Raw genomic sequence first — 56,117 nt, 5'->3', positions numbered from 1 at the left:
CGAGGAACGCGAGATGTGGCGGTCCCTCACCGAGTTCGACCGTTTCGTGGCCGCCTGGGACGGTGAGCGGTGCGTGGGGACCGCGGGCGCGTTCTCGTTCCGGCTGACGGTGCCCGGCGGGGCCTCGGTGCCGGCCGCGGGCGTCACGATGGTGAGCGTGGCGGCCACGCACCGGCGGCGCGGGGTGCTGACGTCGATGATGCGGCGGCAGCTGGACGACGTCCGCTCCTGGGGCGAGCCGCTGGCGGTGCTCTGCGCGTCGGAGCCGGCGATCTACGGCCGGTTCGGCTACGGAGCCGCCACCTTCCAGCTGGACGCGGAGATCGACACCACGCGCGTGGGTCTGACCGTGCCGGACGGTACGGATGACGTACGGGTGCGGTACGCCGGCCCCGCCGAGGTGCTGGACGCCTGCGAGGAGGTCTACGCCCGCCTGGTGCCCGGCCGTCCCGGGATGCTGGCGCGGCGGCCCGGCTGGGAGCGGGTCGGGCTGCTCGACCCGGAGAGCGACCGGGACGGCGCGTCGCCGCTGCAGTGCGTGGTCGCCGAGCGCGACGGGGAGGCCGTCGGGTACGCGCGGTACCGGGTGAAGCCGTCCTGGAGTGCGGCGGGTCCCGACGGCCAGGTGGTGCTCAGTGCCCTGGAGGCGCTGGATCCGGCGGCGGGCGCGGCGCTGTGGCGCTTCCTGTTCGGCCTCGACCTGACGTCGTCGCTGGTGGCGCGGGGGCGGCCGGTGGACGAGGGCTGGCAGTACCTGGTGTCGGACATACGGCGCTGCCGCCCGTCCCGCCGGGACGCGCTGTTCGTGCGGCCGGTGGAGGTCGGGGCGGCGCTGGCGGCGCGTACCTACCGGGCGCCGGTGGACGTGGTGCTGGAGGTGGAGGACGCCTTCTGTCCCTGGAACGCGGGGCGCTGGCGGCTGAGCGGGGACGCCAAGGGGGCGTCCTGCGAGCCGACCCGGGACGCGGCCGACCTCGCGCTGTCGGCGCGGGAGCTGGGTGCCGCGTATCTGGGCGGGGTGAGCCTGACGGCGCTCGCCGCGGCCGGGCGGGTGCGTGAGCTGCGCGGCGGTGCGCTGGCCGAGGCGTCCCTCGCCTTCGGCAGCGAGCCGGCGCCGTGGATGCCGCACGGCTTCTGAGCCCGCTCGCCGCGCGCCGCGCGGCTGCCGGTCCCGGGCGCCCTGGCCACCGCACAGGTTCCACCCCGGGGCGCCGCGGCGCGGGCGCCCGGGGTCAGGGGCAGCGCCCGGCGCGGGGTGCCCGGGGTCAGGGGCGCTGGCAGCCGGGGCACCAGAAGAGGTTGCGGGCGGCGAGGTCGGCGGTGCGGATCTCGCCGCCACAGATGTGGCAGGGCCGGTTCGCCCTGCGGTAGACGTACACCTCGCCGCCGTGGTCGTCGACGCGCGGCGGGCGGCCCATCGCCTCGGGGGTGTGCTCGGGGCGGACGGTGTCGATGCGGTTGTTGCGGACGCCCTCGCGCATCAGCGCGGCCAGGTCGGCCCAGATCGCGTCCCACTGCGCGCGGGTGAGGTCCTTGCCGGCCCGGTAGGGGTCGATGCCGTGCCGGAAGAGGACTTCGGCGCGGTAGACGTTGCCGACGCCCGCGACGACCTTCTGGTCCATGAGGAGCGCGGCGATCGTGGTGCGGCTGCGGCTGATCCTGCGGTAGGCGCGTTCGGGGTCCGCGTCGGCGCGGAGCGGGTCGGGGCCGAGTCGGTCGTGTATCGCCCGCTTCTCGGGTTCCGTGATCAGGGCGCAGGTGGTGGGGCCGCGCAGGTCGACGTACCCGGTGGGGCCGGCGAGGCGCAGCCGCACGGTGTCGGTGGGCGGCGGGGCGGGGGCCGGGCCGAAGGTGACCTTGCCGAAGAGGCCGAGGTGGATGTGGACCCACTCGCCGCGTCCGGGGTCGCCGAAGCCCAGGAAGAGGTGCTTGCCGTGGGCGTCGGTGGTGTGCAGCGGGGTGCGGTCGAGGAGGGCGGCGGCGTCGCTGAACTTGCCCTGGGGGCTGGTGACGCGCAGGGGGGTGCCCGCCGGGAAGGCCTCGGCGTAGTCCTTGGCCAGCCGGTGGATGGTGTGGCCCTCGGGCACGGCTCCCCCCTCGCTCCGCTGCTGTTCGGTCCGGTCGTTACTGCTGGGGGTGGTGGGCCGGGATCGGGGGGAGGTCGCCGGTGGTCTCGTAGGAGGTGAGCATGTCGATCCGGCGGATGTGGCGCTCGTCACCCGAGAACGGGGTGTTGAGGAAGATCTCGACGAACTTCGTCGCCTCGTCCTCGGAGTGCATGCGTGCGCCCACCGCGACCACGTTGGCGTCGTTGTGCTCGCGGCCCAGCGCGGCGGTCTGCTCGCTCCACGCCAGGGCGGCCCGTACGCCCTTGACCTTGTTGGCGGCGATCTGCTCGCCGTTGCCGGAGCCGCCGATCACGATGCCGAGGGAGCCGGGGTCCGCGGCGGTCCGCTCCGCGGCGCGGAGGCAGAACGGCGGGTAGTCGTCCTGGGCGTCGTAGAGGTGCGGGCCGCAGTCGACGGGCTCATGTCCCGCCTCCTTGAGCCACTCGACGAGGTGGTTCTTCAGTTCGTAGCCCGCATGGTCGGAGCCGAGATACACGCGCATGCGTCGAGTGTGACACGGCCCCGGCGGGGAAGCGGCGCGGGGTGGGCCGTGTGAAAAGTGTGAGCCAATCCACAGGACCTCAGGAAAAGCTCGGGTAAAGATTGGAAATCAAAGGTTCCTGTGTAAGTAGGCCTCCGTTTCACTGGTTCAGCTCGTGCACCGCTCGTACGGGTACCGCTCTACCGGCGCAAAGGAAGACCCCCACATGACTTCGCAGCCGACCCTCACCAAGGCCGGGGACGGCCCCGAGGGCCCCGGAGGCCCGCCCACGGGTTCCGGTCTCCAGGCCGGGCTCAAGAACCGGCATTTGTCGATGATCGCCATCGGCGGCGTGATCGGCGCGGGCCTGTTCGTCGGGTCCAGCACCGGCATCGCCACCACCGGCCCCGGCATCCTCCTGTCCTACGCCCTCGTCGGCACGCTCGTGGTGCTGGTGATGCGGATGCTGGGCGAGATGTCCGCGGCGAACCCGGCCTCCGGGTCCTTCTCCGCGCACGCCGACCGGGCCCTCGGGCCGTGGGCCGGGTTCACCATCGGCTGGCTGTACTGGTTCTTCTGGGTCGTCGTGCTCGCCGTGGAGGCGACCGCGGGCGCCGCCATCCTCGAAGGGTGGATACCCGCCGTCCCGCAGTGGGGCTGGGCGCTCATCGTGATGGTGGTGCTGACCGCGACGAACCTGGTGTCGGTCGGCTCCTACGGCGAGTTCGAGTTCTGGTTCGCCGGCATCAAGGTCGTCGCCATCGGCGCGTTCATCGTCGTCGGCGGGCTGGCCGTCTTCGGAGTGCTGCCCGGCGCCGACAGCGACCAGGCGGGCCTGTCCAACCTGACCGCGCACGGCGGCTTCCTGCCGAACGGCGCGGGCGCCGTCCTCACCGGCATCCTGCTCGTGGTGTTCTCCTTCATGGGCAGCGAGATCGCCACCCTGGCGGCCGGCGAGTCGGAGGACCCGCAGCGGGCCGTCACCAAGGCCACCAACAGCATCATCTGGCGGATCGGCGTCTTCTACCTCGGCTCGATCCTCGTCGTGGTGTGTCTGCTGCCCTGGGACAGCGAGGCGATCGCGAAGGACGGTTCGTACGTCGCCGCGCTGGACTCGCTCGGCATCGCGCACGCCGGCCAGATCATGAACTTCATCGTGCTGACGTCGGTGCTCTCCTGCCTCAACTCCGGGCTGTACACGGCCTCCCGGATGGCCTTCTCGCTCGGTCAGCGCGGGGACGCGCCGAAGGCGTTCGCCCGGACCACCCACCGGGGCGTGCCGCGGGCCGCGATCCTCGTGTCGGTCGTGTTCGGCTTCGTCGCCGTCTTCTTCAACTACAAGTTCCCCGACTCCGTCTTCCTCTTCCTCGTCAACTCCTCCGGCGCGGTCGCGCTGTTCGTGTGGCTGGTGATCTGCTTCTCGCAGCTGCGCATGCGGAAGATCATCCAGGCGGAGGCGCCGGAGAAGCTGGTCGTGCGGATGTGGCTGTACCCGTACCTGACCTGGGTGAGCATCGCGTTCATCGTGTTCGTGCTCGGCTACATGCTGACCGACACCGAGCACGACGGCCGGACCACGATGCTGCTGACGATGCTGGTCGCGGCGGTGGTGCTGGCGATCTCCCTGGTCCGGCACCGGCTGGCCGGACGGCGGGCCGCCGCCCCGGACCGCGACGAGGTGCGGGCGGGCTGATCCCGCCTCCCCGACACGACGGAAGGGCTCGGCGGGCGCTGTCACAGCGCGCGCCGAGCCCTTCGGCGTGAGTGCCGGTCGTCAGCGCTTGTCGACGAGCTTCCAGGCGGTGGGCAGCAGGCCCATGGCGAGCGCCGCCTTGAGCGCGTCACCGATGAGGAACGGCGTCAGGCCGGCCGCGATCGCCGCGGAGGCCGACATGCCGGTGGCCAGGGCGAGGTAGGGCACGCCGACGGCGTAGACGACCGCCGAGCCGAGCACCATGGTGCCGGCCGTGCGCCAGGCGGAGCGGTCGGCGCCGCGGCGGGCGAGCGCGCCCACGACCACGGACGCCAGCAGCATGCCGAGGATGTAGCCGAAGGACGGCATGCCCATCCCGGACATGCCCTCCGCGAACCACGGGACACCGGCCATGCCCACCAGCGCGTAGACCGCGAGGGAGACGAAGCCGCGGCGGGCGCCGAGGGTGGTGCCGACGAGGAGCGCCGCGAAGGTCTGTCCGGTCACCGGCACCGGGGAGCCGGGGACGGGCACCGCGATCTGGGCGGCGAGGCCGGTGAACGCGGCACCGCCGAGCACGAGGGCCGCGTCCCGGACGCGGGAGGCGGGGACCAGGTCGGCGAGGACCTGTCCGGGCCGGGCGGAGGTGACGGTGGCGGTGCTCATGGGGACTCCCCGGGGTGAGGGCAAGTGGGAACACGGCGACGCTATACCGGCGCCCCCGTGCCGATCACCAGCAGCGCTCGACAAAGGGTCGAACGGGGAGTTGGTGGGCTCCGGACAAAGAAACGCAGCGACACCCCGGTGGAGGTGACCCCGGTCACTGAGGTGACGTGGTGTCGCCGACACGGCCGGGCGGAGCGGTGGCTGTAGGGATCCACCAACGCCGGTACCGGAGTTCGCACCGGCCGTCTCGCCCGTCGGTCACCGTCTGGGCAGCGGGCGAGCCGGTTTGCTAGCTTCGATCCATGGTCGCCCAGTCCCGGAACTTCACCTCGCGTCGCCACGTCGATCTGCGACGCGTGGGCGCCACCGCCTGTCGCCTCCTCTGACGAGGCCGGCGGAGCGGATCCGACGCGCCTCGACTCCCGTACGACGGCGCAGTGTCGGACCCGTTCCCCGAGGAAGTTCCCCATGCTTCGTACCGTGGCACCCCCCTCCCCTTCCCCCTCTCCCTCGGCGCGTGCCGCCGATCCCGACCGGCGGCGGACCAGTGCCCGCACGGTGCTGCGCTGCGTGCTGGAGCACGGGCCGGTGGCGCGCAGCACGATCGCGCGGCTCACCGGGCTCTCGCCGGCCTCCGTGACCGACCACTGTGCCCGTCTGGTGGGGCTGGGACTGGTCCGGGAGGCCGCGGCGCCCCGCCGCTCGGGTGGTGTCGGGCGGCCGCACCTGCCGCTCGACGTGGACCGCTCGCGGCTGGTGGTGGGCGGCGTGCACGTCGCACTGCCGCACACCACGGTGGCGCTGCTCGACCTGCGCGGGCGGGTGCTCGCCGAACGGCGGCTGCCGCACCCGGACACCGACCCGGCGCGGGTGCTGGAGCGGGCCGCCGAGGGTCTCGCGGACCTCTTCCGGCGGGTGCCGGAGCGGCGGCCGCTGGGCGTCGGCTTCGCCGCCGGCGGCTGGGTGGACCGTGAGGCGGGCACCGTCGTCGACCATCCGCTGCTGGGCTGGCGCGACGTCCCCGCGCGGGAGGTGCTGCGGGCCCGCACCGGGCTGCCGGTCCATGTGGACGGGCACGCGCGGGCGCTGGTGGACGCGGAGCGGATGTTCGGGCGGGCGGCGCGGGACAGCCGCAGCGTGCTGCACCTGTTCGCCGGCAACATCGTCGACGCGGCGTTCGCCACCCATGACGAGGTGCACCACGGGCCGCGTTCGCAGGCCGGGGCGATCGCCCATCTCCCGCTGGCGGGCGGCCTAGAGCCCTGCGCCTGCGGCCGGTTCGGCTGCCTCCAGGCCGAGTTGAGCGAGCGCACGCTGGGCCGGCGGGCCAGGGAGGCCGGGGTCAGCGACGGACGCGACCCTCGGCACGTGGTCGACGCGGCGGCGGCCGGGCATCCGGTGGCCGGGCGGCTCCTGCGGGAGCGGGCCCGCATGACGGGGCGCGCGGTGCGGCTGCTGACGGACGTCCTCAATCCGGAGAGCGTGGTGGTCACCGAGATCGGTGTCATCCACCGGCCGGACTGTCTCGCGGCGCTGCGCGGCGAGCTGGACCCGGCGCGGGCGGCGACGGTGACGCCGACGAGTTTCCCGGATTCCGTACTGTCCACGGCGGCCGGATCGGTCGCTCTCGACGTCCTCTACCGGGACCCGCTGAGCGTGTCACCAGAGCGTATTTAATTCAGAAACTCGGAATATTGACACTCCCCCTCAGGGAACAGGAACATGCTGGTCATGAGCTGTCGCACCCTCTGTTGCTGACGCGTTGACGCGCGGTCGTCCGCGCCGTCCCCCCTTTCCTGCGTGATTCTTTTCCGGGCCTTTTCCGCCCGGTCGTTCCGCCTGCCTTTCTGTCCCGCGCACCCCCCTGTGCGCCTTTCCGCGTCCTCTGGAGTTTCCTCATGCCCGCACCGCCCGCGCCCGGCCTCGACCGGCGGCTCTTCCTGACCTCCCTGCTCGGCGTCACCGCCGCTGCCGCCGGACTGAGCGGCTGCGCCGAGGCCGGGGCCGTGGCCGACGAGGCGTCGCTGAAGGCCCCGCTCGCCAGGAAGGTCCCGCCCGGCACCCGTCTGAAGATCTCATCGTTCGAGAACTTCCAGCAGATCCAGCTGAAGCTGGCCGGCCTCGACGACCTGCCCTTCGAGGTGGCCGACTGGCTGAACATCGGGGCCGGCCCGGACGTCATCAACGCCTTCCGCGCCAAGTCCCTGGACCTCGCCAACAACGCGGGCATCCCGCCGATCCAGGCCTTCTACCAGGGCTTCGACGCGCGGATCGTCGCCATCAACATCACCCGCAAGCCCAACTACCTCTTCGCCACGAAGCCCGGCAGCGACATCCGCACCGTCGCCGACTTCAAGGGCAGGCGGCTCGCCTTCTCCCAGGGCCAGGCGCAGGGCGTGGTGCTGCTTCGCGCCCTCAAGGAGGCCGGCCTGAAGCAGGACGAGGCCGAGCTGGTCCCGCTGACCAGCAACCAGTTCCTCACCGCCCTGCAGTCCGGGCAGGTGGACATCGCCCCGCTCGGCAACAGCCAGGCACCCGCCTATCTGAAGCAGTACGGCGCGAAGGGCGCCCGCACCATCCCCACCGAGGTGGTGGACCTGCTCAACCTGCTGTGGGCGCCGGCCGAGGTGCTCGCCGACCGGGCGAAGGCGGCCGCGGTCGCCGCGTACGTCCCGTACTGGGCCAAGGGCGCGGTGTGGCAGTACGAGCACCCCGACGAATGGAACCGGGAGTACTACGTCAAGACGCAGAACCTCACCCTCGACCAGGCCGAGTCCATCACCGCACTGGCCAACAAGCCCCTGTTCCCCCCGAGTTGGGACGAGGCGATCGCATGGGAGCAGGAGACCGCCGATCTGCTCGCGGAGGGCGGCTACGTGAAGAAGTTCGACGTCAACGGCCTCTTCGACCGGCGCTTCGAGTCCCTCGCGGCGAAGGCCGTGCCCCAGGAGTACCGGAGGTGACCGCCATGACCACGACCACACCCGCACCCGCCCCGCCCACCGCCGTCGAGGAGGAGGAACACCAGGTACGGCGACGACGGCGGCTGTCCCCGGGCCGGCGGCTGCCCGCCACCCGCCTCGCCGGCCCGCTGCTGGTGCTGCTGCTGTGGGCCGCCGCTTCCGCCGCCGGCCGGCTGGACCCCGGGGCGATCCCCGCGCCCTGGACGGTGGTGGAGACCGGGGTCCGGCTGTGGAGCGACGGCACCCTGGCGAACGACGTCCTCACCTCGCTGCGGCGCGCGGGCGCCGGGTTCGCGATCGGTCTGACCGGGGGCATCGTGCTCGCCCTGGCGTCCGGGCTGAGCCGGACCGGCGAGGCACTGATCGACGGGAGCGTGCAGCTCAACCGCGCGGTGCCGACGCTCGGCCTGATCCCGCTGTTCATCCTCTGGCTGGGCATCGGCGAGACCTTCAAGATCGCGATCATCGCCATCGTCGTCTACATCCCGATCTATCTGAACACCCACTCCGCGCTGTCCGGCATCGACCACCGGTTCGTGGAGCTGGCGGAGGTGCAGGGCCTGTCCCGGTTCGCCTTCGTCCGGCAGGTCGTCGTGCCCGGCGCCCTGCCCGGCTTCTTCGTCGGGCTGCGGCTCGGCGTGACCGGGTCCTGGCTGGGCCTGGTCGTCCTCGAACAGATCAACGCCACCAGCGGACTCGGCTACATGATGTTCCAGGCGCAGAACTACGGCCAGACGGACGTCATCCTCGTCGGTCTCGTCGTCTACGGCCTCTTCGGCCTGGTCTCCGACACCGCCGTCCGCGCGATCGAACGGAGGGTGCTGTCATGGCGCCGCACACTGAGCAGCTGACTCGGCCGGCCGTGCGGCTGCGCGGCCTCACCCGGTCCTTCGAGGGCCGCACGGTGCTCGACGGCGTCGACCTCGACCTGCCCGCCGGGCAGTTCACCGCGCTGCTCGGGCACAGCGGCTCCGGCAAGAGCACCTTGCTCCGCGCGATCGCGGGCATCGACCACGGGGTGGCGGGCAGCGGCACACTGACCGCACCCGGGCGGGTGTCGGTGGTCTTCCAGGACTCCCGGCTGCTGCCCTGGCGCCGGGTGCTGCCCAACGTGCTGCTGGGCCTGGACGGCAAGGACGCCGAGGAGCGCGGCCGGGCCGCCCTCGCCGAGGTCGGTCTGGGCGGCCGGGAACGCGCCTGGCCGAGCGAGCTGTCGGGCGGCGAGCAGCAACGGGCCGCCCTGGCCCGGTCCCTGGTGCGCGAGCCGGAACTGCTGCTCGCGGACGAGCCGTTCGGGGCGCTGGACGCGCTGACCCGGATCAAGATGCACGCACTGCTGCGGCAGCTGTGGGAGCGGCACCGGCCGTCGGTGCTGCTGGTCACGCACGACGTGGACGAGGCCATCGCCCTCGCGGACCGCGTGCTGGTGCTGGAGGACGGCCGGATCGGGCTCGACCTGGCGATCGACCGCGAGGGCCCGCATTCCCACGGCGCGTACCGCTCCCGGCTGCTGAAGGCGCTCGGCGTCACCGAGGACGCGCCGTGACCACCCGCCCGCGCCGCTCCTGAAACACCCTCCCCCACCACCCCACCACCCGCACCTAAAGCGCCGAAAGCGCCGAGAAGCCGTAAGCGCCGAGAAAGGGATCCCCCATGCCCAGACAGCTCCACCTCAACGCCTTCCTCATGAACACCGGCCACCACGAGGCGTCGTGGCGGCTGCCCGAAAGCGATCCGTACGCACACGTCGACCTGGACCACCACATACGGCTGGCCCGCATCGCCGAACGGGGCACCTTCGACTCGCTGTTCCTCGCCGACGGTCCCCAGCTGTGGAACACGGTGGCCCAGCGTCCCGCCGGTGCGCTGGAGCCGCTCACCCTGCTCACCGCGCTGGCCACGGCGACCGAGCACATCGGGCTGATCGCGACGGCGTCCACGTCGTACAACTCGCCCTACAACCTGGCCCGTAAGTTCGCCTCGCTGGACGTCGTCAGCAAGGGCCGGGCCGGCTGGAACATCGTCACCACCGCCGGGGCCGAGGCGGCCCGCAACTTCGGCCTGGACGCGGAGCCCGCGCACGCCGAACGGTACGCGCGCGCAGCCGAGTTCCTGGACGTCGCCCGGCTGCTGTGGGACAGCTGGGAGGACGACACGATCGTCGCCGACAAGGCGGCGGGCGTGTGGGGCGACGACGCGAAGATCCACCCGCCGCGCCACCGGGGCAGGTATTTCCGGGTCGAGGGCGCGCTCAACGTGCCACGCACCCCGCAGGGTTACCCGCTGCTGGTGCAGGCCGGGTCGTCGGAGGACGGCAAGCGGTTCGCGGCACGGTACGCGGAGGCCGTGTTCACCGCCCAGCAGACCCTGGCCGACGCGCAGTCCTTCTACGCCGACCTCAAGGCCCGTACGGCGGCGGCCGGACGCGACCCCGGCCACATCAAGGTGCTGCCCGGCATCGTGCCCGTGGTCGGCTCCACCGAGGCGGAGGCGCGGCGGCTGGAGCAGGTGCTGGAGGAGCACATCGTGCACGAGCACGGCATGCGCCGCCTGGAGGAGCTGCTGCGGCTCACCCCGGGGACGCTCGACCTGGACGGCGAACTGCCGGACGGGCTGCCCTCGGAGGACGACATCGAGGGCGCCAAGAGCCGCTACACGCTGATCGTGGAGCTGGCCCGGCGCGAGCGGCTCACCGTGCGGCAGCTGATCGGGCGGCTGGGCGGCGGGCGCGGGCACCTCACCTTCGCGGGCACGCCCGAGCAGGTCGCCGACACCATCGGCCGGTGGTTCGCCGAAGGCGCCGCCGACGGCTTCAACATCATGCCGGCGGTGCTGCCGTCCGGCCTGGAGACGTTCGTCGACCAGGTCGTGCCGATCCTGCGCGAGCGCGGCCTGTTCCGCACCGAGTACGGCCCCCGGCGCACCCTGCGCGAGCGCTACGGGCTGCCGCGCCCCGCCAACCAGCACGTCACCCCGCACGCCCCCGAGCCGGCCCCCGCGGCCGCGCTCGTCTGACCGACCCCTCCCCGTCACAGGAAGGCACACGCCCTCATGTCGGACCTCCAGATCACCAAGGTCACCGCGAACATCGGCGCCCGGGTCTTCGGCGTCGACCTCTCCCGGCCGCTGGACGACGCCACCGTCACCGCGCTGCGCGACGCCCTGAACGAGCACAAGACGCTGCTGTTCGACGACGTGCACCTCGACGACGCCGGCCAGCAGGCCTTCGTACGGCACTTCGGCGACATCACCGGCGCCCACCCGACCGTGCCCGCCGTCGAGGGCGCGCCCAGCGTGCTGCCGGTCGACAGCGGGCGCGGGCGCGCGGCCAACAACTGGCACACGGACGTCACCTTCGTCCTCAACCCGCCGCAGGCGACCTCCCTGCGCAGCATCACGATCCCGCCGTACGGGGGCGAGACGCTGATCGCCAGTTCGGCCGCCGCCTACCGCGACCTGCCCGAGCCGCTCCGCCGGCTGGCCGACACGCTGTGGGCCGAGCACACCAACGACTACGACTACGCCGTCCCGGAGGAGGCCGTGGACGAGGACGAGGCGGCGCGGCGCGCCCAGTTCACCTCCGTGCGGTACCGCACCGTCCACCCGGTGGTGCGGGTGCACCCGCTCACCGGTGAACGCGGGCTGTTCATCGGCGGGTTCGCGCAGCGGATCGTGGGGCTGTCCAAGGGTGAGTCGCGCAAGGTGCTGGACCTGCTCCAGGCGTACGTCACGCGGCCGGAGAACGTGGTGCGGTGGCGCTGGGCGCCGAACCAGCTGGTGCTGTTCGACAACCGCATCACCCAGCACTACGCGATCGACAACTACGACGGCCTGCCGCGCCGCCTGCACCGGGTGACGGTCGCCGGTGACGTGCCGGTCGGCATCGACGGCAAGGAGTCGTACGCGATCGAGGGGGACGCCTCGCACTACACGAGCGTCGCGCAGGTCGCGGCCGCCGCGGCGTGACGGCCGCGAGCGCGGTGACGGTCGGGAGCGGGGTGACGGCCGCGAGCGGGGTGACGGTCGGGAGCGGGGTGACGGCCACCCCGCAGTGACCGGACTGTGACCCTCCGCTTGACTGTCGTCCACATGCTGGGCGGCCGCTCCGTGACCACCGGGCGGCCACCCAGACTGGGCGGCGTTTTTGTCGTCTCCCCCCATTGGACGATCCGCCCCCATGCCCCCCACCTCGGTCGAGACGCCCACGGACACCGACGGCGTCTCCCTCTCGCACGGCCTCAAACAGCGCCACCTGTCGATGATCGCCCTCGGCGGGGTGATCGGCGCGGGACTGTTCGTCGGTTCCGGCGCGGGCATCGCCGCCGCCGGCCCCTCCATCGTGATCGCCTACGCCCTCTCCGGTCTGCTGGTCATGCTGGTGATGCGGATGCTGGGCGAGATGTCGGCCGCGTATCCCTCCTCCGGGTCCTTCTCCTCGCACGCCGAGCGGGCCGTCGGACCCTGGGCCGGGTTCACCGCCGGCTGGGCGTTCTGGGTGCTGCTGTGCACGGCGGTCGGCCTGGAGGGCATCGGCGCCGCGCAGATCGTCCACGGCTGGCTGCCGGGCACGCCCGAGTGGGCGTGGGTCGCGCTGTTCATGGTGGTGTTCTGCGGGACCAATCTCGCGGCGGTGAAGAACTTCGGCGAGTTCGAGTTCTGGTTCGCGGCGCTGAAGGTGGGCGCGATCACCCTGTTCCTGGTGCTGGGCGTACTGGCGCTGGCCGGTGTGCTGCCGGGCACCGACTCGCCGGGCGGCTCCCACCTCACCGAGCTGCTGCCCAACGGCGGCGAGGGTCTGGTCATCGGCCTGCTCGCGTCCGTCTTCGCCTACGGCGGCCTGGAGACGGTGACCATCGCGGCCGCCGAGTCGCAGGACCCGGTCCGCGGCGTGGCGCGCGCGGTGCGCACCGCGATGTGGCGGATCGCCGTCTTCTACGTCGGCTCGATGGCCGTCATCGTCGCGCTCGTCCCCTGGGACTCCCCCGAGGTGGTGGAGAACGGCCCCTACGTCGCCGCCCTCGACCGGCTCGGCATCCCCGGGGCGGGCGAGCTGATGAACGTGGTCGTGCTGGTGGCGCTGCTGTCCGCGATGAACGCCAACATCTACGGCGCCTCCCGCATCGGCTACTCGCTGGTGGAGCGCGGCCAGGGCCCGAAGTGGCTGGGCAGGGTGTCGGGCGGGGTGCCGCGCGTCGCCGTGCTGGCGTCGTCCGTGTTCGGCTTCCTGTGCGTGCTGCTGAGCTACTGGCGTCCCGACGACGTCTTCGCCTGGCTGCTGAACATGATCGGCGCGGTGATCCTGGTCGTCTGGATCTTCATCGCCGTCTCCCAGCTGCGGCTGCGCCGCCGCCTGGAACGCGAGACGCCGGAGCGGCTGGCCGTACGGATGTGGGCGTTCCCGTGGCTGACCTGGGTGGCCCTGGCCGGCATGGCAACGGTCTTCGTCCTGATGGCCCGTGAACCGGACACCCGCGTCCAGCTGTACTCGACGGGTGCGATGACGCTGGCGCTGGCAGCGGTCGGCTACGCCTGGCAGCGGGCACGCGAGCGTCGCTGACCGGACAGCCCCTTCTGTTGCTAGCGTGTAGTTGCAACTAGGTTGCAACAAGCGCCCGCCTCGGGATCGTCTTCTCACCGTTCACCCGGCAGGCGGAAAGAAGGAAGCCCCCGCGAGGACCTGACTCGCGGGGGCTTCCGGTATGCGGCATTCCGGGTCATCGTTGCGCAATGGCGACACAGCGGACGATGACCCACTCATGCTGGACCTGCGGCAGCGACCAGCCCCACCGCCTGCTGAACAAGAAGGAGGAGGACTGGCTCAAGGAGCGGCTCGGACGCAAAGGAGTGAGCGAGTTCAGGCTCTGCGTGAACGTCCTGGACCCCGACACCGGGAAGCAGTGCCGCAACCTGCGCACGGGCTTCACCGAGAAGCCGTTCGCCAAGCCGATCAAGGTGCCCGTACTGGACTGACGTCCGTCACAGGTTGCTGAAGTCCGGGCCCTTCGTGCGGGTGCGCTTGATCTCGTAGAAGCCGGGGACCGAGGCCACCGCGAGGGTGCCGTCCCAGAGGCGGACGGCTTCCTCTCCCTGGGGGGCGGGGGTGACGACCGGGCCGAAGAAGGCGATCTCCTCGCCGTCGGGGCCGGGGACCGCGATCACCGGGGTGCCGACCTCCTGGCCCACCTTGTCGATGCCCTCCTTGTGGGAGGCGCGCAGCTGCGGCTCGTAGGGCGTGGAGTCCCAGTGGTCCATGAGGGAGTCGGGCAGACCGACCTCCTTCAGCGCCGCGGCGACCGTCTCCTTGCGCGGGCCCTCGCCCTGGTTGTGGATGCGGGTGCCGAGCGCGGTGTAGAGGTCGCCGAGCACCTGCGAGCCGTGCTCCTCCTGCGCCGCGATGACCACGCGCACCGGCCCCCAGGCCTTCACCTCGAGCATCTCGCGGTACTCCGCGGGCAGCTGGTCCAGCTTGTCCTCGTTCAGGACGGCCAGGCTCATCAGATGCCAGCGGACGTCGAGGTCCCGCTGCTTCTGCACCTCCAGCACCCACCGGGAGGTCATCCAGGCCCAGGGGCACAGCGGGTCGAACCAGAAGTCGACGGGCGTGGCGGGAGACTTGTCCGACATGTCGCTCCTCGTGAAGGCAGTGTTTCCCCGTGGGAACGCCGTGGCTCGCCCCGGCCATTCCCGGCTGCCCCGAGTCAGGGGCGCATGGCAGGATCGGTGCTGTCCTTCCCCTGTCGACGACGCATGAGGAGTCCGCCCGTGCCCGGTGAGAATCTGACCCGTGACGAGGCCCGGGAGCGGGCAGCCCTGCTGTCCGTCGACGGGTACGAGGTGTCCCTTGACCTGCGGTCCGCGGTCGGCGAGCACAGCGGCGACGGCCCGCGCACCTTCCGGTCGGTCACCACCGTGCGGTTCCGCTGCGCCGAGCCGGGGGCGAGCAGCTTCGCCGACCTGATCGCGCCCGCCGTGACGGCCGTGTCCCTCAACGGACGGGACCTCGACCCGGGCCAGGTCTTCGACGGCAGCCGCATCCTCCTGGAGGACCTGGCCGCCGACAACGAGCTGGTCGTCGACGCGCGGTGCGCCTACTCCCGCACCGGCGAGGGCATGCACCGCTTCGTCGACCCCGAGGACGGCGAGGTGTACCTGTACACCCAGTACGAGCCGGCCGACGCCCGCCGGGTCTACGCCAACTTCGAGCAGCCGGATCTGAAGGCGCCGTACCGCTTCGAGGTGCGGGCGCCCGAGGGCTGGACGGTGTGGAGCAACGGCGCGGGCGAACTCGCCGACGGCGTGTGGCGGTTCGCGGAGACCAAGCCCATCTCGACGTACATCACGTGTGTCGTCGCGGGGCCGTACCACTACGTGACCGACCGCTACGAGCGGGTCTTCGAGGACGGCACCCGGCTGGAGATCCCGCTCGGCGCGATGTGCCGCAAGGGCCTCGCCCCGCACTTCGACGCCGACGACGTCTTCCTGGTCACCAAGCAGGGCCTGGACTTCTTCCACGACCACTTCGACCACCCCTACCCGTTCGGGAAGTACGACCAGGCGTTCGTGCCGGAGTACAACCTGGGCGCGATGGAGAACCCGGGGATGGTGACCTTCCGTGAGGAGTTCATCTTCCGCGGCAAGGTGACGCGGGCCTCCTACGAGGGCCGGGCCAACGTGATCCTGCACGAGATGGCCCACATGTGGTTCGGCGACCTGGTCACCATGGAGTGGTGGGACGACCTGTGGCTGAAGGAGTCCTTCGCGGACTTCATGGGCGCGTTCTCCCTGGTCGGCGCGACCCGCTTCACCGACGGCTGGATCACCTTCGCCAACCGCCGCAAGGCGTGGGCGTACCGCGCGGACCAGCTGCCCTCCACGCACCCGATCACCGCCGACATCCGCGACCTTCAGGACGCCAAGCTCAACTTCGACGGCATCACCTATGCCAAGGGCGCCTCCGTGCTCAAGCAGCTCGTGGCGTACGTCGGCCAGGACGCGTTCCTGGAGGGCGCCCGCCGCTACTTCAAGCGGCACGCCTACGGCAACACCCGGCTCGGTGACCTGCTGTCGGTCCTGGAGGAGACCAGCGGGCGGGACATGGCCGCGTGGTCGCGGGCGTGGCTGGAGACGGCCGGGGTCAACTCCCTGACCCCGCAGGTGCTGCTGGCCGAGGACGGCACCGTGGACGAGCTGGCGGTCGTGCAGGAGGCCGCCGAGTCGCACCCCGAACTGCGCCCGCACCGGGTCGCGGTGGGTCTGTACCGGCGCACGGACTCGGGCACCCTGGAGCGGTACGCGCAGGCCGAGACGGACGTCGAGGGTCCGCGTACGGTCGTGGCGGAGCTGGCGGGCGCGGCCGCGCCGGAGCTGGTGCTGGTCAACGACGACGACCTCACGTACTGCAAGACGCGGTTCGACGACACCTCCCTCGCCACGCTGCGGGAGGCCCTGGGCGACCTCACCGACCCGCTGGCGCGCGCGCTGTGCTGGTCGGCGCTGTGGAACATGACGCGCGACGCGCTGCTGCCGGCCCGGGACTTCATCGAGCTGGTGCTGCGGTTCGCGGGCCGGGAGACCGACATCGGCGTGCTGCAGATGCTGCACGCGTGGGCGGAGTCGGCGGCCGTGCACTACACCGCGCCGGAGCACCGCGAGCAGGCCGGGCTGCGGCTCGCCGAGGGCGCCGCGGAGCAGCTGCGGGCGGCCGGCGAGGGGAGCGAGCAGCAGCTGGCGTGGGCGCGGTTCCACGCCCATGTGGCCGCCGCGCCGGCCGACTTCGAGCTGCTGGGCTCACTGCTGGACGGCACGGTGACGCTGCCCGGTCTCGAGGTCGACCAGGAGCTGCGCTGGGCGTTCCTGGAGCCGCTGGCCGCGCACGGAGTGGCGGACGAGAAGCGGCTGGACGAGGAGCTGGCGCGGGACGACACCGCGTCCGGCCGCCGTCACCACGTCCGCTGTCTGGCCGCCCGTCCGTCGGAGGCGGTCAAGGCGCAGTGCTGGGCGCAGGTCGTGGAGTCGGACGCGCTGTCCAACGCGCTGGTGGAGGCGACGATCACGGGCTTCGCCCAGTCGTCCCAGCGGGAGCTGATCGCGCCGTACGCGGAGAAGTACTTCGCGGTGATCGAGCGGGTGTGGACGGAGCGGTCGATCCAGATCGGCATGGACGTGGTCCGCGGTCTGTTCCCGTCGTACCAGGACTCCCAGGGCACCCTGGACGCGACGGACGCGTGGCTCGCTTCCCACGAGGACGCGGCGCCGGCGCTGCGGCGGCTGGTGCTGGAGGCGCGGGACGATCTGGCACGGGCCATGCGGGGCCAGGCGTGTGACGCCGCGTCCGCCATGTGACCGCACCCTTCTCGGGGCTCCGCCCGGGGCCCCGCTCCTCAAACGCCGGAGGGGCTGAGAACAGCCCTTCCGGCGTTTGAAGACCCCGTGCGACCGCCGTTACCGAACGCGGGCATTCGGGCCGTAACCCGGGGCTCTCACCCGAACGGACCAGGGGGTTTCGGTATCCGAACACGCGTCCTTTAGTGCGGGCTTGTCCGGGTTCGTCGACGAGCGTGTAACACGGGTTCGGAGGCCGTCCGGAGGCGGGAAATTGCCGGTCATGAACCACAACACCCCCCTCTCCCCGCGCCCCCTGCACCACCTCGCCACCGGCACCGGACGTCGTGTCCTGACCCACACGCAACTGCGGGCCCACGGCGTCTCGGCCGCCGAGGCCGGCGAGCAGTGCCGCCCCGGCGGGGCCTGGCAGCAGCTGCTGCCCGGTGTCGTCCTGCTCCACCCCGGACCGCCGACGAGCGAGGAACGCCTGCACGCGGTGCTGCTGTACGCGGCGCGGGAGCGCACCGTGAGCGTGCCGGTGCAGCCGGGGAGGGACGAACCGCCCGCCTCCCCCTACGGCGAGGCGATGATCACCGGCCTGGCCGCGCTGACCCTGCACGGGTTCGCCTCCACGCCTCCGCTGCCGTCCCTGGAGACGTTCGACGTGCTGGTGCCGCGGCTGCGCCGGCTGCGTTCGACGGGCTGCGCCCGGATCGTGCGCACCGCCGACCTGCCCGTCCCGGAGCAGGTCACCGGCCTGCCGGTGGCCCCGGTCCCGCGGGCCCTGGCGGACGCGGTGGCGGGCCTGAAGGACGCCGTCGCGGTGCGCCGGCTGCTGACCGAGGCGGTGCGCGGCGGGCACTGCGAGCCGGCCGCGGTGGTGCGCGAGCTGACCGCCGCCAAGCTGCTGAACCGGCCGCACGTGGTGGACGCGGTCGACTCGCTGCTGGCCGAGGGGCGGTCGCTCGCCGAGGCACGGCTGTACCGGATGGTCCGCGAGTACGGCCTGCCGGACCCCTGCTGGAACGTGGACCTGCGGCTGCCCGGTGGCCCGCACCTGGGCGGCCTGGACGCGTACTGGCCGGAGCAGTCGGTGGCGGTGGAGCTGGACACCCGCGCGCCCCGGCCGGGCGGGCGGCCCGAGGAGGACGCCGAGTGGACGGAGCACGCCCGCAAGCGTGAGCACCTGGAGCGCCTCGGCATCACGGTCGTCCACATCACGCCCCGCAAGCTGCGGGACGCGGCGGAGCAGCAGGCGGCGGTGGTCCGCACCGCCCTGATGGCGGCGGCCGACCGCGATCCGGCCGCGTACGTCGTCGTGCTGCCCCGGTAGTGCGGCACCACGGCGGGGCCGCGGCCCTTTCCGAACGGACGGGGAAACCGCCGGGGGCCGTGCCCCGGCGGTCCTCCTCACCTCAGTCGCCGCAGTACTCCGCCTCGATCACCGCCCCGGGGTCCCCGGACCAGTCGCCGTTGAAGTTGAACGCCAGCGAGTGCCGGCCGTTTTCGGTCGTGACGGCCTCGGACGTGGAGCCGTGGATGCCGCCGCCGTGGCCCCAGACGGTCACCCCGCAGCTCAGCTCGGTCTTCATCAACCCAAGGCCGTAGCCGTTCCTGGCGTCCACCGCGACCGTGTCGGTCATCTCGTCCAGCTGCTCCCGGGGCAGCAGCCGGCCGGTGAGCAGGGCGCGGTAGAAGCGGCCCAGGTCCTTGGAGTCGGAGATCATCTCGCCCGCCGAGGAGGCCATGGACGGGTTGAGGCGGGTGACGTCGTGGACGGGCCCGCTGCCGTCCTGCGTCAGCTTGCCGTACGCGCGGCTGCTGGGTCCCGGGACGCCGGTGCGGGTGCCGGGGACCGAGGTGCCGGTCAGGTGCAGCGGCGCGATGACGCGCCGGCGGACCTCCTCGCCGTAGGGGCGGCCGGTGGCCTTCTCGATCACCATCCCGGCCAGCACGTAGTTGGTGTTGGAGTAGTTCCATCCGGCGCCGGGGGCGAAGTCCGGCTCGTGGGACGTCGCGATCCGCACCAGTTCCTCGGGGGCGAGGGTGTCGTAGCGGTGCTCGAAGAAGCCCTCCTCGAGGAAGTAGGTGCGGCCGAAGTCCTCGTCCGCCGTGTAGTTGAAGACGCCGCTGGTGTGGTTGAGGAGCTGCCGGAGGGTGATCCGGGTGCCGTCGTGGCCGTTGCCGGTCACCAGGCCCGGCAGCCAGACGTCGACGGTGTCGTCCAGGGACAGCTTCCCCTCGGCCTCCAGTTGCAGCAGCACCGTCGCCACGAAGGTCTTGGTGATGCTGCCGACCCGGTAACGGTCCCGCGGGGAGCGCTTCCGCTCCGTGCGCAGGTCGCCCACCCCGGCGGTCGCCGTCCAGGTGCCCCGCCGGTCCTCCGCCCGCACCGTGACGCCGGGCACGCCGTCGGCGACCGCGGCCTGCACGGCCCGGCGGGTCGCCCGGTGGTCGCCGGTGTCCCCGGCCCCGCTCCCTCCGGGCGCCGCCACGGCGGGGGCCGCCACGGCTGGAGCCGCCAGGGCCACCGAGAGCCCCACCGCCACCGCTGCCACCGCCGTCGTCCGCATCCGCTTCCGCATGCTCGTGCCTCCCCTGTCCGTCGGGCGTGGTCGCAGGGAGGGACCGCGCCCGGGCCGCCCCGGTTGCCACGACCCGCGACGGTTGACCGGGTTCCGGCCGTTCTCTCCCGGCCGCGCGGGGCGGCGGCCGGAGCCCGGGTCCGCGCTACATCTGCGCCGGTTCCACCCGTCCGGTCGCCGGCCGCTCCCGCCACAGCCGCAGGGCTATGTCGATCAGGGGCACGCGGACCAGCCCGGGTACGGCGTCGACCGGCTGCCAGGCGGCCAGTTCGGTGGAGCCGCCGATCTCGTTGCGCAGTTCTCCGCCGGTGACCCGGCCCTCGTAGACCAGCCGGAGGCCCTGCTGGTCGACCGGGCGGCCGAAGCGGCCGGACAGGGTGTGCCGGTGGGAGTCCACCCCCAGCAGACCGGTGACCTCGATCAGGTGACCGGTCTCCTCCTCGACCTCGCGCCGGACGGTGTCGTAGGGGTCCTCGCCGTGCTCCATGCCGCCGCCGGGCAGGACCCACTCGGAGGTGCCGCCCGGCGCCGGGGACCGGGCGAGCAGGATCTGTCCGTCACGTATCACCACGGCGTAGGCCGCCACCCTCAACTTCTGTCGCATCGACGGACGTTAACCCCGGCGGCCCGGGCCGCGCAGGGGGTATCGGGGGGCGGGCCGGCGCAGCGGGAGGGCGTACGGGGTCCCGGCCGGATGCGAGCGGAGATCCCGGCCGGATGTGGGCGGGAGTCCTGGCAGGGCGCGCACCCGATCACGGCGGGCCCGTGCCCTCGGGAACCAGTGGCGTACTCTTGAACGGTTAGAAACGGAAGGAGAGCCTCATGCCCGCCGCCACCCCGCACCGGTCCGACCCGCGGCCGCTCACCGGTGAGCCGCTCGCGCTCGACCTGCTCAACACCCGCTGGATGGCGGACGGCGTCGAGCGGGACCTGCTCGACGACACCGACGGGCTCGCGGTGTGGCTCGCCGCCAACGCGCTGGACGACCGCTTCGGCGCCGACGAGGCCGCCCTGCGCCACCTCCGTACGGCACGGGACGCCCTGCTGACGGCGGTCGGGGGTGACCCCGCCGACGGGGCGGAGGCCGTGGACGCCGTGCTCGCGCACGGGCGGATCCGGGCCACGCTCACCGCGGAGGGACCCGGCGAGCGGCCGGAGTTCGACGCCCCCTCCTGGGGACCCGCGTGGCTGGCCGCCCGCGACTACCTCCGGCTGCTGGGCACCGCGCCGGACCGGATCCGCGGCTGCGCCCACGAGGCCTGCACCCTTCACTTCTTCGACACCTCACGCAACGGCACCCGCCGCTGGTGCTCCATGGCGTCCTGCGGCAACCGCGCCAAGGCCTCCCGCCACTACGCCCGCAACAGGGACACCTGACCCACCGTACCCATGGGGTGACTTGTCGCATTCGGGCGCCATCGCGCCATAAGAGCACCGGGGGTTTTCCCCACACATCGTCTGTCCTTCCGGCCAACCCTCGCCAAACATCGGCCCTTTACGCGAAGCTCATCGATCATCCGGTAGTGCCTTCCGGACCCCCGCGACCAGGAACGATCACGCCTGGCCGCTCCCGATCGTTCGCTCCTTGCAAGGGATGCCGATGACCAACTCCCCGCAGCGCGCCCCCATATCGGGCTCCAGACGCGCGGCCCGCATCGCCGTGGCCGCCGGTCTCGTCGCCGCGCTCTCCGCGGCCGGGCCGGTCCCGCTGGCCCTCGCGGCCGACAGCCCGGCCACCGCCCCGGCCGACGCGGACGTCAAGTCCGCCCACGACAAGCTCGGCTCGCACGACGCGGAACTGCTCGCCGAGGCCAAGGCCGACGGCTCCAAGCACGTCACGATGATGATCGCGACCGCCCCCGGTAAGACCGCGCAGGTCACCGAGGAGATCGAGGGGCTCAAGGGCGCCTCGGTCGGCCGCACCGACGACAAGCTGGGCTACGTCCGCGCGACCGTGCCCACCGGCAAGGCGGACGCGGCGATCGCCGCCGCCACCAAGCTCTCCTCCGTGCACGGTGTCGACCTGCGCGACGAGATCCCGCTCGACGACCCGACGCCGGCCGGTGACACCACCAAGGCCGCCAAGGGCAAGGGCAAGAGCGCCAAGGGCTACGCCGCCCCGGACCGGAAGACGCCCGCGAAGAACCCGTACAACCCGTCCTTCGAGACGGGCGCCGTGGACTTCGTGAAGCAGAACCCGAAGGCGGACGGCCGCGGCGTCACCATCGGCATCCTCGACTCCGGCGTGGACCTCGGCCACCCGGCGCTGCAGAAGACCACCACCGGCGAGCGCAAGATCGTCGACTGGGTGACGGCGACCGACCCGATCGTGGACGGCGACCAGACCTGGCGCCCCATGGTCAACGCGGTCTCCGGCCCGACCTTCACCTACGGCGGCGCCACCTGGAAGGCCCCGCAGGGCAGCTACCAGATCAGCCTCTTCCGCGAGTCCTACACCGCGGGCGGTGACGCGGCCGGCGACGCCAACCGCGACGGCGACACCACCGACGTCTGGGGCGTGCTCTACGACGCGGCCAAGGGCACGGTGCGGGTCGACCTGAACAACAACCAGGACTTCTCCGACGACACCCCGATGAAGCCGTACAAGGACGGCTTCCAGATCGGGTACTTCGGCACCGACAACCCGAAGACCGACATCGCCGAGCGTCAGCCGTTCGTCGTGGAGATCCGCAAGGACGTCCCGATGGACCCCTACGGCGGCGACTGGATCGGCGAGAAGGCCGACTTCGTCAACATCGGCGTCATCGAGTCCGAGCACGGCACGCACGTCGCCGGCATCACCGCCGCCAACGGCCTGTTCGGCGGCAAGATGAACGGCGCGGCGCCCGGCGCGAAGCTCGTCTCCTCGCGTGCCTGCACCTGGTCCGGCGGCTGCACCAACGTCGCCCTGACCGAGGGCATGATCGACCTCGTCACCAAGCGCGGTGTCGACATCGTCAACATGTCCATCGGCGGTCTGCCGGCGCTGAACGACGGCAACAACGCCCGCGCCGAGCTGTACACGCGGCTGATCGACACCTACGGCGTCCAGCTGGTGATCTCCGCGGGCAACTCCGGCCCCGGCGCCAACACCATCGGCGACCCCGCCCTGGCCGACAAGGTCATCTCGGTCGGCGCCTCGGTCTCCAAGGAGACCTGGGCCGCCAACTACGGCTCCGAGGTGAAGACCAAGTACGCGATGATGCCGTTCTCCTCGCGCGGCCCGCGTGAGGACGGCGGCTTCACGCCGACCCTCACCGCGCCCGGTGCGGCGATCAACACCATCCAGACCTGGATGCCGGGTGCCCCGGTCGCCGAGGCGGGCTACGGCCTGCCCGCCGGCTACGGCATGCTGCAGGGCACCTCGATGGCCTCGCCGCAGGCCGCCGGCGCCTCCGCGCTGCTGCTGTCCGCCGCGAAGCAGAAGCGCATCGCGCTCACCCCGGCGACGCTGCGCACCGCCCTCACCTCCACCGCCAAGCACATCAAGGACGTGCAGGCCTACGAGGAGGGCGCCGGCCTCATCGACGTCGTGGACGCCTGGAAGGCCATCCGCAAGGGCGCGACCGCGCACGAGTACACGGTGAAGGCGCCGGTCGACACCGCGATCGACCAGTTCCTGAAGACTCCCGGCTTCGGCACGGGCCTGTACGACCGTGAGGGCGGCCTGAAGGCCGGCCAGAAGAAGACGTACGAGATCACCATCACCCGTACGTCCGGTCCGGACCGCGCCGTGAGCCACAAGCTGGACCTGGCGAACAACGCGGACCGCGCCTTCCGCATCGTCGGCTCCGGCAAGGTGTCGCTGCCGCTGAACAAGCCGGTGACCGTCAAGGTCCAGGCCGAGCCGCGCTCGGCCGGCATCAAGAGCGCGATCCTCGAGGTCGACGACCCGCGCACCGAGGGCGTGGACCGTCAGATCCTCACCACGGTGGTCGTCTCCTCCCCGGTGAAGTACACCTTCTCGGCGAAGGGCACGGCCCAGCGCAACAGCACCACCTCCTACTTCGTCACCGTGCCCGAGGGCGCGAAGACGCTGGAGGTCGCGATGAGCGGGCTGAAGGCGACGAGCCAGACCCGGTTCATCTCCATCCACCCGTACGGTGTGCCGTCGGACCCGACGTCGACGGTCAACTGCTACCCGAACTACAGCAACCCGGCGAACACCTGCCGCCCCGACGCGCGTTCGTACGCGAACCCGCAGCCGGGCGTGTGGGAGATCGAGGTCGAGGCGCGCCGCACGTCGCCGCTGCTCGACAACCCGTACAAGCTGGACGTCGCGGTGCTCGGTGCCGCCTTCGACCCGGAGACGGTGACCGTCGACGAGGCGAAGATCGGCACGCCGTCCGCCGTCTCCTGGACGGTGACGAACGAGGCCGCCGCGATCGACGGCAAGCTGGTCGGCGGGCCGCTCGGCTCCTCCAAGACCGCCCGCCCGTCGATCGGCACGGGTGACGTCCACACGACCACGGTCGAGGTGCCCGCGGGCGCCGCGTCGCTGGACGTGGCCATCGGCAACGTCTCCGACACCGCCGCCGACCTGGACCTGTCCGTGTACGACGCGGCCGGCAACCAGGTCGCCCAGTCCGCGGACGGCGACTCGGACGAGTCGGTCTCCATCGCCTCCCCGGCGGCCGGTACCTACACCATCGAGGTGGACGGCTACTCGGTCCCGTCGGGCTCGACGGAGTACGACTACCTGGACGTGTTCTTCTCCCCGACGCTGGGCTCCGTCACCGTCGACGGCTCCGCGCCGGTGAAGCTCGGCACGGGCGCCAAGGCCACCGTCTCCGGTGAGGTCACCGTCGCGGCGGCGGCCCCCGAGGGCCGTGCGTTCTTCGGCCGCGTGCAGCTGGTGAACGCGCGCGGCACGGTCGCGGGCCTCGGCAACGTGGCGATCGAGAAGGTCGTCGAGTAGTCGAGCAACGGACCGGATCGAACAGGAGGGGCGGGCGTCCGTACGGGCGCCCGCCCCTTCGCCGTGCTCAGCCGCAGGTCAGGGTGCGTGACTCCGGGAGCGAGGCGATGATCCAGGCCCGTTCGGGGGCGATGTCCGGCTCGCCGGTGACCACCGTGTCCGGCCGGTCGCCCCCGCGGGGCAGGCCGACCAGCACATGCTCGCCCCGGCGCTGCCCGGTACCGATGGCCGTGTCCCACAGGTACACGACCTCGCCGGAGCCCTTGTAGTACCGGACCCCCTCCAGCGTCACGCGCTCCAGGCCGGCCGCGCCCGGCACCCGTTCCACGTCCGCCACCGTCCCCTCGGCGACCAGACGGGCGCACGCGAGGTAGCGGGGGCCGCCGAAACCGCCGCCGGGCGCCTCCTTGGCGTCCGAGGCGAACCCGGGGACCGCCGAGTCGGCCGAGGAACCGCCCTGGGACACGAGCCAGCCCGTGCCGAGGACCAGTCCGGCCGCCGCGGCGGCGGCGAGTCCGCCGAGCGCGAGCCGCACCGGCCGGTACCGGGAGCGCCGGCGTGCCGACCGGTTCAGCGCGGCGGGCGCGGCCTGCGCGGGATGTGCCCCCGTGCCGCCTCGTGCCGTCCCGGTCTCGGGGTCCGGCCGCTCCCCGGCCGGAGCGGCCGCCTCTCGCCCCGCCAGCGCGTCACCGATCAGCGTGAGCTGCTCGCCCAGCACCGCGAGGTCCGCGAGGGCGGCGTCCCGTTCCGTCCGGAACGCGGCGTCCTCCCGCACGCCCTCGGGAAGCTCCTCCCCGAACAGCGCCACCGCGAGCGCGTCCACCGGATGCCGCTCTCCCCCACCCTGCCCGGGCACGTCCCGCCGAGGGGCCTCGTGCCCGGCGTCCGCACGGGCCGGGTCGCGGTCGCCGTTGTCTTCGTGGGCGGTCATGTCACACCACCTCGTCCTCGTGCAGGCGGGCGCGCAGGGCCCGTACCGCCGTGTGCAGCCTGCTCTTGACCGTGCCCTCCGGGACGCCGAGCTGCTCGGCGATGGACCGCACCGGCAGATCGGCGTAGAAGCGCAGCACGACGACCTGGCGCTGCGCGTCGGGCAGCCCGTCCAGGCCGCGCGCGACGGCCAGCGAGAGCACGCTGGTCTCCTCCCCAGAGGGCGCCTCCGCCGGCCGGAGCGCGGCCAGCCGCTCCCCCAGCCGTTCCTGACGGCGTTTGGCGCGGTGCCAGTCCATGGCGAGGTGGGAGGCGACGACCGCCGCCCACGCCGACACGTCCCGGGGCGCCTCCCGCCCGCTCGCGGCGCGTTCCAGCAGCCGCAGGCGGACCTGCTGCACCCCGTCCGGCAGGTCCGTCTGCGGTACCCCGCCCAGTGCGAGCACCGCCCGCACCCGGCGTTCCTGCGCCGCGTCCAGCGGGTCGTCGTCGGCGACGTACGACCCGCGGCCGCGCCGGGTCCTTCCGCGCAGCACCGGCCACCCCCTCACGCTGTTTCCCCTACGACGCCGTACGGGTCCGGAACGTTCGGACGGATCCGCGGGGGCGGCAGAGGCGTAAGTCACACCTCCGTGTGGGCGGGGCCGGTATGGGCAGGGGTCCTTGCGGCCGACGACCCGAGTCGGCTGATTTTCTGCAGCTCAGGGGGGATGCGGCCGAAGGTCCGCAACCGGTGGCCGTCACCGGTTCGTCCCACTGTGCGAGCAGGCAGGGCAAAGAATTGGACAGCCGGGGCGTGGTCGGCCGCATGATGTAAGGGCCTCGCCGGGCACATCAGGTACGCGAGAGACGCAGTAGGGAGTCGCCGTGAGGGTCGGAATCGTCGGAGCCACCGGTCAGGTGGGCACGGTCATGCGCAGGATCCTCAAGGAGCGGAACTTCCCGGTCACGGAGCTGCGCCTGTTCGCCTCGGCCCGTTCCGCGGGCACGGAGCTGGACGGCGTGACGGTGGAGGACGCCTCCACCGCCGACTACAGCGGTCTGGACATCGTGCTGTTCTCCGCGGGCGGCGCGACCTCGAAGGCGCTGGCCGAGAAGGTCGCCTCGCAGGGCGCCGTGGTGATCGACAACTCCTCCGCCTGGCGCAAGGACCCCGAGGTTCCCCTCGTCGTCTCCGAGGTCAACCCGCACGCGATCGCGAACCGCCCCAAGGGCATCATCGCCAACCCGAACTGCACCACGATGGCCGCGATGCCGGTGCTGCGTCCGCTGCACGCGGAGGCGGGCCTGGAGGCGCTGGTCGTCGCCACGTACCAGGCGGTGTCCGGTTCCGGTCTCGCGGGCGTCGCGGAGCTGCACGGCCAGACGCGGAAGGTGGTCGACGAGGCCGACAAGCTGACGCACGACGGCGCGGCGGTCGACTTCCCCGAGCCGGACGTCTACAAGCGCCCCATCGCGTTCAACGTCCTGCCCTTCGCGGGCAACCTCGTCGACGACGGTCTGGGCGAGACCGACGAGGAGCAGAAGCTGCGCAACGAGTCCCGCAAGATCCTGGACATCCCGGAGCTGAAGGTCTCCGGCACCTGCGTGCGCGTCCCGGTCTTCTCCGGCCACTCCCTGCAGATCAACGCCCGGTTCGCCCGGCCGATCAGCCCGGAGCGCGCCACCGAGCTGCTGGCCGAGGCGCCCGGCGTGGTCCTCACCGACATCCCGACCCCGCTCCAGGCGGCCGGCCAGGACCCGTCGTACGTGGGCCGTGTCCGGGCCGACGAGACGGTGGAGAACGGCCTGGCGCTGTTCGTCTCCAACGACAACCTCCGCAAGGGCGCGGCGCTGAACGCCGTGCAGATCGCGGAGCTGGTCGCGCAGGAGCTCGACGGCTGATCCCGCGCGGAACGTGAGGAGGCGGGCGTCCCCGGCAGGGGGCGCCCGCCTTTCGCGTGCCTCCGACGGGCCTCCGACGGGCCTCCGGCGTGCCGTCAGCTCCGCCGCACCTCGTAGAGGAAGCAGCCGTACTCCACCGCCCGTACGTGGACGAGCGCCACCTCCGGGTCGGCGAACGCCTCGCCGAGGGCGGGGCCGAAGTCCTCCGGCTCCGTCACCAGCCGCCCGCCCAGGATCCGGCCGTCGGCGGAGTAGCGGCGCAGGACCCGGCGGGCCCGGGTGAACGGGAGCTCTCCGCCCTCCGGCCCCGCGCAGGCGTCCGCGTGCACGAAGACGGGCCCCTGCTCGTCGTAGGCGCCCGGGTCGGCTCCCGTCTCCGCCGCCCAGCGGCGCAGGGGCGCGTAGGACACCAGGGCGACGCGCTCGCCCGGGCGGCTGTGGCGCAGGCAGCAGCGCAGCGGGGCGCCGCCCTCGTCGTCGGTGACGGCGGCGGCCGGGCGGCCGGCGTCGTCGAGGGTCAGCAGGTCCCGTACGACCTGCGGGGGGACGGGCCGTGCGGCGGGTGTCGTGGTGGTCATGTCCCCCAGGCTCACCCGGCCCACCGCCCCCGTACCGGCGGTTTCCGGACGTCGAGGCCCCTGTCTCCCCCGCGCCTGACACAGGGGTATCCCCATGCCTCCGGCTTCGTCATCGCGTGATGCCGATCGCGCGTGGAAGGATGGCGCATCCCACACATATCGAGGAGATGACCGCGTGCCTGGCACAAACCTGACCCGCGAAGAGGCGCAGCAGCGGGCGAAGCTGCTGACCGTTGACTCGTACGAGATCGAGCTCGATCTCTCCGGCGCGCAGGAGGGCGGCACCTACCGGTCCGTGACCACGGTGCGCTTCGACGTCGCCGAGGACGGCGCGGAGTCCTTCATCGACCTGGTGGCCCCCACCGTCCACGAGGTGACCTTGAACGGGGACCCGCTGGACCCCGCCGAGGTCTTCGCGGACTCCCGCATCGCCCTGCCGGGCCTGCTCAAGGGCCGCAACGTGCTGCGGGTGAACGCCGACTGCGCGTACACGAACACGGGTGAGGGCCTGCACCGCTTCGTCGACCCGGTGGACGACCAGGCGTACCTGTACACGCAGTTCGAGGTGCCGGACGCCCGCCGGGTGTTCGCGAGCTTCGAGCAGCCGGACCTCAAGGCGACGTTCCGGTTCACGGTGAAGGCGCCGGAGGGCTGGACCGTCGTCTCCAACTCGGCGACGCCCGAGCCGAAGGACAACGTGTGGGAGTTCGCGCCGACCCCGCGCATCTCGACGTACGTCACGGCGCTGATCGTCGGCCCGTACCACTCCGTGCACAGCGTGTACGAGAAGGACGGCCAGTCGGTGCCGCTCGGCATCTACTGCCGTCCCTCGCTCGCGGAGTACCTCGACGCGGACGCCATCTTCGAGGTCACCCGGCAGGGCTTCGAGTGGTTCCAGGAGAAGTTCGACTACGCCTACCCGTTCGAGAAGTACGACCAGCTGTTCGTGCCGGAGTTCAACGCGGGCGCGATGGAGAACGCGGGCGCGGTGACCATCCGCGACCAGTACGTGTTCCGGTCGAAGGTGACGGACGCCGCGTACGAGGGCCGGGCCGCCACGATCCTGCACGAGCTGGCCCACATGTGGTTCGGCGACCTGGTCACCATGGAGTGGTGGAACGACCTGTGGCTGAACGAGTCGTTCGCCACCTACGCCGAGACCGCCTGCCAGGCCGACGCGCCCGGCTCGCGGTGGCCGCACTCGTGGACGACGTTCGCGAACCAGATGAAGACCTGGGCCTACCGCCAGGACCAGTTGCCGTCGACGCACCCGATCATGGCGGACATCCGCGACCTGGACGACGTGCTCGTCAACTTCGACGGCATCACCTACGCCAAGGGCGCCTCGGTGCTGAAGCAGCTCGTCGCGTACGTCGGTGAGGACGCGTTCTTCCGCGGCGTGCAGGCGTACTTCAAGCGTCACGCGTACGGCAACACGCGCCTGTCGGACCTGCTGGGCGCGCTGGAGGAGACCTCCGGCCGCGACCTGCGCAACTGGTCGAAGCAGTGGCTGGAGACGGCCGGCATCAACGTCCTGCGCCCGGAGATCGAGACGGACGAGGCCGGTGTCATCACCTCCTTCGCCGTCCGCCAGGAGGCCCCGGCGCTCCCCGCCGGTGCGAAGGGCGAGCCGACGCTGCGCCCGCACCGCATCGCCATCGGCCTGTACGACGTCGACGGGGCGAGCGGCAAGCTGGTCCGCGGCGACCGGGTCGAGCTGGACGTGGACGGCGAGCTGACGGCCGTGCCGCAGCTGGCGGGCAAGCGCCGCCCCGCGGTGATCCTGCTCAACGACGACGACCTGTCCTACGCCAAGGTCCGGCTCGACGAGCGGTCCCTCGCCTTCGTCACGGAGCACCTGGGCGATTTCGAGTCGTCGCTGCCGCGGGCGCTGTGCTGGGCCTCCGCCTGGGACATGACCCGGGACGCGGAGCTCGCCGCCCGTGACTACCTCGCGCTGGTGCTGTCGGGTGTCGGCAAGGAGTCCGACATCGGTGTCGTGCAGTCGCTGCACCGTCAGGTGAAGCTGGCGCTCGACCTGTACGCCGACCCGTCCGCCCGGGAGACCCTGCTGGCCCGCTGGACCGACGCCACGCTGGCCCACCTGCGGTCCGCCGAGCCGTCGAGCGACCACCAGCTGGCGTGGGCGCGCGCCTTCGCGGCGACCGCCCGCACCCCGGAGCAGCTGGACCTGCTGGAGGCGCTGCTGGCCGGCACGCAGACCGTCGAGGGCCTGGCCGTCGACACGGAGCTGCGCTGGGCGTTCGTGCAGCGGCTGGCGGCGGTGGGCCGGTTCGACGAGGCGGAGATCGCCGCCGAGTACGAGCGGGACCGGACCGCGGCGGGCGAGCGGCACGCGGCCACCGCGCGGGCGGCCCGTCCCACCGAGGAGGCGAAGGCGGAGGCGTGGGCCTCGGTCGTCGAGTCCGACAAGCTGCCCAACGCGGTGCAGGAGGCGGTCATCGCCGGGTTCGTGCAGACGGACCAGCGGGAGCTGCTGGCGCCGTACACGGAGCGGTACTTCGAGGCGCTGACGGGCGTGTGGGCGTCCCGCTCGCACGAGATGGCCCAGCAGATCGCGGTCGGTCTCTACCCGGGTGTCCAGGTCTCCGGCGAGACCCTCGACAAGACGGACGCCTGGCTGACGTCGGCCGAGCCCGGCGCGGCCCTGCGCCGCCTGGTCTCGGAGTCCCGCGCGGGCGTGGAGCGCGCCCTGCGGGCCCAGGCGGCGGACGCGGCGGCGACGTCGGCGTAACGCGGCCCTGACACGGAGAAGGGGTGCCCGGCTTCCCGGCCGGGCACCCCTTCCTTCATGTCGCGGGCCGGAGCGGCACGCCCGCCTCCGCGGCCTCCCAGGCCGCCTCGACCATCCGGAAGATCTCGTCCACCGCGGTCTCCGGGTCGTCCGCCTCCCGGGCCAGCGCGAAGGCGTCCACGACGAACCGGGCGACGGCCCGGCACGCGGTGGCGCCGCGCGGCGCGCCAGGTTCCGCGCCGAGGGCGGCCGCCAGGGTCTCCGCGTGCCGCAGCCGCATGGAGCCCTCGTACTCCCGCAGGGCGGGCGAGGCGTCGATCATCCGCCACACGGAAGCGGCCTCGTCGGCCAGACAGTGGCGCACCAGGGCGTGCATCTCCTGGCGCAGGGCGGGGACGAGCGGTTCGCCGGGCGCGCGGTCGGTGACCGCGCGGGCGAGGCGCTGCTCGAAGTCCGCGTCCCGCTCGAACACCAGGGCCTCCTTGGAGGCGAAGTGGGAGAAGACGGTGGTGACGGCCACGTCGGCCTCGGTGGCCACGTCCCGGATGCCCACCGCGTCGTACCCGTGCTCCAGGAAGAGCCGGAGGGCGGTGTCGGCGATTTTCTGACGTGTGGCGGCCTTCTTGCGCTCTCGACGTCCGGACGGCGGCTGCTCGGGCATGGCCTGAACGCTAGCAGATACAAAACCCTAACGACTCCAATGAACTAACGGTTAGTGTACGGTCGGCCGCATGAGGAAAGTGAGCTACGCCGAGTTCGGCGGCCCCGACGTCCTTCGTCTCGTCGACACCGAGAAGCCCCACGCGGGCCCGGGAGAGATACGCGTCGCCGTGCGCGCGGCCGGGGTGAATCCCGTCGACTGGAGGATCCGGGAGGGCCAGATGCGTCCGGCCCTCCCTGCGTCACTGCCCGCGGGCGTCGGACTGGACGCGGCAGGGGTGGTGGACGAGGTCGGCGAGGGCGTCACGGGTGTCGCGATCGGCGACCACGTCTTCGGCGAAGGCACCGACACCTACGCCGAGTTCGCGGTACTGCACGCCTGGGCCGGGATGCCCGAGGGCCTTTCCTTCGAGGAGGCGGCCGGCTATCCGTCCGTCATGGAGACGGCCCTGCGCATCCTGGGCGAGTGCGGTGTCCGCCCCGGACAGACGCTGCTGGTCAGCGGTGCGTCCGGCGGGGTCGGCTCGGCGGTGCTGCAGATCGCCCGCGACCGCGGCATCACGGTGGTCGGCACGGCCGGGGCGGCGAACCAGGAGTACCTGCGGGGCCTCGGCGCGCACGCCACGACGTACGCCGAGGGCTGGCCAGAACGGGTACGGGCGTTCACCTCGGTCGACGCGGCCCTCGACCTGGCCGGCGCGGGCGTGGTCCGCGAGCTGGTGGAGCTGACCGGGGACCCGGCCACGGTGGTCTCCATCGCGGACCGCACCGCCCCCGAGCTGGGCGTCCGCTTCTCCAACGTCGCGGGCAGCGTCCCGGACGCCCTGGCGGAGACGGTCCGCCTCCTCCAACAGGGCGCGCTCCACATCCCGGTGGAGAAGGCGTACTCCCTCGCGGAGGCGGCCACCGCCCACGCCGACAGCCGGGTGGGGCACACGCGGGGGCGGCGGGTGATCGTGATCTGACCGGCGCGGTGCGGCGGGCCGGGGGGCTCTACGACAGCCCGCCCGGCCGCTTCAGGGCGTTCACGAACGCGGCGAACGCCGGGGCGGGCAGGGTGAGGGTGCCGTGGGACGGCGCCTTGGAGTCGCGTATGGCTATGCACGCGTGGCCGGCCGCCACTTCTACGCAGGCGTTGCCCTCCCCGCCCCCGGAGTAGGACGACTTCTTCCACACGTCGGACGTCGTCACCGCGAACCTCAGAGCTCCTTCGCAAGCCGGTGGATGAAAGCACGCGAACGCCCGGGGTCGAGCGCCACCGCCTCCAGCCTACGGAAGAGCGTTCGATAGCGGAGCAGTTGAGCTGCGGCATCGACGAAAACCGTGCCGTGCGGGCCGTCTCGCACGACGGTGTCCAGTGCGCGGACAGGACCACCCGCGTACACGACGGCACTGTCGGCCCCGCCGAAACCGTCGACGTCGAAGGGGATGACCCGCACGGTGACGTGATCCGACTCCGACTGGTCGATGATGCGCAGCAGTTGAGCCCGCGCCTGCGTCCGGTCCCCGACCCGGATGCGCAGCGCCGCTTCATGAACGACCGTGTCGTACGGGACCGGGTCGTCCCGCTCGACGATGACCCGTCGCCTCATGCGGTGCTCCACCCACCGGTCGATCTCCTGCGTCGGCAGGTCGGGGTTGACGTACGAGAACAAGGCCCGCGCGTAATCCTCGGTCTGCAAGAGGCCCGGAACGCGCAGGAAGTCGACGTCCCACCTGAAGGCGGAGTGATGTTCCAGCTCGGCCAGGTCGAGGAACGCCGTCGGCAGCCGTCCCCGGAACTCCTCCCACCAGCCCTGCGTCCGGTCGGTGGTCATCGCTACGAGCGCTGACGTCAATGCGTCGTCCTCGCAGGCGTAGTGGGCGACCATCCGCCGAAGCCGGTCCTCGCTCACACCCGCCACCCCGGACTCGATCTGACTGATCTGCACGGAGTTGACCCCGAGAAGGGCGGCTGCCTCCGTCGCCTTGTACCCGGCGGCCTCCCGCAGCTTGCGAAGCTCGGCGCCGAAGCGCTGCTGACGTGCCGTGGGCTGCCGTCTCGGCGGCATGACCTGTCCCTTCGTAAGCGGGCGACTCGTTCGGGGGCAGATTACGCGACCGGCTTGCTGAGTCATAAATTTATGACGTACTTTCAGTGACGCACCAAGCACTGTGTGCCACCGGCCGCGGAAGCGCACCGCTCCGTCCTGCCCTGACGGGCGGCAATGACACCGCCGCCACTTTCCCCCACCGAACACGAGGAACCCGCATGTCCGAAACCGAACCGTGGGAGTACTCCCTCCACGTCCCCAACGACCCCAGAGCCGTCCCCGTCTGCCGCCGGACCCTCCGTCTGATCCTGACGGTGCACGGCCTGATCGGCCTCGCCGACGTCGCGGAACTGCTCGCGGCGGAGCTGGTCTCGAACGCCGTCCGGCACACCAGCGGCCCGGCGGCGCTACGGATGCGCTGGTCACGGGCCGGCGTGCTGCGGCTCGGGGCGTGGGACGCCGACCCTTCACCCCCTGAACCGCCGCGGCCCTTCTCGGCGGTCCCGGACCGGGAGGACGGGCGGGGGCTGGCGCTGGTGCGGGCCTGCGCCGACGTGTGGGGCTGGCAGCCGCTGACGAGGGAGGGGAACCGGGGCAAGGTCGTGTGGTGCGAACTGGGCGCCCCCAGGGACCCGTTCGCGGGGCTGTCCGTGGTGGGCGGTCAGGCGTCGGGGTCGACCTCGGGGTGCGTGAACCGCACGGGCCTGCCCAGCGAGCGGGCGTAGGCGATCTCCGCCCGGGTGCTGTCCCCGATGTAGTCACCGACCACGAGCACCTCGTCGGCGAGCCGGATCTTCGCCCGGTGCAGCTCGTCGAGCCGGGCTTTCAGCGCCGCGGCGTCGGCGGGATCGGACCACCTCGCGTGCGGCGACTTCATGTCGACGCCCGGCTTGACGACGATCCTCCCGGCTTCGGTCTCCCGCACGTCCGCCTCGGCCATCTCGGCCATGAACCGGGTGGAGCCGCAGATCACGACGATGCGCGGCAGGCCCAGCCCCTTCTTCGCCTCGACGAGCGTCTCCTCGGGGGACTGCGGGTGCGACACGGGTTCCTCCCGGTGGTGGTTCGGTCCCCCAGGATGCCCGACCGGGGGCACCGCACCGACGTCGAGGCCGCCTCCCCGTTCACTTGGCGACAAGCCACTTATCCACGAGCCACTTTCTTGCGGCCGCCCCGTGCCGTGCGGATACTCCAGCCATGAGTGCAGGCCCCGAGCCGCGTCCCACGGACGCCGTCGACGCGATCACCGAGCAGTGGGCCCGGGTCCGGCCCGACCTGGACACCGCCGGGATCGAGGTCTTCGGGCGCGTCCACCGGCTCGCACGCGCCATGGGCGACCGTACGGAGCGGGCGTACGCGCCGTACGGCATCTCGCGCGGCGAGTTCGACGTCCTCGCCACCCTGCGCCGCGCCGGGGAGCCGTACACCCTCTCGCCCCGGCAGCTCTCGGCCACGCTGATGCTCACCACCGGCGGGATGACGGGCCGTCTCGACAAGCTGGAGCGCGCCGGACTGCTGCGCCGCTCCCCCGACCCGCACGACCGGCGCGGGCTCCAGGTCACGCTGACCGAGGAGGGACTGCGGCTGATCGACGAGGCGGCGGCCGCCGGGGTCGCCGAGCAGTCCCGGGCGCTGTCGGCCCTCGGCGAGGAGCGGGCGGCCCAGCTGGCGGACCTGCTGCGGGAGTTGCTGCTCGCCACGGAGCGGTAGGCGGTGCTCCCGCGGAACACCTGGAAGCGGGCCGCGCATCCCCCGAGCGAGCTACAGGAGCTGTCCATGCGCGGGTGATTCGCGGGCGGGGGCGGATTCCTAGCGTGGTCCCCAGGCCGCAGCGGGTGCGGCCACGACGGGAAGGCCGCCATGCGTACGACATCCGAGACACCGCACGCCACCGACTCCGGCCCGGACAGAGACCGCGACGGCGGTGACGGCCGTCTCCGCCGGATCGCGCGCTCCCCGCTCGGCTGGATGCTCGCCGGCATGGCCGGCGTCGGTCTGGTCTCGGGCCTGACGGCGACCGGCCCCGGCCCGGTACCGGTGCTGGGCGCTGCCGCCGCGGTCGCGGTGTACGTGTGGGTCATGCGCCGCGTGGCAGGCCGCTCCACACCGGAGACCGCCCGGTCCGGAGCCGGCCGGGAGGCGCTGCTGGGCGGCGCGATCGGCCTCGGCTTCGTCCTCGTCTCCGCCCTCCTCATCACGGCGTTCGGGGGCTACTCCTTCTCCTGGGCCGGCGACGGCGTCCTGTCGGTCGTCGGGACCGCGGTCATGGTGCAGGCCGGCGCCGCGGTGACCGAGGAGCTGCTGTTCCGCGGTCTCGCCCTGCAGGCCCTGGAGCGGCTGTGGGGCAGCCGGGCCGCTCTCCTGACCACCTCGCTGTTCTTCGGTGTCGCCCACCTGGGCGCCGAGGGGGCGAGCGCGTGGAGCGCACTGGCGATCGCCGTCGAGGCGGGCGTCCTGCTCGGAGCGGCGTTCCTGTGGCGGCGTAGCATCTGGTTCGTCGTGGGCCTGCACTTCGTCTGGAACACCACGGTGGAGCTGCTCGGCATCCCCGTCTCCGGGCACACCTCCGACGGTCTGTTCACCGTCGACGCCCACGGCTCCGATCTGCTGACCGGCGGCGCCTTCGGCCTGGAGGCGTCGGTCGTGCCCGTCCTCGTCGGTGTGGCCCTCGCCGTCCCGATGCTCGTCCTCGCCCGCCGGAACGGCCGGGTCACCACCCGCCGGCGCACGAGCCGCTGAGCCAGGCCGACTGGAGGAGAACGGACATGACGGCCCGTCGGGATCTGTGGAGTGCCCCCTTTCTCCGGGCGCCGCTCCACCGGTGGCGGGAGCGGGACGCCCTCCTCAAGGACGGCGTCCTCGCCCTGGCCCTCACCCTGCTGTCCTTCGTGCCGACCCTGTCCGGCGTCGGCGCGCAGATCGGCGACCTGCCCGAGCGGCCGGCGGACGTGCTGGGCGTCGGGCTGGTCCTGGCCCAGACGCTGCCGCCGGCGTTCCGCCGCAGATCGCCGGCGGCCTGTCTGGCGGTCGTCGCGGTCGCGTTCGCCGTGCACCAGGCCCTCGGCTACGCGACGACGTTCGGCAGTGTGGGGCTGTACGTGGCCCTGTACTCCGCCGGCGCCCATCAGGTCCGCTTCCGCCGCGGGCTGGCCGCCCTGGCGAGTGCCGGTTACGCCGTGCTGGCCGTCGTCCTGGACCACCTCGGCTCACCGCAGTCGCTGCCGGACTACCTCGCGTTCGGGCTGGTGCTGGCCGCGGTCCGGCAGGTGGGGAGCACGGTGCGCACACGGCGCGCGGAGGAGGCGGAACGGCGGCGGCTGACCGCCGAGGCGGCCACGGCCGCCGAGCGGGCGCGGATCGCCCGGGAGCTGCACGACGTGGTGACCCACCACGTGACGGCCATGGTGGTCCAGTCCGACGCGGCGCAGTTCCTGCTCACGTCCGCACCGGACCGCGCCGCCGATTCCCTGACGGCCGTCAGCGACACCGGACGGCGGGCACTGACCGAACTGCGGTACCTGCTCGGTGTCCTGGAGGCGACCGGCGAGGCGGCCTCCACGGACCTGGAGCGCGCGGACCGGGCCCCGGCGCGGGGGCGGCTGGAGGATCTGGTCGAGCAGGCCCGCCGGTCGGGCCAGCCGGTCGAGTTCGACGAGGCGGGCGAGCGGCGGCCGGGCGGAGTGGACGTGGAGCTGGCCGCGTACCGGGTGGTGCAGGAAGCGCTCACCAACGCCATGAAGTACGCGGCGGGCCAGGCGACCCGCATCTCGCTCCGGCACGGCGACGAGCACCTCGGGATAGAGGTGACCACCGACGGGCCGGTCTCCGCACCGGTCCGGCGGGAGCCCGGCCCGGCGGGCGGCCGGGGACTCGCCGGGCTGCGTGCACGCGTGCGGATGCTCGGTGGTGAACTGAACGCCGGCCCCCGGCCCGAAGGCGGGTTCGAGGTCCGCGCCACGATCCCGTCCCGACCCGTCCAGGAGTGACCCCGTGAACGATGCGCCGCCACCCGTCCGTGTGCTCGTCTGCGACGACCAGGCGCTGGTGCGGACCGGCTACGTCACCATCTTCTCCGCGCAGCCCGACATGGAGGTCGTCGGGGAGGCCGAGAACGGCCACGAGGCGGTGCGGGAAGCGCGGCGGCTGCGCCCCGACGTGGTCGTGATGGATGTCCGCATGCCTCTGCTCGACGGCATCCGGGCGACCCGTCAACTGGCGGGCCCGGGCACCGAGGACGCGCCGAGGGTGCTGGTCGTCACCACGTTCAACATCGACTCCTACGTCTACGACGCGCTGCGCGCCGGAGCGAGCGGCTTCCTCCTCAAGGACGCGCCCCCGGCGGAGCTGGTCAACGGCATCCGCACGGTCGCCCGGGGCGAGGCCCTGCTGGCGCCCGCCGTCACCCGCCGCCTCATCGGCCACTTCGCCCAGCACCTGCGCCCGGCCGACGCCTCCCGGCCGGGCCGGCAGGACGTCGTGGGCGCGCTGACCCCGCGCGAGCTGGAGGTGCTCCGGCTGATCGCCGAGGGACTGTCGAACGCGGAGATCGCCGCGGCGATGTTCATCACGCCCGAGACCGTCAAGACGTACGTGTCGCGGATCCTCGCCAAACTCGGCCTGCGCGACCGGGTCCAGGCCGTCGTCCTCGCCTACCGGGTCGGCCTGGTGCCCGGCACCCCGTGAGCCGGCCCCCGTGCCGCCGGGCGTGAGCCGGCCCGGGCGGTACGGGCCGTGCGGGCGGTACGGGCCGTGCGGACACGCGCCGAAGGGCGCCGGCGGAGGCCGGCGCCCTTCGGGGGAAGCGCGTGTGGACCGCTCGGGCGAGCGGGCCCCGGGTCAGGCCTTGGCGTCGGCCTTGGTCCGGATGTTGGAGCTGGTCGGGTCCTTCTTCTGGTGGGACTTGTCGAGGACCATCACCAGTGCGGCGATGATCACGAAGAGCCCGACCGGGGCCAGGACGTAGAGACCCAGCGTCTCGATGACGCTCAGGCCCGTACCGGGGTCGTCGCCGTCGTCGCGGGTGAGAGCGAGCGCGGGGGACGACATGAGCAGCATCATCAGCGTCGTACCGGCTGCCAGGGCGCCGGCGCGCAGGGCGTTCTTCTTGTCCACGGTCCCCAAAGTATCGAACCGTGTCGGGGGCCGCGCGCCCGGGGTGCCGTACGGGCGCGCGGGCAGGTCAGGCATCCGGCGCGGACTCGGTGCGCAGCACGTCGACCAGCGCCCGCAGCCGCGGGGACGCCGCCAGGTGCTCCAGCGTCACCGGGCGCCCCTCGGCGTCGGCGACCGGCAGCCGCCAGTTCGGGTACTGGTCCCAGGTGCCGGGCAGATTCTGCGGGCGCCGGTCCCCGACCCCGTCCGGCAGCCACACGCCGACCATCCGGGCGGGGGTGCGCAGCAGGTAGCGGTACACCGCCTGGATACCGGCCTCCTCCCGGGAGGCGGCCGCGCCGGTGCCGTCCGGGCCGTCGTGCGGGCCGTCGTCCGGGCCGTCGTCCGGGCCAGGGAGCAGGCCGAGCCGTTCCAGCACCTCCAGCCACTCCCCCACGTCCACCGCGGCCTCGGCCCGCTCCTCGGCCAGGGGGCGGGTGAGCAGGCCCAGGCGGTCGCGCAGCTCCACGTGCTCGCCGGTGAGACGGGCGGCGGTGGACGGCAGATCGTGGGTGGTGGCCGTGGCCAGGCAGTCGGCGCGCCAGCCTTCCGGCGGCAGCGGGCGGCGGTCGCCCTCCCAGTCCCGCTCGAACCACAGCACCGAGGTGCCGTACACCCCCCGGTCGCGGAGCGCCTCGCGCACGCCCGGTTCCACCGTCCCGAGATCCTCGCCGATCACCGGGGCCCCGGCGCGTGAGGCCTCCAGGACCAGCACGGCCAGCATGGCCTCGGCGTCGTAGCGGACGTAGGTGCCCTCGGTCGGCGGGTGGCCCTCGGGCACCCACCAGAGCCGGAACAGGCCCATCACGTGGTCGATGCGCAGCGCGCCCGCGTACCGGAAGAGGGCCCGGAGCAGGTCACGGAACGGGGCGTACCCGCTCTCGGCGAGGCGGTCCGGGCGCCAGGGCGGCAGCCCCCAGTCCTGGCCGCGCGCGTTGAAGGCGTCCGGGGGCGCGCCGGCCGACATTCCGGCCGCGAAGTACTCCTGCTGCGCCCAGGCGTCCGCGCCCGTCGGATGCACGCCGACGGCCAGGTCGTGGACGATCCCGACCGGCATCCCCGCCTCGCGCGCGGCCCGCTGGGCGGCGGTGAGCTGGCCGTCGGTGAGCCAGACGAGCCACGAGTGGAAGTCGACGCGGTCCCGCAGCTCCTCCCGGGCGCGGGCCGTCTCCGCCGAGCGGGGGTCGCGCAGCGCGGCGGGCCAGCGGCGCCAGTCGGGGCCGTGCACCTCGGCGAGCGCGTACCAGGTGGCGTGGTCCTGGAGGGCCTGGCCCTGGTCGGCGCGGAAGGCCCGGAGGGCGGCGGCGCGGCCGGGCCCGAGCGGGACCTCCCGCACCAGTTCCAGTGCCTCCCGCTTGGTCTCCCAGACCGCGTCCCGGTCGATCAGCTCGCCCTTGTCGAGCACCGCCTCGCGCAGCCGCGCCGCCCGCTCCAGCAGGGCGCGCAGCCGGTCGCGGTCCTCGACGTGGGCGAACTCGGGCACGTCCTCGACCCGCAGGTGCACCGGGTCGGGGAAGCGGCGCGAGGAGGGACGGTAGGGCGACGGGTCGGTCGGCGGCCCGGGAACGGCCGCGTGCAGCGGGTTCACCTGCACGAACCCGGCGCCCAGGTCGCGTCCGGCCCAGCCCGCGAGCTCACCGAGGTCGGCGAGGTCGCCCATCCCCCAGGAGCGGCGGGACAGCAGGGAGTAGAGCTGGACCAGCAGCCCGTAGGAGCGTCCCCCGGGTGCGGGCAGCCGCAGGGGCGCGACGACCAGGTGGGAGCGGGCCGTGCGGCCGTCGGGGGCGGTCGCGGTCAGCAGGTGCACGCCGGGCGGGAGGTTCTCGGCGGACGCGCGGGTGCCGCCGTCCTCGGTGCGGATCTCCAGCCGGGTGCCGTCGGGGAGCGCGGCGAGCACGTCGGGCGCTCGGGTGCCCCGGCCGACGACCGTGGGGGGCAGCAGCCGCTCGGCGAGTTCCTGTTCGCGGGCGGCCAGGGCGTCACGGACGGCCGCGTCGGTGGACGTGTCGACACCGAGGGCGGCCAGGGCGAGGGTGACGGCGGTGGCCGAGGCCGCGACCGTCACGTCCGGGGAGGGGCTGTAGGAGGTGGCGACGCCGTGCAGGGCGGCGAGCCGGGACAGCGCCTCGGAGGGGGTCTCGGCCGGCCGGGGCGCGGTCACCTAGGGCTCCGGGCGGTACTGGGCCGGGAAGGAGTCGAGTCCCGCGGCGTCCGAGAAGTCGGAGAAGGTGTCGGACTCGCTGGTCAGCGGGGTGGCGTCGGACAGCGGCGGCTCGCTGGTCAGGGGCTCCGCGTCGGGCAGCGGGGGTTCGCTGGTCAGAGGCGCCTCGACGCAGGAACCCTCCGCGCCGAGGAAGCAGTCGTGCGGGTCGTCGGCGGACTGCTCCGCCGAGGGTTTGGACAGGACCGGGGGAAAGACGTATGCCGCTGTAGCCACCAAGGGCCTCCTCGTCGAGCTCGCCGTGCGGGTCATCTCGCAGCCCTACCCAGTGGACGCGAGCGCAGACGCACAAAGTCGTTCAACGTGCTTCTGGTCACATTCTCTCCGTTCACTCTCACTCCACAGGGGGACAAATACGCCACAACACCCCCTCTGATTGACACGTTCACTCCAGGAGTGGTGGGCTCGGGACGTCTCGGTAACGGAATGGACACGGCCGCCGGTCGTAGGCCGGCCGGTCCCGGGGGATCAGGAGGGGCCCTGTGCAGCTGTGGCGTGGGAGGACGGCGAACGCGCGAAGGGCCGCACTCGCACTCGCCGTGCTCGCCGGATCCCTGGGGGTCGCACCCGCCGCGACGGCCGCGCCCGCGCCCGAGCCGTCCGCCTCGCCCGCCGCGGACCCGGCCGGCAGGTCCGTCCCGTCGGTGTGGCCGCGCCCGCACGGCCTGCGCGCGAACGGCGCCCCGGTCCCGGTGACCGAGGAGGTCGCCCTGGCCGTGGACCGGACGGCGGACCCGTACGCCGTGGAGGCGCTGAAGGACGTCCTGCGGGAGGCCGGCGCGCGCCGGTTCACCGACCCCGGCGCACCGGTGCCCGTGGGGGCGCTCGTGGTGCGCGCGAAGAAGGCGGACGCCTCTGACGACCCCCGTGGCGCCCTCCCGGCGGGCGGCTACGTCCTCACCGCGGGCGGCCGCTCCGTGACCCTGGCCGGAGTGGACGGCGACGGCCTCTTCCACGCCGCGCAGACCCTGCGCCGCCTGGTCCGGCCGGACGGCACCCTCACCGCGGCCGTCGTGCGGGACTGGCCGGGCACCGCCGTGCGCGGCGTCACCGAGGGCTTCTACGGCACCCCGTGGACGCACCGGCAGCGGCTGGCCCAGCTGGACTTCATGGGCCGCGCCAAGCTGAACCGGTACCTCTACGCTCCCGGCGAGGACCTCCACCGGCAGGCCCGCTGGCGCGAGCCGTACCCGGCCGAGCGGCGCGTGGAGTTCCGGGAGCTGGCCGAGCGGGCCGCCCGCAACCACGTCACCCTCGCCTGGGCGGTCGCCCCCGGGCAGGCGATGTGCTTCTCCTCGGACGAGGACCTGCGGGCGCTGACCCGCAAGCTGGACGCGATGTGGGCGCTGGGCTTCCGCGCCTTCCAGGTGCAGTTCCAGGACGTCAGCTACAGCGAGTGGCACTGCGGGGCGGACGCCGACCGGTTCGGCTCGGGCCCGGAGGCGGCCGCCCGCGCCCAGGCGCACGTGGCGAACGCGGTCGCCCGGCACCTGGCGCGCCGGCATCCGGGCTCGCCCGCCCTGTCCCTGATGCCCACCGAGTACTACGAGGACGGCTCGACGGCGTACCGGCGGGCGCTCGCCGAGGAGCTCGACGGGGGCGTCGAGGTGGCGTGGACCGGGGTCGGGGTGGTCCCGCGCACCATCACGGGCCGCCAACTGGCTGAGGCCCGCGAGGTGTTCGGGCACCCGCTGGTGACGATGGACAACTACCCGGTCAACGACTACGCGCCCGAACGGCTGTTCCTCGGCCCCTACCAGGGCCGGGAGCCCGCCGTGGCCGCCGGTTCGGCCGCGCTGCTCGCCAACGCGATGGAACAGCCCGAGGCGTCGCGCATCGCGTTGTTCACCGCCGCCGACTTCGCCTGGAACCCGCGCGCGTACGACCCCCAGGAGTCCTGGCGGGCCGCGATCGCGGACCTCGCGGGCGGGGACGCCCGGCGCCACGAGGCCCTGACGGCCCTGGCCCGGAACACCGCCTCCTCGGTCCTCGGCGGCACCGAGTCGGCGTACCTGCGTCCGCTGCTCCAGGAGTTCTGGCGGACCCGGCCTGCTGCGGGCGGCTCCGGGGAGACCGCGGCGGCCCGGCGGCTGCGTACGGCCTTCACCGCCCTGCGCGACCTGCCCGGACGGCTGTCCGGCACCTCCCTGGCGGGCGAGATCACCCCCTGGACCGGCCGGCTGGCCGCCTACGGCGACGCCGGCACGGCGGCCCTGGACATGCTGCGCGCGCAGGACGCGGGGGACGCGGGCGCCGCCTGGGCCGCGTACCGGCGCCTGGGAGAGCTGCGCGCGGAGCTGGCGGCGGAGCGGGTGACGGTCGCCGAGGGCGTGCTGGACCCGTTCCTGAACCGGGCGCGGAAGGCGTACGAGAGCTGGGCCGGTATCGCCCGGGAACAGGCGGGGACGGCCGGCGGCCCCGGCACGATGCGTCTGGGGGTCGCCCGGGTCCTGGACACGGTGACGGTGCTGACCGACCCCGGCACCCGGGGCGCCGTCGAGGTGCGCACGCCCGGCGGGAGCTGGCGGCGGATCGGCGAGCTGGCCGCGGGGGGCGCGACGGAACTGCGGGCCGGTGACCGGCCGGTGGACGCCGTACGGGTCGTGGACGCGGACCCGGAGCGGGTCCGGCACCTGGTGCCGTGGTTCGCGGACGTCCCCGACGCCGTGGTGGACCTGCCCGGCGACCGCGCGGACGCCGACATCGGCCGCACCCGCACGGTGACCGTCACCCTCGGCTCGGCCCGCCCCGAGGACGTCCGCGACCGGCTGACCGCGCGGGCCCCCGAGGGCGTCGACGTGCGGGTGCCGAAGGAGCCGCTGTCCGTCCCGCGCGGCACGCCGGTCCAGGTGCCGGTCGAGGTGACCGTGAAGCCGGGCTCGCCCACCCGCTCCTACGACGTCCGGCTCGGCTTCGGCGGCGCGACCCGCACGCTGACCGTCGACGCCGTCCCGCCCGTCGACGGCCCCGACCTGGCCCGCGCCGGCCGGGCGGAGTCCTCGGCCGACGAGACCCCCGACTTCCCCGCCTCGGCGGCCAACGACGGCGACCCCACGACGCGCTGGTCGTCGCCGGCCGACGACGACGCCTGGTGGCAGGTGGAGCTGGAACGCCCCGTACGGCTGGGCAAGGTGGACCTGCGCTGGCAGGACGCCCACGCCTCGGCGTACCGGGTCGAGGTCTCGGCGGACGGCCACGCCTGGCGCACGGCGGCGGAGGTGCACGACAGCCGCGGCGGCCGGGAGACGGTCCGCATGGACGAGCCCGACGTCCGCCACATCCGCGTCCAGGGCGCCGGCCGCGCGACCCGCTACGGCTACTCACTGTGGTCGGTGGAGGCGTACGCGGTCGCGGACTGAGCCACCCGGAGCCGATGGCCGCGCTCCCCGCGCCACCGGCCCCCCGACGGGGTCAGGCCGAGATGCCGTCGATGCGGGCCAGGGCGTCGTCCGCGCCGTACGGCTGGAGGTACGGCAGCCAGCGCGGGTCGCGGTGGCCGGTGCCGATGATGCGCCAGGCCAGGCCGGTGGGCGGGGCGGGTTTGTGGCGCAGCCGCCAGCCCAGCTCGATCAGGTGACGGTCGGCCTTCACGTGGTTGCAGCGGCGGCACGACGCCACCACGTTGTCCCAGACGTGCTTGCCCCCGCGGCTGCGCGGGATGACGTGGTCGACGCTGGTTGCGACACCACCGCAGTACATGCACCGGCCCCCGTCACGGGCGAACAGCGCCCTGCGGGTGAGAGGAACGGGACCCCGGTAGGGGACCCGCACGAAACGCTTGAGCCGGACCACGCTGGGGGCGGGGACGGTGACGGTCGCGCTGTGCAGATAGGCGCCGGTCTCCTCGAGGCAGACTGCCTTGTTCTCGAGGACGAGCACGAGCGCGCGGCGGAGCGGTACGACGCCGAGCGGCTCGTACGACGCGTTGAGGACCAGGACATGCGGCACGGACGGCCTCCTTGTACGCCGGCGGCGCGTGGCTCGCGCCGGGACGATCCGTAGTCAGTCTCCCCTCATGCCTGGTGAACGCGCCACCATGTCCCGGTAACGGGCTGGGAGTGTTTTCGACCACATCCCGATTCATCCCCAGGATCATGGCCGGTTCAAGCGCAGGTGAGCGGGGTCTCTTCTTCACACATCCCGCCGGTCCCCCCACAATGCCCCGTTAGTGTGGTGGTTCCGCCCCTGCCGGTGACCCATTCGTGACCTTGCAGACCTTGACCGCAGCACCGGGGGGCGGACGTGCACCTGGAGGTACCCGCCGTGTCCTTGCCCGCCGCCCTGTCGGCCGCCGACCCCTCGCCGACCCCTACGGAGTCGGAGACACCACGGGTCCCCTCGCTCCAGGACGCCCAGGAGAGTGCCACCAGCGCGGCCGGCTGGGTCGAGGAGAACTGGTCGACCTGGCTCGCCATCGGGCTGCGCGTGCTGCTCATCCTGGTGATCGCGACGGTGCTGCGCGTGGTCGTCCGGCGGGCGATCACCAAGCTGGTCGACCGGATGTCCCGCACCGGCCAGACCATGGAGGGCGGCGGACTCGGGGGCCTGCTGGTCAACGCCGAGCGCCGCCGCCAGCGGTCCCAGGCGATCGGCTCGGTGCTGCGCTCGGTGGCGTCGTTCCTGATCATGGGCACGGCCGCGCTGATGGTGCTGGGCACCTTCCAGATCAACCTCGCGCCCCTGCTCGCGTCGGCCGGTGTGGCCGGTGTGGCGATCGGCTTCGGCGCGCGCAACCTGGTCACGGACTTCCTCTCCGGCGTCTTCATGATCCTGGAGGACCAGTACGGCGTCGGCGACACCGTCGACGCGGGTGTGGCCACCGGCGAGGTGATCGAGGTCGGGCTCCGGGTGACCAAGCTGCGCGGCGCCGACGGCGAGATCTGGTACGTCCGCAACGGCGAGGTCAAGCGCATAGGCAACCTCTCGCAGGGCTGGGCCACCGCCAACGTGGACGTCACGGTCCGCTCCGACGAGGACCTGGACAAGGTGAAGGCCGTGCTGAGCGACGTCGCCGAGCGCACCAGCAAGGAGGAGCCCTGGAACGAGCTCCTGTGGAGCCCGGTGGAGGTGCTGGGCCTCGACTCGGTGCTGCTGGACTCGATGGTGGTGCGGGTGTCCGCCAAGACCATGCCGGGCAAGTCGCTGACCGTGGAGCGGGAGCTGCGCTGGCGCATCAAGCGCGCCTTCGACGCGAACGGCATCCGCATCGTGGGCGGCGCGACCGCGGCCGAGGACGCCCCGGCCGCCGACCCCGCGGCCGGTGTGGCCGCCCCGTCCGCCTACGCCAGCACGGTGTCGCCGCAGTCCATGGCCGCCTCCCCGCTGCCCTCGCCGACGAGCACCACGAAGTAGCCGCCGGCCCGCGAAGGGGCGGCACCCGGGGCCTCCCGGGTGCCGCCCCTTTCCGTTCCCGGCCCTTCCCGCCGAGGACGCCTCTTGACGCCCGCTCCGCACCGGGCTTACCTTCCTCCCCATCCGACAGGAAACTTTCCTAACAGTGGTCGCCGGACCGGTCCGGGATGGACGTCCTCACCGGCCGCTTGAGAAGCTGTGCAGTCGACGAAGGGCAGGTGTCGCACCCCATGGCAGGAACAGCCGGTACGCCGGGCACCCCGCGCGTCCTGCGCGCCATGAACGACCGCGCCGCCCTGGACCTCCTGCTGGAGCACGGACCGCTGTCACGGACCCGGATAGGCAAGCTCACCGGCCTGTCCAAGCCGACCGCCTCCCAGCTCCTGGCCCGCCTGGAGGCCGCCGGCCTCGTCCTCGCCACCGGCACCACCGAGGGCCGCCCGGGCCCCAACGCCCAGCTGTACGGGGTCAACCCGGCCGCCGCGTACGCCGCCGGACTCGACGTGAACCCGCGCCGCATCCTCGCGGCCGTCGCCGACGTCACCGGCCGCACCGTCGGCCGGTGCGAACTGCCCACCCCCGGCCGCCGGCCCGCCGCGCCCGTGGTCCAGCAGGTCACCGACGCCCTGGACGGCGCGGTGAAGGCGGCGGGACTGACCCGCGCGGACGTCCACCGCCTGGTGATAGGGACCCCGGGCGCCTTCGACCCGAACACCGGCCACCTGCGCTACGCCTCCCACCTCCCCGGCTGGCACTCCCCCACGCTGCTCGACGAACTGGCCGCCGCCCTGCCGATGCCGTTCGAGTACGAGAACGACGTCAACCTCGCCGCCGTGGCCGAGCGGCGGCTCGGCGCGGCCCGCGACCACGACGACTTCGTGCTGCTGTGGAGCCAGGAGGGCCTGGGCGCCGCCCTGGTGCTGGGGGGCCGGCTGCACCGCGGCTTCACCGGCGGCGCGGGCGAGGTCGGCTTCCTGCCGGTGCCCGGCACCCCGCTGGTCCGCCAGGTCACCAAGGCCAACAGCGGCGGCTACCAGGAGCTGGCCGGAGCCCAGGCGGTACCGCGGCTGGCCCGCGAACTGGGCGTACGGCACGTCCCGCAGGGCCCGTACACCGAGGCGGCGGCCGCCCTGCTGGAGCGCGCCGCGGCCCGCCCCGACGAGGAACCGCACCGCACCCTGCTGCACACCTACGCCACCCGTCTGGCGACCGGCCTGGCCTCCCTGGTCGCCGTCCTCGATCCCGCCCTCGTCGTCCTGAGCGGCACCGCCCTCACCGCCGGCGGCGCGGTGCTGCGCGACCTGGTCCGGGACGAACTGGAGGAGCTGGCCGCCTCCCGGCCCCGGCTCGTCCTGGGTGACGTCCGTGAACACCCCGTGCTGCGCGGCGCGCTGGAGAGCGCGCTCGCGTCCACCCGCGACGAGGTCTTCGACACCTCCCGCTGACCCCGCCCCTTCCCACCCGCACCGCACCGCTCCACCCCGCACCCCCCACCTCACCCCGTCCCACACCTCGCCCCAGGGAGCTCCGTCATGCCCGGAATATCCAGAAAAGCGACGCTCGCGCTGGCCGCCACCGCCTCCCTCGCCCTGCTCACCACCGCCTGCACCGGCCAGTCCGGGTCCGGCGCCACCGACGACCCGAACGCCAGGACGACCCTCACCTTCTGGCACGGCTGGAGCGCCCCCGCCGAGGTGAAGGCGGTCCAGGACGTCGTGGACCGCTTCGAGAAGGCGCACCCCAACATCACGGTGAAGGTCGTCGGCAACATCAACGACGACAAGCTCAACCAGGCGCTGCGCGCGGGCGGTTCGAACGGACCGGACGTCGTCTCCTCGTTCACCACGTCCAACGTCGGCAAGTTTTGCTCGTCGGGCGCCTTCGCCGACCTGAAGCCCTTCGTCGAGAAGGCGAAGCTCGACCTGGACAGGATCATTCCGAAGCCGATGCTGGACTACACCCAGTTCGAGGGCACCCGCTGCGCCCTCCCCCTGCTCGGCGACGCCTACGGCCTCTACTACAACAAGGACGCCTTCGCGAAGGCCGGTATCACCGAACCCCCGAAGACCTGGACGGAGTTCGCGCGGGTCGCCAAGAAGCTCACCAAGGCGAAGGGCGACGGCTACGAGCAGCTCGGCTTCATGCCGAACTACCACGGCTACGAGACGGTAGTCGACCACTACATGTCCCAGTGGGACCACGCCTACTTCGACGCCGACGGGAGGTCGGGCATCGCCGAGGACCCGGCGTTCGCCGAGATGTTCACGTACCAGAAGAAGCTGGTGGACGACCTCGGCGGGTTCGCGAAGCTGGAGAGGTACCGCAACACCTTCGGCGACGAGTGGGGCGCCGAACACCCCTTCCACACCGGCCAGGTGGCCATGCAGCTCGACGGCGAGTGGCGGCTCGGCATGGCGCGGGACGCCGGCGTCGACTTCGAGATCGGTACGGCGCCGATGCCCGTCGCCGACGACGAGGTGGACGAGTACGGCAAGGGCTTCCTGTCCGGCACGATCATGGGCATCGCCCCGCAGAGCGAGAAGCAGAACGCCGCGTGGGAGCTGGTGAAGTTCATGACGACCGACACCGAGGCCGTCGTCTCCTTCGCCAACGCCATCCACAACGTGCCCTCGACCTTCGAGGCCCTGAAGTCCCCCGGCCTGAAGACGGACCCGGCCTTCACGACCTTCCTGGACATCGCGCAGCACCCCGAGTCCAACACCCCGCCGGCCTCCGTCAACGGCTCGACCTACCAGACGACGCTCCAGGACTTCGGCTACCAGTACGAGTCCGGCAAGGTGACGGACCTCAAGGCAGGGCTGGAGAAGACCGCCGCGCAGATCGACCGCGACATCGAGCAGGCGAAGTAGCCCGATGTCCACGTACCCGCTCCGCGCGAAGCGCCGCCGGTCGGCGCTCCGGACGGTGGCCTTCCTGTCCCCGTGGCTGATCGGTTTCGGCGTCTTCTTCGCCTACCCGCTGGTGTCCACCGTGTACTTCTCCCTGATGAAGTACGACGGCTTCGGCACCCCCGAGTTCCGGGGCCTGGACAACTGGGCCTACGTCTTCCAGGACTACCCCCTGTTCTGGCCGGCCCTGCGCAACACGCTCTGGCTGGTCCTCGTCATGGTGACGTGCCGGGTGGTGTTCGGTCTGGGCGTCGGCCTGCTGGTCACCAGGCTCAGGACCGGCGTCGGCGTCTTCCGCACCCTCTTCTACCTGCCCTACCTGGCCCCGCCGGTCGCCGCCACCCTCGCCTTCGTCTTCCTGCTCAACCCGGGCACCGGTCCGGTCAACTCGGTGCTCGACGGCCTCGGCCTGCCGGCACCGGGCTGGTTCACCGACCCCGCGTGGTCCAAGCCGGCCCTCACCGCCCTGGCCCTGTGGGGCGTCGGCGACCTCATGGTCATCTTCATGGCCGCGCTGCTCGACGTCCCGAGGGAGCAGTACGAGGCCGCCGAGCTGGACGGCGCCTCTCCCTGGCAGCGCTTCCGGTTCGTCACCCTGCCGAACATCTCGCCGATCGTGATGTTCGCCGTGGTCACGGGCGTCATCCAGACCATGCAGTACTACACACAGCCCCTGGTGGCGGGGAAGGTCGCCTCCGGGATCATCGGCGGCTCCGGCCAGCAGTTCGAGCCGGGCTACCCGGACAAGTCCACGCTCACGCTGCCTCAGCTCGTCTACAACCTCGGCTTCCAGCGCTTCGACTACGGCGCCGCCTGCGTCGTCGCGCTGGTGCTCTTCGCCCTCGCCATGGCCTTCACCGCGCTGCTGATGAGGCGCCGGGGCGGACTCGTCCAGGCAGGTGACCGACCATGACCCAGGTGATGGACCGTCCCGTACGGTCCGACGCGCCCCCGTCCCCCGCGCGGCGCACCGCCCGCCGCCGCGCCGCGCTGGAGTGGATCGCCGTCCACTCCCTGGGGATCGCCGCCGCCCTCTTCTTCGTGCTGCCGTTCGTCTTCGTGGTCCTCACCTCGCTCATGAGCGACCAGCAGGCCCTCACCCGCGACCTGGTCCCCCGCACCTGGGAGTGGGGCAACTACCGCGAGGTGTTCGACACCCCCGGCTTCCTCACCTGGTGGCGCAACACCCTGCTCTACGCCGGCCTCGGCACCCTGCTGACCGTCGTCTCCTCCGTTCCGGTGGCGTACGCGCTCGCCAAGTTCCGCTTCCGCGGCCGCAACCTCACCCTGATGCTGGTCATCGCGATGATGATGCTGCCGCCCCAGGTGGTCGTCATCCCGATGTACCTGTTCTGGGCGAAGCAGCTCGACCTCTCCGGCACGCTCTGGCCGCTGATCATCCCCATGGCGTTCGGCGACGCCTTCTCCATCTTCCTGCTGCGCCAGTTCCTCACCACGGTCCCCGACGAGTACCTGGACGCGGCGAGGGTCGACGGCTGCGGCGAACTGCGCACCCTGCTGCGGGTCGTGCTGCCCATGGCGAGACCGGGCATCGCGGCCGTCGCCCTCTTCCAGTTCTTCTACGCCTGGAACGACTACTTCGGCCCGCAGATCTACGCCTCGGAGAATCCGGCCGCCTGGACCCTCTCCTACGGCCTGGAGTCCTTCAAGGGCGCCCACCACACCGACTGGAACCTCACCATGGCCGCCACCGTTCTCGTCATGGCGCCCGTGATCCTCGTGTTCTTCTTCGCACAGAAGGCGTTCGTCGAGGGTGTCACCCTCACCGGAGTCAAGGGATAACGCATGAAACTCACCGTGGTCGGCGGAGGCTCGACCTACACCCCCGAACTCATCGACGGCTTCGCGCGGTTGAGGGACGTCCTGCCGATCACCGAGCTGGTCCTCACCGACCCGGCGACGGACCGCCTGGACCTGATCGGCCCGCTGTCCCGCCGCATCTTCGCCCGCCTGGGCCACCCGGGCCGCATCATCACCACCACCGACCTGGACGCGGCGGTGGACGGCGCCGACGCGGTCCTGCTGCAACTGCGCGTCGGCGGCCAGGCGGCCCGCCTGCAGGACGAGACATGGCCGCTGGACTGCGGCTGCGTCGGCCAGGAGACCACCGGCGCGGGCGGTCTGGCCAAGGCGCTGCGCACGGTCCCGGTCGTCCTGGACATCGCCGAGCGGGTCCGCCGCACCAACCCCGACGCCTGGATCATCGACTTCACCAACCCCGTCGGCATCGTCACCCGCGCCCTGCTCCAGGCCGGCCACAAGGCCCTCGGCCTGTGCAACGTGGCCATCGGCCTCCAGCGCAAGTTCGCCGCGCTCCTCGGCGCCGCCCCCGCCGACGTCCACCTCGACCACGTCGGTCTCAACCACCTCACCTGGGAGACGGCCGTACGCCTCGGCGGCCCCGACGGCGAGGACGTCCTCCCCCGCCTGCTGGCCGAGCACGGCGACACGATCGCCGCCGACCTCCGCCTCCCCCGCCCCGTCCTGACCCGCCTGGGCGTGGTCCCCTCCTACTACCTCCGCTACTTCTACGCCCACGACGAGGTGGTGGCAGAAGCGCGCACCAAGCCCTCCCGGGCGGCCGAAGTGGCGGCGATGGAGAAGGAACTGCTGACCCTCTACGCGGACCCCGCCCTGGACGAGAAGCCGGCCCTCCTGGCCAAGAGGGGCGGCGCCTTCTACTCGGAGGCGGCGGTCGACCTGGCCGCGGCCCTGCTGCGCGGCGCCGGTTCGGAGCACCAGGTGGTCAACACGCTCAACAACGGCACCCTCCCCTTCCTCCCCGACGACGCGGTCGTCGAGGTCCCCGCCACGGTCACCACGAAGGGTGCCCGGCCCCTCCCCGTCGCCCCCGTGGACCCCCTGTTCGCGGGTCTGACGGCGAACGTCACCGCCTACGAGGACCTCGCCCTGGAAGCGGCCCTGCACGGCGGCCGGGACCGCGTCTTCCGCGCCCTGCTCGCCCACCCCCTCATCGGCCAGTACGCCTACGCTGACCGGCTGACCGACGCACTGATCGCACACAACCGGGAGCACCTCACGTGGGCCTGACCGCAGCCGTCCTCGCCGTCGACGCCGGCAACAGCAAGACGGACGTGGCGGTGATCGGCCCCGACGGCACGGTGCTGTCGACGGCCCGGGGAGGAGGCTTCCGCCCGCCCGCGGACGGCCTGGACACGGCCATGGCCACCCTCTCCGCCACGGTCACCGAGGCCCTCGCCGCGGCCGGCACCCCCGAGGTCGCCCACGTCTCGGCGTGCCTGGCCAACGCCGACCTCCCGGCCGAGGAGAAGCAACTCACCGAAGCCGTGCAGGCGCGCGGCTGGGCCGCCACCGCCGAGGTCCGCAACGACACCTTCGCGATCCTCCGCGCCGGCGTCACCGAACCCCGCGGGGTCGCGGTGGTCTGCGGCGCGGGCATCAACTGCGTGGGCATGCGCCCCGACGGCCGCACCGCCCGCTTCCCGGCGGTCGGCCGCATCTCCGGCGACTGGGGCGGCGGCTGGGCCCTGGCCGAGGAGGCCCTGTGGCACGCGGCCCGCGCCGACGACGGCCGGGGCGAGAGGACCGCCCTGACCACCACCCTCCCCGCCCACTTCGGCGTGCCCGACATGCCCACCCTCATAGAGGCGCTGCACCTCGACCACATCCCACCCCACCGCCGGCACGAGGCGACCCCCGTCCTGTTCGCCACGGCCGCCGGGGGCGACCCGGTCGCCCGTGCGGTCGTCGACCGGCAGGCCACGGAGATCGTCCAGATGGCCGTGGTGGCCCTCACCCGCCTGGACCTCCTCCACGAGGAGACCCCCGTCCTCCTGGGCGGCAGCGTCCTGGCGGCCCGGCACCCCCTCCTCGTCGACGGCGTCCGCACCCGCCTGGCGGCCCTCGCTCCCAAGGCCGTACCCCAGGTGATCACCACGCCTCCCGTCCTGGGAGCGGCGCTCCTCGGCCTGGACCACGTGTCGGCCCCCCAGGAGGCGCACGCCCGCCTGCGCGCGCACTACGGGTGAGCCGCCGACCGCGCCCCGCCCACCGCCCGTGGGCGCGGCGCAAGGCGGCCCCGCACCCCGCCTCACCCCCGGAACCGAACGGATTTCCCGGGCGTGTTCCTGGGCAGGGTGGGTGCGGCGGCCCGGAACTTCCGGCCATCACACTGCATTTGGATCAAGATCGTGCCAAGGCCGGTGCGGATGTCGCCCCCGACGGCGATACTTGCCGCGGAGGATGACCACGGGGGAGGTCACATGACGCACACACCGAACACCGGCGCGCCACCCACGCTGCCCGCGATCCCACCGCAGCCCACGGCACCCGCCACACCCCCCGCCTCCGCCCCCGGCACCCCGCCCGCCCCCACCACCCCCGCGGTACCACCCCCCACCCGCCGCACCGCCTTCGCCGAGGGCGCGGACCAGCTCCGCCGCGCCGCCACCACGGAACCCGGCCGCCTCCGCATCATCGGCGCGGTCCTGGCCGCCCTGGTCGTGGCGTTCGGCGGGGTCACCGCGTGGCAGATGACCGACAGGGCCGCCGCCGCCGACGACGTCCTCACCAGCAGCCAGCCGCTCACCTCGGACGCCGCCGACATCTACCGCTCCCTGGCGGACGCCAACACCGCCGCGTCCAGCGGCTTCCTCGCCGGAGGCCAGGAGACCGCCGCCACCCGCGACCGCTACGAACGCGACATCCGCACCGCCGCCGCGAAACTGGTCAACGCCGCCGCCAACGCGGCCCCCGGCTCCCCCTCCACGGACACCATCACCAAGCTCAACCGCCTGCTCCCCGAGTACAAGGGCCTGGTGGAGCGCGCCCGCACCTACAACCGCCAGGGCTACCCGGTGGGCGGCGCCTACCTGCGCTACGCGAACGAGAAGATGCAGCAGGAGATGCTGCCGGCCGCGCAGGACCTGTACACCAAGGAGAACCAGCGCCTGCGCGCGGACTACGCGGACGCCACCCCCTACCCCTGGCCCGCGATCGCCCTCGGCCTGGCCGCACTGGCCGCCCTCGCCTGGGCCCAGCGCCGCACCTACCTGCGCACCCACCGCGTCCTCAACCACGGACTGGTCGCGGCCACCGCCGCGGCCACGATCGTGCTGCTCTGGCTGACGGCCGGCCACGCCCTGGCCCGCTCGCACCTGGACGAGTCCTACGACCACGGCGTCCGCTCCCTCGACGTCCTGCACGACGCGCGCATCGCCTCGCTCAAGGCGCGCGGCAACGAGAACCTCACGCTCGTCGCCCGCGGCGCTGAGACGAAGAAGGTCGGCGACGAGACCCTCGACGCCTACGACCACGACTTCGGCCGCGACATGGACGCCCTCGGCAAGGGCCTGGCCGTCGCCGAACGCCTCGCGGACGACGCCACCGGCGCGCAGCCGGTCACCACGGCCGTGAGCAACATGACGGAGTGGAAGAAGCGCCACGCGGCCGCCCGCGAGCAGGACGAGAACGGCAACTACCAGCAGGCGCTGGACATGGTGATCGGCGCGAAGGGCGCGACGGGCGAGTGCTTCGACAGCGTCGACAAGAACCTGGCGACGGCGCTGGCGCACGAGGAGACCGAGTTCGCCGAGGCGGCCGGTGCCGGCCGGGACGCGCTGACCGGCCTGCCGGCCGGCGCCGCGGTCCTCGGCGTGCTGGGCGCGGCGGGAGCGGTGCTGGGCATCGGCCGCAGGCTGTCGGAGTACCGGTGAACGGGCAGCGGACGACCGACCCGAAGGGGGCCATGACGATGCACGCACGCCACCTGCGGGCCCGCCTGAAGGGCTGGGGCGGTGTGGGCGCGATGGCGGGGGCCTGCGCCCTCGCCCTGGTGTTCGCGCTCGCCCTGACCTGCACGGGCTCGGTCGCCTCCCGGGCGGGCGCGCCCCGCCCGGGAGGGGACGGAGCGACGCGGGCGCTGACGGCCGACGCGCGGGCCGCGGACGCCTGCACGGCCCCGGAGAAGCAGACGTTGCCGCCGTCCTCCGCCGACGGCCCCACCATCACGGCGATCAAGAACCGACAGGGCGAGAAGCGCAAGCTGGTCGTCGGCGTCGACCAGAACAGCTACCGCTGGGGCTACCGCGACCCCAACAGCGGTGTGAGCGGCCGCCTCGAAGGCTTCGACATCGACCTGGTGCACCGCATCGCCGAGGACATACTCGGCGACCCGGACGCCGTGCAGTTCAAGGCGATACCCACCGATCAGCGCATCCCGGCGATCCAGGACGGCCGGGTGGACCTGGTCGTCCGCACGATGACGATCAACTGCTCCCGCCTGGAGGAAGTGGCCTTCTCCGCGCCGTACTTCAAGACGGGCCAGCAGGTCCTGGCGCCGAAGTCCTCCCCGGTCACGGGATACGACGAGACCCTGGCGAACCGCCGGATATGCACGGCGAAGGGCTCGACGGCGTACGCGAAGCTGGAGGAGGACCGGAAGAGCGGCGCCCTGCCGGCGTCCGCGGACATCTCCACCACGGTCCCCAACCAGCTGGACTGCCTGGTGCGGCTTCAGCTCGGCGAGGTGGACGCGGTCGTCAACGACGGGGCGCTCGCGGCCAGTCAGGCAGCACAGGATCCGACGGTCGAGCTCAAGGGTGAGGCGTTCACGACCGAGTACTACGGCGTGGCGATGAAGAAGGACGCGGACGACCTGGTCCGCCGGGTCAACCAGATCCTGGTGGACTTCCGGCAGGACTCCGCGTCCGGCTGGCAGGCCTCGTACACGAAGTGGCTGTCCGCCACGATGGACGACGACCCCACCGCCTCCAGGCCCCCGGCCCCCGAGTACCTGCGCCGCGACTGACCCTTCCGCGGCGCCCCGCCGCCCCGACCCCGACACCCGTCCTCCCCCACGCACCACCCGAACCCACCCCGCAGCGAAAGGTGATCGATGGCCGA

The 56,117-nt window shown here is 72.8% G+C and carries 50 protein-coding genes, 1 tRNA gene and 1 pseudogene (2 of these 52 only partly in view); 34 read left to right on the top strand and 18 right to left on the bottom strand.

The annotated features are described in order from the left end of the window. Positions 1-1,138, top strand: partial view of a GNAT family N-acetyltransferase gene (locus ACIF8S_RS05315; RefSeq protein ID WP_399997444.1) — the 3' portion only. 113 nt of this gene lie to the left of the window's left edge; the window shows 1,138 of its 1,251 coding nt (coding positions 114-1,251); its start codon lies beyond the left edge, outside the window; it ends in the stop codon at positions 1,136-1,138. Positions 1,139-1,265: 127 nt separating this feature from the next. Here ACIF8S_RS05315 and ACIF8S_RS05310 read toward each other — a convergent pair whose 3' ends face one another. After that, a complete protein-coding gene (locus ACIF8S_RS05310; RefSeq protein WP_399997442.1) occupies positions 1,266-2,087 on the bottom strand; it encodes an Fpg/Nei family DNA glycosylase in 822 nt (273 codons plus the stop codon). Positions 2,088-2,124: 37 nt separating this feature from the next. After that, complete coding sequence (locus tag ACIF8S_RS05305) at positions 2,125-2,610, bottom strand: ribose-5-phosphate isomerase (protein ID WP_399997441.1); 486 nt, start codon at positions 2,608-2,610, stop codon at positions 2,125-2,127. Between the two features lie 205 nt (positions 2,611-2,815). Here ACIF8S_RS05305 and ACIF8S_RS05300 point away from each other — a divergent pair, with 205 nt between their 5' ends. Further along, a complete protein-coding gene (locus tag ACIF8S_RS05300; protein ID WP_399997439.1) occupies positions 2,816-4,282 on the top strand; it encodes an amino acid permease in 1,467 nt (488 codons plus the stop codon). 81 nt (positions 4,283-4,363) lie between these two features. On the opposite strand, the gene ACIF8S_RS05295 is transcribed toward ACIF8S_RS05300, so the two are convergent. Further along, positions 4,364-4,948: a biotin transporter BioY gene (locus ACIF8S_RS05295; RefSeq protein WP_399997438.1), complete on the bottom strand. Its 585-nt coding sequence runs from the start codon at positions 4,946-4,948 to the stop codon at positions 4,364-4,366. Positions 4,949-5,416: 468 nt separating this feature from the next. Here ACIF8S_RS05295 and ACIF8S_RS05290 point away from each other — a divergent pair, with 468 nt between their 5' ends. The 8 genes from ACIF8S_RS05290 (at position 5,417) to ACIF8S_RS05255 (ending at position 13,881) form a co-directional block, all read left to right on the top strand. After that, positions 5,417-6,625, top strand: a complete 1,209-nt coding sequence (locus tag ACIF8S_RS05290) for an ROK family protein (protein WP_399997437.1) — start codon at positions 5,417-5,419, stop codon at positions 6,623-6,625. A gap of 221 nt (positions 6,626-6,846) precedes the next feature. Then, positions 6,847-7,911 carry an ABC transporter substrate-binding protein gene (locus ACIF8S_RS05285; RefSeq protein WP_399997436.1) on the top strand — a complete coding sequence of 355 codons (1,065 nt, stop codon included), beginning with the start codon at positions 6,847-6,849 and terminating at the stop codon, positions 7,909-7,911. 5 nt (positions 7,912-7,916) lie between these two features. Then, positions 7,917-8,762, top strand: coding sequence for an ABC transporter permease (locus tag ACIF8S_RS05280; protein ID WP_399997435.1), 846 nt, complete (start codon positions 7,917-7,919; stop codon positions 8,760-8,762). Continuing rightward, positions 8,738-9,457, top strand: coding sequence for an ABC transporter ATP-binding protein (locus ACIF8S_RS05275; protein ID WP_399997434.1), 720 nt, complete (start codon positions 8,738-8,740; stop codon positions 9,455-9,457). The genes ACIF8S_RS05280 and ACIF8S_RS05275 overlap by 25 nt, the downstream gene beginning before the upstream one ends. 107 nt (positions 9,458-9,564) lie before the next feature. Further along, complete coding sequence (locus tag ACIF8S_RS05270) at positions 9,565-10,926, top strand: LLM class flavin-dependent oxidoreductase (protein WP_399997433.1); 1,362 nt, start codon at positions 9,565-9,567, stop codon at positions 10,924-10,926. A 36-nt stretch (positions 10,927-10,962) separates the two neighbouring features. Then, a complete protein-coding gene (locus tag ACIF8S_RS05265; RefSeq protein WP_399997432.1) occupies positions 10,963-11,877 on the top strand; it encodes a TauD/TfdA dioxygenase family protein in 915 nt (304 codons plus the stop codon). Positions 11,878-12,088: 211 nt separating this feature from the next. Further along, positions 12,089-13,468, top strand: coding sequence for an amino acid permease (locus tag ACIF8S_RS05260; RefSeq protein WP_399997431.1), 1,380 nt, complete (start codon positions 12,089-12,091; stop codon positions 13,466-13,468). A 170-nt stretch (positions 13,469-13,638) separates the two neighbouring features. Then, positions 13,639-13,881 carry a hypothetical protein gene (locus tag ACIF8S_RS05255; protein ID WP_191881482.1) on the top strand — a complete coding sequence of 81 codons (243 nt, stop codon included), beginning with the start codon at positions 13,639-13,641 and terminating at the stop codon, positions 13,879-13,881. 6 nt (positions 13,882-13,887) lie between these two features. Here ACIF8S_RS05255 and ACIF8S_RS05250 read toward each other — a convergent pair whose 3' ends face one another. Further along, a complete protein-coding gene (locus ACIF8S_RS05250) occupies positions 13,888-14,535 on the bottom strand; it encodes a DsbA family protein (protein ID WP_399997430.1) in 648 nt (215 codons plus the stop codon). 138 nt (positions 14,536-14,673) lie between these two features. On the opposite strand from ACIF8S_RS05250, the gene pepN (ACIF8S_RS05245) reads away from it, so the two are divergent. Both pepN (ACIF8S_RS05245) and ACIF8S_RS05240 read left to right on the top strand, forming a co-directional pair. Then, positions 14,674-17,253, top strand: coding sequence for an aminopeptidase N (gene pepN, locus ACIF8S_RS05245; RefSeq protein ID WP_399997429.1), 2,580 nt, complete (start codon positions 14,674-14,676; stop codon positions 17,251-17,253). A 262-nt stretch (positions 17,254-17,515) separates the two neighbouring features. Continuing rightward, positions 17,516-18,568, top strand: a complete 1,053-nt coding sequence (locus ACIF8S_RS05240) for a hypothetical protein (protein ID WP_399997428.1) — start codon at positions 17,516-17,518, stop codon at positions 18,566-18,568. An 82-nt stretch (positions 18,569-18,650) separates the two neighbouring features. Here ACIF8S_RS05240 and ACIF8S_RS05235 read toward each other — a convergent pair whose 3' ends face one another. Both ACIF8S_RS05235 and ACIF8S_RS05230 read right to left on the bottom strand, forming a co-directional pair. After that, positions 18,651-19,820 (bottom strand): serine hydrolase domain-containing protein, encoded by a 1,170-nt coding sequence (locus tag ACIF8S_RS05235; protein ID WP_399997427.1) that lies wholly within the window; start codon positions 19,818-19,820, stop codon positions 18,651-18,653. 145 nt (positions 19,821-19,965) lie between these two features. Next, positions 19,966-20,424 carry an NUDIX hydrolase gene (locus tag ACIF8S_RS05230; protein ID WP_399997426.1) on the bottom strand — a complete coding sequence of 153 codons (459 nt, stop codon included), beginning with the start codon at positions 20,422-20,424 and terminating at the stop codon, positions 19,966-19,968. A 218-nt stretch (positions 20,425-20,642) separates the two neighbouring features. On the opposite strand from ACIF8S_RS05230, the gene ACIF8S_RS05225 reads away from it, so the two are divergent. Together ACIF8S_RS05225 and ACIF8S_RS05220 are read left to right on the top strand one after the other, a co-directional pair. Continuing rightward, on the top strand, positions 20,643-21,197 hold the full coding sequence (locus tag ACIF8S_RS05225; protein ID WP_399997424.1) for a CGNR zinc finger domain-containing protein: 555 nt from the start codon (positions 20,643-20,645) through the stop codon (positions 21,195-21,197). 223 nt (positions 21,198-21,420) lie between these two features. Then, a complete protein-coding gene (locus ACIF8S_RS05220) occupies positions 21,421-24,738 on the top strand; it encodes a S8 family serine peptidase (RefSeq protein WP_399997423.1) in 3,318 nt (1,105 codons plus the stop codon). Between the two features lie 67 nt (positions 24,739-24,805). Here ACIF8S_RS05220 and ACIF8S_RS05215 read toward each other — a convergent pair whose 3' ends face one another. Together ACIF8S_RS05215 and ACIF8S_RS05210 are read right to left on the bottom strand one after the other, a co-directional pair. Next, positions 24,806-25,669, bottom strand: coding sequence for a hypothetical protein (locus tag ACIF8S_RS05215; RefSeq protein WP_399997422.1), 864 nt, complete (start codon positions 25,667-25,669; stop codon positions 24,806-24,808). Position 25,670: 1 nt separating this feature from the next. After that, complete coding sequence (locus ACIF8S_RS05210; RefSeq protein WP_399997420.1) at positions 25,671-26,204, bottom strand: RNA polymerase sigma factor; 534 nt, start codon at positions 26,202-26,204, stop codon at positions 25,671-25,673. A gap of 331 nt (positions 26,205-26,535) precedes the next feature. Between ACIF8S_RS05210 and ACIF8S_RS05205 the strand changes: the two genes are divergently transcribed. Continuing rightward, positions 26,536-27,552, top strand: a complete 1,017-nt coding sequence (locus ACIF8S_RS05205; RefSeq protein ID WP_399997419.1) for an aspartate-semialdehyde dehydrogenase — start codon at positions 26,536-26,538, stop codon at positions 27,550-27,552. Between the two features lie 95 nt (positions 27,553-27,647). On the opposite strand, the gene ACIF8S_RS05200 is transcribed toward ACIF8S_RS05205, so the two are convergent. Beyond that, positions 27,648-28,130 carry a DUF1203 domain-containing protein gene (locus tag ACIF8S_RS05200; RefSeq protein WP_399997418.1) on the bottom strand — a complete coding sequence of 161 codons (483 nt, stop codon included), beginning with the start codon at positions 28,128-28,130 and terminating at the stop codon, positions 27,648-27,650. Between the two features lie 175 nt (positions 28,131-28,305). Here ACIF8S_RS05200 and pepN (ACIF8S_RS05195) point away from each other — a divergent pair, with 175 nt between their 5' ends. Further along, a complete protein-coding gene (gene pepN / locus ACIF8S_RS05195) occupies positions 28,306-30,885 on the top strand; it encodes an aminopeptidase N (RefSeq protein ID WP_399997417.1) in 2,580 nt (859 codons plus the stop codon). A gap of 55 nt (positions 30,886-30,940) precedes the next feature. Here the strand turns inward: pepN (ACIF8S_RS05195) and ACIF8S_RS05190 are convergent, their stop codons facing one another. Next, positions 30,941-31,546, bottom strand: coding sequence for a TetR/AcrR family transcriptional regulator (locus ACIF8S_RS05190; RefSeq protein ID WP_399997416.1), 606 nt, complete (start codon positions 31,544-31,546; stop codon positions 30,941-30,943). A gap of 70 nt (positions 31,547-31,616) precedes the next feature. Here ACIF8S_RS05190 and ACIF8S_RS05185 point away from each other — a divergent pair, with 70 nt between their 5' ends. Then, complete coding sequence (locus tag ACIF8S_RS05185; RefSeq protein ID WP_399997414.1) at positions 31,617-32,510, top strand: NADP-dependent oxidoreductase; 894 nt, start codon at positions 31,617-31,619, stop codon at positions 32,508-32,510. A gap of 28 nt (positions 32,511-32,538) precedes the next feature. Here ACIF8S_RS05185 and ACIF8S_RS05180 read toward each other — a convergent pair whose 3' ends face one another. Beyond that, on the bottom strand, positions 32,539-32,736 hold the full coding sequence (locus ACIF8S_RS05180) for a DUF397 domain-containing protein (protein ID WP_399997413.1): 198 nt from the start codon (positions 32,734-32,736) through the stop codon (positions 32,539-32,541). 8 nt (positions 32,737-32,744) lie between these two features. Beyond that, positions 32,745-33,596 (bottom strand): helix-turn-helix domain-containing protein, encoded by an 852-nt coding sequence (locus ACIF8S_RS05175; protein ID WP_399997411.1) that lies wholly within the window; start codon positions 33,594-33,596, stop codon positions 32,745-32,747. Positions 33,597-33,796: 200 nt separating this feature from the next. Here ACIF8S_RS05175 and ACIF8S_RS05170 point away from each other — a divergent pair, with 200 nt between their 5' ends. After that, complete coding sequence (locus ACIF8S_RS05170; protein WP_399997410.1) at positions 33,797-34,303, top strand: ATP-binding protein; 507 nt, start codon at positions 33,797-33,799, stop codon at positions 34,301-34,303. Here ACIF8S_RS05170 and ACIF8S_RS05165 read toward each other — a convergent pair. Continuing rightward, positions 34,240-34,623: a hypothetical protein gene (locus ACIF8S_RS05165; protein ID WP_399997408.1), complete on the bottom strand. Its 384-nt coding sequence runs from the start codon at positions 34,621-34,623 to the stop codon at positions 34,240-34,242. The genes ACIF8S_RS05170 and ACIF8S_RS05165 overlap by 64 nt on opposite strands. A 152-nt stretch (positions 34,624-34,775) precedes the next feature. Between ACIF8S_RS05165 and ACIF8S_RS05160 the strand changes: the two genes are divergently transcribed. The 4 genes from ACIF8S_RS05160 to ACIF8S_RS05145 all read left to right on the top strand — a co-directional run bounded on the left by ACIF8S_RS05160 (position 34,776) and on the right by ACIF8S_RS05145 (position 38,261). Further along, positions 34,776-35,288, top strand: a complete 513-nt coding sequence (locus tag ACIF8S_RS05160; RefSeq protein WP_399997406.1) for a MarR family winged helix-turn-helix transcriptional regulator — start codon at positions 34,776-34,778, stop codon at positions 35,286-35,288. 150 nt (positions 35,289-35,438) lie between these two features. Then, entirely contained in the window at positions 35,439-36,317 is an 879-nt protein-coding gene (locus tag ACIF8S_RS05155) for a lysostaphin resistance A-like protein (RefSeq protein WP_399997405.1), read from the top strand. Positions 36,318-36,343: 26 nt separating this feature from the next. Next, the gene (locus ACIF8S_RS05150; protein WP_399997404.1) at positions 36,344-37,564 is read left to right on the top strand and encodes a sensor histidine kinase; all 1,221 of its coding nucleotides are present in this window, start codon (positions 36,344-36,346) and stop codon (positions 37,562-37,564) included. A 4-nt stretch (positions 37,565-37,568) separates the two neighbouring features. Beyond that, positions 37,569-38,261: a response regulator gene (locus tag ACIF8S_RS05145; protein WP_399997402.1), complete on the top strand. Its 693-nt coding sequence runs from the start codon at positions 37,569-37,571 to the stop codon at positions 38,259-38,261. Positions 38,262-38,414: 153 nt separating this feature from the next. On the opposite strand, the gene ACIF8S_RS05140 is transcribed toward ACIF8S_RS05145, so the two are convergent. The 3 genes from ACIF8S_RS05140 to ACIF8S_RS05130 form a co-directional block, all read right to left on the bottom strand. Next, positions 38,415-38,690, bottom strand: a complete 276-nt coding sequence (locus ACIF8S_RS05140) for a hypothetical protein (protein ID WP_024887491.1) — start codon at positions 38,688-38,690, stop codon at positions 38,415-38,417. Positions 38,691-38,757: 67 nt separating this feature from the next. After that, positions 38,758-40,890: a 4-alpha-glucanotransferase gene (gene malQ / locus ACIF8S_RS05135; RefSeq protein WP_399997401.1), complete on the bottom strand. Its 2,133-nt coding sequence runs from the start codon at positions 40,888-40,890 to the stop codon at positions 38,758-38,760. Next, on the bottom strand, positions 40,891-41,166 hold the full coding sequence (locus ACIF8S_RS05130) for a hypothetical protein (protein WP_399997400.1): 276 nt from the start codon (positions 41,164-41,166) through the stop codon (positions 40,891-40,893). It lies immediately after the preceding gene. Positions 41,167-41,432: 266 nt separating this feature from the next. Here ACIF8S_RS05130 and ACIF8S_RS05125 point away from each other — a divergent pair, with 266 nt between their 5' ends. After that, entirely contained in the window at positions 41,433-44,309 is a 2,877-nt protein-coding gene (locus ACIF8S_RS05125) for a beta-N-acetylglucosaminidase domain-containing protein (protein WP_399997399.1), read from the top strand. Positions 44,310-44,361: 52 nt separating this feature from the next. Here the strand turns inward: ACIF8S_RS05125 and ACIF8S_RS05120 are convergent, their stop codons facing one another. Beyond that, on the bottom strand, positions 44,362-44,898 hold the full coding sequence (locus tag ACIF8S_RS05120) for an HNH endonuclease (protein ID WP_150156494.1): 537 nt from the start codon (positions 44,896-44,898) through the stop codon (positions 44,362-44,364). Between the two features lie 315 nt (positions 44,899-45,213). On the opposite strand from ACIF8S_RS05120, the gene ACIF8S_RS05115 reads away from it, so the two are divergent. Next, positions 45,214-46,302 carry a mechanosensitive ion channel family protein gene (locus tag ACIF8S_RS05115; RefSeq protein WP_399997397.1) on the top strand — a complete coding sequence of 363 codons (1,089 nt, stop codon included), beginning with the start codon at positions 45,214-45,216 and terminating at the stop codon, positions 46,300-46,302. A gap of 167 nt (positions 46,303-46,469) precedes the next feature. Beyond that, positions 46,470-46,703, top strand: a pseudogene (locus ACIF8S_RS05110) (helix-turn-helix transcriptional regulator); the annotation flags it as partial. Between the two features lie 238 nt (positions 46,704-46,941). Here ACIF8S_RS05110 and ACIF8S_RS05105 read toward each other — a convergent pair. Continuing rightward, positions 46,942-47,039: transfer RNA gene (locus ACIF8S_RS05105), tRNA-Asp, on the bottom strand. A gap of 57 nt (positions 47,040-47,096) precedes the next feature. On the opposite strand from ACIF8S_RS05105, the gene ACIF8S_RS05100 reads away from it, so the two are divergent. The 9 genes from ACIF8S_RS05100 to ACIF8S_RS05060 form a co-directional block, all read left to right on the top strand. Then, positions 47,097-47,747: an ROK family protein gene (locus ACIF8S_RS05100; RefSeq protein ID WP_399997395.1), complete on the top strand. Its 651-nt coding sequence runs from the start codon at positions 47,097-47,099 to the stop codon at positions 47,745-47,747. Positions 47,748-47,834: 87 nt separating this feature from the next. After that, complete coding sequence (locus tag ACIF8S_RS05095) at positions 47,835-49,172, top strand: ABC transporter substrate-binding protein (RefSeq protein ID WP_399997393.1); 1,338 nt, start codon at positions 47,835-47,837, stop codon at positions 49,170-49,172. 4 nt (positions 49,173-49,176) lie between these two features. Continuing rightward, a complete protein-coding gene (locus ACIF8S_RS05090; protein ID WP_399997391.1) occupies positions 49,177-50,124 on the top strand; it encodes a carbohydrate ABC transporter permease in 948 nt (315 codons plus the stop codon). Further along, positions 50,121-51,014, top strand: a complete 894-nt coding sequence (locus tag ACIF8S_RS05085) for a carbohydrate ABC transporter permease (RefSeq protein ID WP_349792793.1) — start codon at positions 50,121-50,123, stop codon at positions 51,012-51,014. Before ACIF8S_RS05090 ends, ACIF8S_RS05085 begins: the two co-directional genes overlap by 4 nt. Positions 51,015-51,017: 3 nt before the next feature. Beyond that, the gene (locus ACIF8S_RS05080) at positions 51,018-52,283 is read left to right on the top strand and encodes a 6-phospho-beta-glucosidase (protein WP_399997390.1); all 1,266 of its coding nucleotides are present in this window, start codon (positions 51,018-51,020) and stop codon (positions 52,281-52,283) included. Continuing rightward, positions 52,274-53,242 carry an N-acetylglucosamine kinase gene (locus tag ACIF8S_RS05075; RefSeq protein WP_399997389.1) on the top strand — a complete coding sequence of 323 codons (969 nt, stop codon included), beginning with the start codon at positions 52,274-52,276 and terminating at the stop codon, positions 53,240-53,242. Before ACIF8S_RS05080 ends, ACIF8S_RS05075 begins: the two co-directional genes overlap by 10 nt. Before the next feature lie 234 nt (positions 53,243-53,476). Continuing rightward, complete coding sequence (locus tag ACIF8S_RS05070; RefSeq protein ID WP_399997388.1) at positions 53,477-54,928, top strand: hypothetical protein; 1,452 nt, start codon at positions 53,477-53,479, stop codon at positions 54,926-54,928. Between the two features lie 38 nt (positions 54,929-54,966). Next, on the top strand, positions 54,967-56,022 hold the full coding sequence (locus ACIF8S_RS05065; RefSeq protein ID WP_399997797.1) for a glutamate ABC transporter substrate-binding protein: 1,056 nt from the start codon (positions 54,967-54,969) through the stop codon (positions 56,020-56,022). Between the two features lie 87 nt (positions 56,023-56,109). After that, positions 56,110-56,117, top strand: the 5' end (the start) of a protein-coding gene (locus tag ACIF8S_RS05060; RefSeq protein ID WP_399997387.1) for a hypothetical protein. The gene runs 1,327 nt beyond the window's last position; only the first 8 of its 1,335 coding nucleotides appear in the window; the start codon lies at positions 56,110-56,112; its stop codon lies beyond the right edge, outside the window.

Source organism: Streptomyces sp. NPDC085937 (assembly GCF_044540535.1).
Lineage (GTDB): Bacteria > Actinomycetota > Actinomycetes > Streptomycetales > Streptomycetaceae > Streptomyces.
The sequence above is the reverse complement of the archived record's forward strand: the minus strand, read 5'-3'. Positions and strand labels throughout refer to the sequence as shown.

Bases quoted from the DNA above. Each gene is read 5' to 3' on its own strand.
- ACIF8S_RS05170 (WP_399997410.1), top strand. From the start codon at position 33,797: ATGTCCGAAACCGAACCGTGGGAGTACTCCCTCCACGTCCCCAACGAC.
- ACIF8S_RS05255 (WP_191881482.1), top strand. From the start codon at position 13,639: ATGGCGACACAGCGGACGATGACCCACTCATGCTGGACCTGCGGCAGC.
- ACIF8S_RS05150 (WP_399997404.1), top strand. From the start codon at position 36,344: ATGACGGCCCGTCGGGATCTGTGGAGTGCCCCCTTTCTCCGGGCGCCG.
- ACIF8S_RS05080 (WP_399997390.1), top strand. From the start codon at position 51,018: ATGAAACTCACCGTGGTCGGCGGAGGCTCGACCTACACCCCCGAACTC.
- ACIF8S_RS05275 (WP_399997434.1), top strand. From the start codon at position 8,738: ATGGCGCCGCACACTGAGCAGCTGACTCGGCCGGCCGTGCGGCTGCGC.
- ACIF8S_RS05270 (WP_399997433.1), top strand. From the start codon at position 9,565: ATGCCCAGACAGCTCCACCTCAACGCCTTCCTCATGAACACCGGCCAC.
- ACIF8S_RS05185 (WP_399997414.1), top strand. From the start codon at position 31,617: ATGAGGAAAGTGAGCTACGCCGAGTTCGGCGGCCCCGACGTCCTTCGT.
- ACIF8S_RS05250 (WP_399997430.1), bottom strand. From the start codon at position 14,535: ATGTCGGACAAGTCTCCCGCCACGCCCGTCGACTTCTGGTTCGACCCG.
- ACIF8S_RS05070 (WP_399997388.1), top strand. From the start codon at position 53,477: ATGACGCACACACCGAACACCGGCGCGCCACCCACGCTGCCCGCGATC.
- ACIF8S_RS05065 (WP_399997797.1), top strand. From the start codon at position 54,967: ATGCACGCACGCCACCTGCGGGCCCGCCTGAAGGGCTGGGGCGGTGTG.
- ACIF8S_RS05095 (WP_399997393.1), top strand. From the start codon at position 47,835: ATGCCCGGAATATCCAGAAAAGCGACGCTCGCGCTGGCCGCCACCGCC.
- ACIF8S_RS05220 (WP_399997423.1), top strand. From the start codon at position 21,421: ATGACCAACTCCCCGCAGCGCGCCCCCATATCGGGCTCCAGACGCGCG.
- ACIF8S_RS05285 (WP_399997436.1), top strand. From the start codon at position 6,847: ATGCCCGCACCGCCCGCGCCCGGCCTCGACCGGCGGCTCTTCCTGACC.
- ACIF8S_RS05305 (WP_399997441.1), bottom strand. From the start codon at position 2,610: ATGCGCGTGTATCTCGGCTCCGACCATGCGGGCTACGAACTGAAGAAC.
- ACIF8S_RS05175 (WP_399997411.1), bottom strand. From the start codon at position 33,596: ATGCCGCCGAGACGGCAGCCCACGGCACGTCAGCAGCGCTTCGGCGCC.
- ACIF8S_RS05235 (WP_399997427.1), bottom strand. From the start codon at position 19,820: ATGCGGAAGCGGATGCGGACGACGGCGGTGGCAGCGGTGGCGGTGGGG.
- ACIF8S_RS05295 (WP_399997438.1), bottom strand. From the start codon at position 4,948: ATGAGCACCGCCACCGTCACCTCCGCCCGGCCCGGACAGGTCCTCGCC.
- ACIF8S_RS05085 (WP_349792793.1), top strand. From the start codon at position 50,121: ATGACCCAGGTGATGGACCGTCCCGTACGGTCCGACGCGCCCCCGTCC.
- ACIF8S_RS05190 (WP_399997416.1), bottom strand. From the start codon at position 31,546: ATGCCCGAGCAGCCGCCGTCCGGACGTCGAGAGCGCAAGAAGGCCGCC.
- ACIF8S_RS05240 (WP_399997428.1), top strand. From the start codon at position 17,516: ATGAACCACAACACCCCCCTCTCCCCGCGCCCCCTGCACCACCTCGCC.
- ACIF8S_RS05160 (WP_399997406.1), top strand. From the start codon at position 34,776: ATGAGTGCAGGCCCCGAGCCGCGTCCCACGGACGCCGTCGACGCGATC.
- ACIF8S_RS05215 (WP_399997422.1), bottom strand. From the start codon at position 25,669: ATGACCGCCCACGAAGACAACGGCGACCGCGACCCGGCCCGTGCGGAC.
- ACIF8S_RS05230 (WP_399997426.1), bottom strand. From the start codon at position 20,424: ATGCGACAGAAGTTGAGGGTGGCGGCCTACGCCGTGGTGATACGTGAC.
- ACIF8S_RS05280 (WP_399997435.1), top strand. From the start codon at position 7,917: ATGACCACGACCACACCCGCACCCGCCCCGCCCACCGCCGTCGAGGAG.
- ACIF8S_RS05265 (WP_399997432.1), top strand. From the start codon at position 10,963: ATGTCGGACCTCCAGATCACCAAGGTCACCGCGAACATCGGCGCCCGG.
- ACIF8S_RS05200 (WP_399997418.1), bottom strand. From the start codon at position 28,130: ATGACCACCACGACACCCGCCGCACGGCCCGTCCCCCCGCAGGTCGTA.
- ACIF8S_RS05225 (WP_399997424.1), top strand. From the start codon at position 20,643: ATGCCCGCCGCCACCCCGCACCGGTCCGACCCGCGGCCGCTCACCGGT.
- ACIF8S_RS05155 (WP_399997405.1), top strand. From the start codon at position 35,439: ATGCGTACGACATCCGAGACACCGCACGCCACCGACTCCGGCCCGGAC.
- ACIF8S_RS05290 (WP_399997437.1), top strand. From the start codon at position 5,417: ATGCTTCGTACCGTGGCACCCCCCTCCCCTTCCCCCTCTCCCTCGGCG.
- ACIF8S_RS05090 (WP_399997391.1), top strand. From the start codon at position 49,177: ATGTCCACGTACCCGCTCCGCGCGAAGCGCCGCCGGTCGGCGCTCCGG.
- ACIF8S_RS05100 (WP_399997395.1), top strand. From the start codon at position 47,097: ATGCCGTTCGAGTACGAGAACGACGTCAACCTCGCCGCCGTGGCCGAG.
- ACIF8S_RS05260 (WP_399997431.1), top strand. From the start codon at position 12,089: ATGCCCCCCACCTCGGTCGAGACGCCCACGGACACCGACGGCGTCTCC.
- ACIF8S_RS05300 (WP_399997439.1), top strand. From the start codon at position 2,816: ATGACTTCGCAGCCGACCCTCACCAAGGCCGGGGACGGCCCCGAGGGC.